Raw genomic sequence first — 45,002 nt, forward strand, 5'->3', positions numbered from 1 at the left:
ATCATCTACAATCTCAAAGGTGAAGAAGAAAATGAAATATTGCGATAAACAAAGAAAATAAAAGTTTGTGTCTAAAATAAGGGGTCTAAACCGAGTTCTCTCTATAATTAACCTCATATACTATGTTACTGTCCAGGTCAGACATTTTTCTTTTCGTATGAAAGGATTTTTTATCCAGATCTTGACTTTTTCTTGCTGGATAGAAAATTTACTGGCCGAAATAATATTTTATGAGCATGATCCTCTGGTTACTGGCCAGGTTGGAAATTATTCTGTCCTTATAGAGGGTTTACTAGCAGGTTCCGGTTTTTTCTGTCCCGGCAAAAGCTATACTTGCCGATAAAGGATTAAATGGGACAGGTCTCTTGCTTCTGCCGATCATGATACCTCTACAGGGTAAACTTTTTCTATTTCATCTTATAAAAAAAAGCCGACCCATCTGGATCTGCTCCTCTTGTCTTATATATGAGAAACAATCAATTCACATTCCCCATCCAATTTAAATCCGCCAAAGCCGGCTGGCAAAATAAAATGAGTTCCTTTTTCAAAATCAAAGGATTCTTCCGATGTTATTAGCTTACCGCTTCCCTTAATCACACTTACGAGCATGAAGGGATGATCTTGGTTAAAGGCTGCTTCACCATGTACACTCCATTTGTATACAGAGAAAAAGTCAGATTTTACAAATGTTGTGATTTCTGCATTTTCTACTTGCTCAATTTGCTGATTGCTCGTACCGTCCACATGAGGAATTGTCGTGACATCAATTGCTTTTTCCAGGTGAAGCTCGCGTTTATTCCCGTCTTGACCGATGCGATCATAATCGTATACGCGGTATGTGGTGTCAGAGCTTTGTTGTGTTTCTAGTACAAGTGTGCCTTCACAAAGTGCATGGATTGTTCCGCTTGGGACATAGAAGAAGTCGCCTGGTTTGATTTTTAGACGGCGTAACAAGTTATCCCACTGACCGTTTTCAATCATGCTAACGAGCTCTTCCTTTGATTTCGCATTGTGACCGTAGATTAATTCAGCTTCTTCTTTACAATCGATGATATACCAGCATTCTGTTTTACCGAGCTCTCCGTTTTCGTTCTTTTTGGCGTAGTCATCCCCTGGATGAACCTGAACGGAAAGGTCTGCGCCTGCATCTAATATTTTTGTTAATAATGGAAAAACGTTCCCTTCAGTGTGGGCAAATAATTCAGGATGTTCTTTCCAAAGCTGGTCCAGTGTTTTCCCCTTGAATTCACCGTTTTTGATAACGGATGGACCGTTTGGATGAGCAGAAATCGCCCAGCATTCACCTGTATGGTCATTAGGTATGTCATATCCAAATTGTTCTTTAAGTGTAGTTCCGCCCCAGATTCTTTCTTTAAATAGCGGTTTTAAAAATAAGGGTTGCATGTATGAATTACCCCCTAGCCGTTAAGCCGTTGGCAGCTTTCTCTTCTAATGCCAGTTTTCCAAGCAAGAGCGATCCTGTGATTCCTGCGTTGTCTCCAAGGCCTGGTGATACGATATACTCATCAATTTTTTCACTCAGCTCCGGATAAGGGACATAATCATTTAATAATGTTTTAACATAGTTATGGATGAGTGGGAACAGCTGCTTTTGCTTCATAACCCCTCCGCCGAGGATGATCTTTTTAGGAGAAAGGATGACAATGTACTGGACTAATGCTTGGGCAATATAATAGGCTTGCATTTCCCAAACCTCTGTCCGCTCTGCTAAAGCAAGTCCATTTTCTCCCCACCTTGCTTCAATAGCTGGACCTGCTGCAAGACCTTCCAAACAGTCTTTATGATAAGGACATTTCCCTTCATAAGTGTCGTCAGCATGGCGTCTAACGATAACATGTCCCATTTCAGGGTGAGACAGGCCTTGAAGAAGCTGGCCATTCACGACAGCACCAGCTCCGATGCCTGTACCAACAGTGATATAAAGACAGGAATCCAAGCCTTTTGCAGCCCCAAGAGCCGCCTCACCAAGAGCCGCTGCATTAACGTCTGTATTAAAGCCAACCGGAACTTGGAATCTTTCCTCTATCGCTTTGACAAATGGATAATTTTTCCAAGGGGTCTTCGGTGTTTCAGTTATATTCCCATAGGACGGGCTTTTTTTATTTATTTCGATTGGACCAAATGTGCCAATCCCAATCGCTTTTAGTTCAAACTGCTGAAAAAAATCAAACACTTGTCCCATTGTTTCCTCTGGAATGGTCGTTGGGATTTGGACCCGATCAATAATTTTTCCATTTTCATCACTAATTGCACAAACAAATTTCGTTCCACCTGCTTCTATTCCTCCGTAATACATTAAAATCCTCCTTTTGGGCCTTTGTATAAATTAATTTAATGGTGTCTTATTTAGTCAACTTGCTAGATTGTTCTTTAAGAGGGTGCCATCATTATTTTCAGACATTTTTCATTGTCTATAGTTTAATCTACCACTATTAACATTCAAATTTTCTAATCTCTTTTTGAACGAAAACTGTAAAGCAGTACTAGAACTTCAGCGACATACACCCGGTCAAGCTGGAATGATGTTTTTTTAAAACTTCTTGACCGATTCATGAGACCTAGGGGCGGATGGAGCCTGTCAGGCAAAGATGTCAAGTCCTGTCCGTCGGACTGTACAACGATAATCTCACTTTAATACTTTAATTAACTTAAACTTTCAGATCCTATTAGAAAGGGGTTACATAGTTTACATCATTATTTTATTGTACAGGAATATGAGAAGGATTGTAATTCCCTTTTTATTGTTTTTCTCTGGAAATTGCCTGCTTAAATACAGTTGTGCTTTTCTTTATTAAGGATATATGAGAAAAATGATACCGATTTTCTTAGTTTGGTTTCCTGTAATCAGAATTTCGTGCCAATTTCCAGAGATTTTTGTACAAATAATATTATTTTCAAGCCTTCCTATGAGAATGTCCTATTTATTAGCTGAACTTCCATCATCTGAGTCAAGCTGGTCTAACTTGTCGTCTTCTTGTGCCAGTTCGAGCTGATAAACTCCTGGACAGCCGCTTTGACTTCCTTTTTCTATTCCAAGAATTTCATACCAAACTAATTAATTTATAAGGTCTTGCTGACAAAAGAGTTATTGATGGTTATGTTTTAACTTAGAATTTTTTAAGGATTCGACGAATAAAAAGCTAAAAAACCACCAACTTTTGTTTGTTAGTGGTTTCATTTATTAACTATTCTTATTCTAATGTTAATACGATTTCTTTGCTGTTTTTCGTTATTGTTCTTTTAAACTCTTGAAAAGGATATCCAGGATCCTTACGAACTCCGAATGTATAGTTGCCTTCTTTTAAAATTATAGTGACCTTACCGTATTCATCTGTTAAATTCGCTTTACCGTTTATATAAGCAGAAGATGAGTTAAAATCTACCACAGTCTCTTCAATAGGTTGTCCTTTTTCATTTTCTACAATAAAGTCAACTCCAAATTTTTCGTTAGAACAACCATTAAGAAAGATATACAATAAGAAAAGTGAATACATTGTTCGCCTTTTTATCAGAAGGGATCACCTTCTATTTTTACAGCACAGAAAAACAACTATCTAAATTTGTCCTTCTATTTATTATCCGCCGGAAAAACAAGTCCCATTTGACTGCGTGCTTCATCCATGATTTTGGCCGTTATCATAGAATGTTCAAATGAGTTTATTTTGGATTCTGTTTGTCCATTTTTAATAAGTTCAATAAATTCTTTTGCTTCATAATACATGCTGCTAAATGTTTGGTTAGCTGTGATGTCTTCGGTACTGCCGTCTCTGTAGCGGATTTCTACTTTTCCTGGTGTGTTGATTTGATCAATGATAATATTGCCGTCTTCCCCTTGAATTTCAGTAGGCAGATGGGAATTTGTGATTTTGGAATACATCACGACCGCGTCATGGTCACCATAGTTTACGAGGAGGCTTCCTTCGCCATCTACACCAGATTCAAGCATAATGCCATTCGCTTTCACACTTTTCGGCTCCCCAAATAGTACGGTCATTGGGTATAAACAATAAATTCCGATGTCCATCAATGCACCGTTTGAAAATTTCGGGTTAAACGCGTTAAGGACGGTCCCTTCCTTGTAAGCGTCATATCGGGAAGAATATTGGCAGTAGCTTGCAAAATAACGGCGAACCTTGCCAATTTTATGCAGCTTTTCTTGAATGGCTTTGAAATTTGGGAGTAACGTTGTTTTTAAAGCTTCCATTAATAAAACCTTGTTTTCCTTAGCTGCATTGATCATATGACTAAGCTCTTCTGAGTTCGATGCAATTGGCTTTTCACATAAAACACGCTTGCCATGGTTCAAAAAAATTACAGCCTGCTCTGCATGGAAAGAGTTTGGGCTTGCGATATAGACTGCGTCTATTGCATCACTTTTTGCCATTTCTTGAAGATCTGTAAAAGTGGTAGAGAGCCCAAATTTTGAAGCAAATTCCTGTGCACGATCTAGTGTCCGTGAGTAAACTGCTGAAAGCTGGAAGTCTTCGTGTTCACTAGCTGCTTTAATAAAGGATTCTGTGATCCAGTTTGTTCCTACGATTCCGAAACGAATCATTTTTATCACCTCTAAGTTTCATTGTCCGCTTCTATTTTATCATGGTGCAAATGTTATTAGCTGTGGAAACATTATTCTTGCAATCGAAAAGTACAATTAATGTTATTATTTATTACATCATAAAGTTATCATATCTAACATTTCAAAAAAATATGTTAGATAATCTCCCCAAAATGCTTACAAGTCTTTTTTAATCCTGTATGGTTATAGTATCAAAGGCAAAGGGGTTGTCAAAATGAAAAAATCTGAAATGGGATTTCTTACATTTTTAGTGTTATCAGTTAAAATTGCATTCACTTTCTGATACTCAATAGACACCCACAATTCTTTCCTTCTTATTAAAGCGTTTAATCTGTTGATTGGTATTAAACCTTGAACTTGAAGCTATGTATATCGCTTACAAATTTAGTTAACATAAAGTGTCTTTTGAGTATGAAAAAAAGGATCTTCAAATCGAAGATCCTTTTTTACTTTAAGATCATAATCATTTTCTTATATGATTCTATTTTTACGAGTATCTCTACTTATATTCTGTTTTTATCACACTCTTACATTCATATATTCATGCTGAGTATTTAATTATTCTACATGAAATCCCTTTCAAAAGGCGGAATTTATAAAGAATCACAGCTTCAAATCTATTATATTAATTTATGACTTCTTTTGGTTCTTTCAAGAATACCCCATAGGAGATAGCCCCAATTAGAAGGAAGCCTGCTCCTAGCAAGAATACATTATTAAAGCTTCCTGTTTGATCTAATATTATTCCTGTCATAATCGGAGCAAGAGCTGCACCTAGAAAGCCTCCGAAATTTTGTATGGCTCCTAAGGAAGAAACTTGATTACTTGGAGCAATATCAGCAGCCAGCGTCCAAATAACACCTGATGGCAGCTGTGAAGCAAAATAACCAACAGACAATAAAACAATACATACCACCGTATTTTCAATAAACGGAATTGGGGCAACAGATGCAGCAGCTAATATCGCGCCACCTACAATAGGAACTTTACGGGAAGTTACTGGTTGGACACCTTTACGAATGAATGAATCAGAAATAATTCCACCAAGCAGGACTCCAATAATTCCGGCAATAAACGGAATAGACGCAATGAAACCGGTTTCTTTTAAGCTGAATCCTTGTTCAATTTCTAAATAGCTCGGTAACCAAGTTAAATATACCCAAATCGTAAACATAATACCAAAGTTACCGATTACCATAAACCAAGTTGTTTTTTGCTTGAATAATTCTCCCCAAGTTGCTTGTTTTTCTTTTTTTATTTCCTCTTGCTGCACTTCATTTTTAATCATATTTCTTTCTGTTTCTGTTGGATTGCGGTACAATTTCACCCAAACAATCATGACCAATATTCCGAATGCCCCTACGATGATGAACATGCCTCTCCAGCTCATGGTCAACATTAATACTGTAAGTAATGGAGGAGCAATGGCATTGGCTATTTGTGAACCCGTATTAATAATGGAGGTTGGTAATCCTCGTTCTTTTTTAGCGAACCATGTTTCTGTTACTTTTAATCCAGATGTAAAGAATGGAGATTCTGCTACTCCAAGTACAACCCGTAAGGCATAGAATAATGAATATGAATTAGCAAAAGCAAAAAGAACAGTTGCTAGTGACCATAGTCCTGAAGCCCACGCGAACATTTTTTTTGGACCAAATTTATCAACCAGCCAGCCTGCTGGAAGATTAGCTAATGCATATGGCCATAAAAATGCTGATAATAGAAAACCCATTTGAGTTTGTGATAATCCAAATTCCTCTGCAATCGTTGTATTAGCAATACTTAAGGTTGATCTGTCTAGATAATTTACTACAGCTCCAATTAAAAGAAGAATAATAAATCCCCAACGCAAACCTGCTTTTTTTTGTGAATTGTCTTTATTCATGATGCTCATCTCCCTAAACCCTTAATGATAGCGCTATCTAAAAATAGTATAAAAAATAACTAGTTTCAGATTATCCGAAACCTTTACAATCTCGGATAACCTATCATTTAAATGTTATTTGCATTTGAAACAGCCTGAAGAAATTCTCTTGCTGCAAGCGTTACTTTCTCGTAGTCTCCATCCTGCTGTGCTGCTTTTGTAATATAACTGCCGACACCTACTGCTACACAGCCAGCCTTAAGCCACTCACCTGCATTTTGCGGTGTGACTCCTCCTGTAGGGACTATGGCAGCCTGTGATAAAGGAGCCTTCACGGTTTTAACATATCCAGGACCGACGAATTCAGCAGGGAATAATTTCACTACATCTGCTCCAGCTTCCATCGTTTCAACGATTTCAGTTGGAGTAAAAGCTCCGCTTACTGTTACTGCTTGATATCTATTTGCCATCTTAAGCATTTCTGGGTTCAACTGCGGACTAACCAATAATTCAGCTCCAGCCAATAAGGCAGCATTCGCTGTTTCACTGTCGAGAATCGTTCCAGCACCAATTAGTACATCTTCATATTTGTTAGATAATTTTCTTATAATTCCCAAGGCATTTGGTACACTCATCGTGATTTCAAGAACTTTGATTCCGCCTTTAATTGCTGCTTCTGCTACATTCATTGCCTCTTCTTCGTCATCAAGTCGAACGATTAGTACGATACCTGTCTCAGAGATTTTCCTTAAGTTGCTATATTTCTTCCACATATCATTGCCTCCAATAAATTTGCTAAATGTATAATCGGTCACCTTTGTATCCTAGTTTCTTTGAAATTTCTAAAGCCGTTTTTTGAAGAAGCTCAACGATCATTTTTTTTCTTTCTTCATTCATGCCGTTAAATGAACTTGCCACACTGATAGATGCAACTGGTTGATTCCATTGATCAAAGATTGCAGAACCCAAACAATACATTTCAATATTGTCCTCTCTATCATCAATAGAGTAACCTCTAACTCGAATATCTCTCATATCTTCCAAAATATCTGGAATTGTTACTTTCGAATATTCTGTCTTTCTGGCAATCTCCCCGTTTTCAAGGATAAATTTAATTTTCTCATCAGAAAATGCAGCTAACAGTGCTTTCCCTAGTCCAGTTGTATGCATATACCTTCTAGATCCCAGCTTTGCAGTTGGCCGCATGATAGAATGGCTCTCTGCCTTATCTAAGTAAACAATTTTCCCCCTGTCTTCTGTTCCTAGAAAAACAGTACTTCCAATTAATCTATTTAATTCCTGGATCGGCTGTCTTGCCTGAGTTGTGACATCACTGTTCGAGAGATAAGCACTTCCTACCTCAAATGCTCTAAGCCCTAAACGGTACGTTTTCAATCTAGCATCATCAATCTCAATAAACCCTTTAACTAAAAGTGTTTGTACTAATTCAAACCCACTGCTCTTAGGAAAATTGAGTTCTTGACAAATTTCATTTAGGGTTAATGGTGCTTCGCTCTTGGCAAGCAACATAAGTAAATCAACAACACGTTCAGCAGATTTATTCATTTTAATCGCTTTCATTAAGTACCTCCTTTAGTTCACATATGCGAACATTGTTCACTTAATTGAACTTCCAGTTAACCTTAGCAAATTAAATATTCCCTGTCAATAAATTATAAATCAAAACTTTATCGTTGTTTTCTAAAAATGTAAACGCTATAATTAGGTCGTATTATTCTAAATACCAAATTAAGTTCGTATATACGAACCTAAAAGGGAGTCCACTATGAAACCACAGCTTATTTTTTTAATTGGATGTCCAGGATCTGGAAAATCTACTATAGGAAAAGCCATCTCCAAGGAGTTTAATTTTTCATATATTGATAAAGATATTACTTGCAATCTTTTTACAGGGACTTTATTGGAAATGAACGGATACTCACGCTATACAAGAGATCATTGCGATTTCTATAAGGATATTGTTATGGACCTTGAATACCAAACGATTATGAATGTTGCGAATGAAAATTTAAAACTTGGAAATTCCGTAATATTAGACGCCCCATTTTTAAGCTATTTCGCTGATGAAAATTATCTATCTGATCTTCAAACTAAATATAGATGGCATGACATCGATCCTCTTGTTTTAAATGTTACTGTTGATTTCGAGATACTAAAGGAACGTCTGCAGAAACGCGGTTTAGAAAGGGACCAGTGGAAATTTAATAATTGGGCAAGATTCATTAAGGATATTCAACTAAAAAAATGCCTCTGGAATAATGTGACCATTAAAGAATTTGATAATAGTAAGGAGGAATTAAATACTGAAGAACTCTACCAATTTTTCAGGCTAAGGTCTTGATAGAAGCTAAACCATTATTAGTAGCCTCATTTTTTGGCAGAAATATGAAAGCATGTTGTGGTGCAAACGTTGCAAATATCTCTTTCATGCAATATTAATCATTCTATTGATAAATCAATGATGGATAAATACCTGCATTATTAATTAAAAACGTCAAAAAGCCAATCAATATGTACCAAATGGATTGGCTTTTGATTTACTTCTTCATATCGAATTAATTGCATCCTTGCCAAATGATTTGCATCGTTATCGGATCGTTTGCTCCTTCACCAAATTATTTGCGCCGTTATCAATTTAATTGCACAAGCACAATCATCAAAGGACAGCAATACTTACTCCAGCAATTAGCAAGATTTTTCTCATGTCAAAGCCCCCTCCGTGTTTTTCTCAACTTGTTTTCGGTGCAGCTCGGGATAGATATGTCCGGAATGCAGCAATTCAAAATGTGTGCCTGTTTCAACAATTTCTCCTTCGTTCACCACTAAAATGATATCGGCGTTTTTGACCGTGCTTAGTCTATGAGCAATGACGATTCTCGTACAATTTAATTCTTCCAGATTTTTGTGTATGCGTTCTTCCGTTACCGTGTCCAGGGAACTGCTGGCTTCATCTAAAAGCAATATGGCTGGCCGATGGGCTAAAGCTCTGGCTAAAGCCATCCGTTGCCGTTGTCCGCCCGATAAATTACTCCCTTCTTCCGAAAGAATGGTTTGATATTTCATGGGCAGCAGCATAATGTCGTCATGGATTTCAGCAAGCTTGGCAGCACGGATTACTTCCTCCACACCGATTTCTGGATTATGAAATGCGATGTTTTGATAGATTGATGAGTTAAACAAATGAACCTGCTGGGTAACAACACCTATTTGCTGGCGGAACTTAGATTTATCCATATTCGTAATATCCTGACCATCAAATAAAACCTGTCCGTTAGTTGGTTGATATAGTCCCATTAATAGGGAAGCAAGTGTACTTTTTCCTGACCCTGTCGTACCTACGATCGCAACAAATTGTCCAGGTTCAATAACAGCTGATACTCCCTTAATCACTACAGGTCCATATCGATTGTACTGAAAATCAATATTTTTAAGTTCAATTCTCCCCTCTAACACATGTGGGTCAGTAACACGATCGTCATCCTGCTCAGGCTCTGTTTCAAGAATATCAAGGATTCTTCTAAAATAAGTACCCATTAACACCATCTGATTCGTCGTTGTGACCAAAGAGGTGAGAGGTATAAAGAAACTAATCGCTAATGTATAAAAGGCCATCATAGCTCCTAGTGTCATGGTCTCAGCCATTACTTCTCTAGTTCCTAATAGAAGGATGATTAACGGTGCCGCAATCCGCAATGTTTGCATCGTACTATCGACATAGGAAGTAAAAAAGCCTCGTTTTCGCGATGCTTTTATTTGCTCTAAAAACAAGCCTGACCACTGTTTATAAACACTAGGTTCGACCCCTTCAGACTTAACGACCAAAATCCCCCGCAAAACCTCAGCTAAATAGCTCGAAGCCTTGGTTTGCCGCAAAATTTCTTCTTGTGAAAACCTGCTAATATAGCGATTGCTAATGATCGTCAAAACGACTTGAAGAATGGCGAAGCCTATTACATATAGGGAAAGATAGGCAGAGCTATAAAGCATATAAACTAAAAAACTCAAAACCATGCCGCCATCAAGCAGCATTGTGACCGTTCTAGTTGATAAAATTTCGCGAATAATCATGTTGCTATTAGCCCTAAGAATGAGGTCTCCGCTTGTTCTCATTTGAAAAAAGTGAAAGGGCAGTTTAAGTAAACGATTAAAAAACCTTGTCATCAAGTTCAAATCCAGGCGATTTTGCAGCTTCACCACCGTTCGTGTCCGGAGCAGGGAGAACACAAATTGGATTGCCACTAACAAGATAATCGGCAGGGCCAAAAGGTCGATAAGATTCTTATTCTCAGCAACTATCACATGATCAACAATAAATTGGACAAGCATCGGTGTGGCTACAGCCAACAATTGCACAAATAAAGAAAAGACAATAATCGACATAACGAGCTGCGGTTCTTCCCATAAAAATCGAATGTATTCCCGCCAAACTTTTTTCACCTTACGACGTTTTAAATTTTCAGTCGGCTTCATAGATAAACAGATAAATTGTGTATGATCATCAAGCTCTTCCATGAAGATGACACGGCGTCCTGCTGCTGGGTCCAATATAAAAATTTTATTTTTGCGTACCTTTTCTACTACTACAAAATGATCACCCTGCCAATGTAAAACAGCAGGGAGCTCGATTTTATCCAAGTATTCTGCCGCGACTCGCTGAGCAGAGGTTTCGAGATTTAATGATTCGGCAATTTTTTTTATTATAAGAAGGTTAATCCCTTCACGGCCCCCTCCCCAGTTATTGCGTAATTCAGAAAGTGTATATTCACTCTGATAATAGGAGAGGATCATGGCTAGGCAGCACAATCCACATTCAGATTGCTCCATCTGCTCAATGAATGGAATACGACGCCTATTTCTAGTCATTTTCCCTCCTCCATTGGACCACCTAAAACGACTACTGAAGGTACCTTTGATGGAGCGGCAAGCCGAAGGAGTCCATAACCAACACCAGCTAAACCAAGCATGAGTCCAGGAGTTTCTTCATTTTGCGGGATACCGCAGAACCACCCTTTTTCATTTGCTTCTTCAAGAATCGATGCCCCAATCTGATAGGCCTTTTCCTTCAAAGCAGGATCCTGAAAATCTTCTGACGCTAATAGCAGGACTTCTAAGTTTCCAAAATCACCATGACATTGACAGTGGCTGCCACCAAAGCCTTCACGTAAAGTGGTATTGACGGCTGTATTTATTTCTTCATTCATTTTTTCATCTTCCAAGCAGCGCTTTGTCATTAACCGGCCTAATGCAATACCTGCCGCGCCGTGGCACCATTGGACTGGTGTAGTAATGCCAAGTCGTTTCCTTTCATCACGGTAACGAAGGTCTGCCCAATTGCCTTCTTCCGGAATAAACATGCTGCGCTCATATGTGAGTGCCTTTTGACTGCATTCGAGGTACCGTTTGTCATTCGTAGCGGAATAAAGCTCTGATAAAGCCCAGGCAATCCCAGCTGTTCCATGGGATAAGCCAACTAATGCTGTTTCATCATCTAATGATGAGACCCAGCCGTATCCCTCATCTCTGGATTTTGCATTGTTAATAAGATGGTCGCCGCATTTGACGGCCATAGAGAGTGCTCTTTCTGAATGAGTCAATTTATATAGCCGTAATGATACTAACAGCGTCCCGGATACACCGCCAATTAAATCATACATGTCATCTTTTGGGATCCATTTTTCACATTTATAAAGAGCTGCTAACGCTTCCTCCATATAGCTGTCGTTCTTCCATAGAACAGATAAATGAGTGAGGACGTAAGCAACAGACGCATATCCATGAAAAGCTGAAAGCGACCCTAATCCATCATATCGTTCAAGAAAATCAAAGGCAGATTTTACAGCAGCTTGTGAGACCTGTTTATACTGATCATTTCCAGAAATTTCAGACAGGTAACCATAGAATAACGCCACACCCAAAACACCGTCATATAAAGTTGCGTCTAAAGGTGTGAATAACCAGCGATCATTAAGGGAAGCTCCAACACCAATCCAGCTAACGTCTTCCCCGTCATCTCCCCAATATGCTGACTCAAGCAATTTGTCCCCTATCGCCACCGCCTGCTTAAGGAAGTCATCTTGTGCAGCTGATTTTTTGGGGATTTTTTTCGACACATCGTTACGGTATTCTTTATAATCCCAACGCTTTAACATAGTTGCCATTGAAATTTGTATATACTTTTTTTGTTTCTCGCAATCCCTTCTATTAAAATTCTCTATCCTTTGCAATGTATGATGAAGAGCCGATTTTTCAAAAAAGGCTTTTGTTTCTTCGTCAACGCTGTCCCAAACAGATAAAGAGTTAACTCGAGTATAGAAATACGGGATGTCCCCACTCAGCAAATCACGCGTTTCAGAAGGTGTCGTACCGGCTAACTTTTCATTTACTTCAATGACCCTCCATAAATAATCAAATAATCGGACCCGATCGAGGCCATTCTTGAGATTATCTGGATGTAAGGAGGCCCTTAACATAGTTGTATAGGATTGTGTATGCCGGAGGATTGTACGAACTTTATCATCCTGAAAAGCCATGATCGGCCCATCAATTTTTAAAAGCTCTTGTTTATTTTTAACCAGTAGCATATAAGCGTCCTCAAAGCCTTCTACAATGCAATCAATATGATTTTCTGGAGGAACTTCTTCCCCTTTATACCTCGGGCGATTATTTGCCCCCTTGTGAAAACCTATTGTCTTTGTCATTCTCATTTTATCTGTTTTCTTATCTGTAAATTTGTATATAGGTTTAGGAAGCTTTTGTCCAGCATGTCCTCCTATTCCACTTACTTCAATCGAACGGAAAGAACCTGATTTGAAAAGTGATGCTGGCAAGATAGCTGTCCTAAGGACAGATTGTGTCAATTCCTCAGATGTCTTCTGCAGAGCAGTCAGCTTTTGATCAGCGTTTGTATTAAAATTTGTAAATAGAGATTCTAAATCAATAAATTGTGGGTGTTCACCAGATGCTACCATATTTTCCATATGAATATCTGTTGCATGAAGCATATGAAAAATAGCAATATAAGCCCCTAAACGCCGGTAAAAATCTTCTACTTGATTTGAACTCTCACACTCTTTAGAGTCAGTAAATTGCTGCCAGCCATATTCCGCTTTTACAAGGACACGGACAGGCTCAAGCTTAGGTGTGATACCTTTTTCATTGATCCAATCAATTAAACAATTGAAATGATAATCAATTGACATTGGCCTCGGCTTATAAACTAGACGGGTGCCTGATAAGAATTCCATGATGATCACGCTGCGGCCATTGCGATGCAGGTCCCCTGTTCCAGTTTGAATACCGATAAGTTTAGTGAAATCTCCTTCAAAGGTTCGTCGGATTTCAGGTAAATCATTTATGAAAAACTCTATAGCTTCATACAGCGAACTCATCCATCTATCTGCCGTTTCCACCATAAGACGGGCAAGGACGGGATATTTAGATAAAAGTAAATAAATATCCTTCTCCATCGTAATATGATTATGGATAAAATCTTCAAAACGTGCTTCCGGAGTATCCCCGTTTAGACGCTTCTCAACCCGCGCAAGATTTAATTCGTAGATGAGAACTCTCATTGATAAAGCTAATAACCCTTCACAAGCAGCTTTAAGGACACTTTTTTGGATGACAGATTCATCAAAGGATAAAGTCGTATGTTTGAGCTTCCAGTTTTGATAGGTTTTGTTGATTGCTGAACGAATATATTTTAGAAAAGGCTGGACAAAAGCAAGGAATTCGAGATTATGTAATTGTTCATTTTCAAATTGGATTTCCTCCATGTGTAAATGGGGACCATCGAGGATTTTCTCTAAAGTTTCAATCCATTCCACTGCTTCCTTTTCATTCGGGTCATCTTTCGTCTTTAAAATAGTTTGAAACTCTTGTCGATTCAATCCATCCTTTAATAAACGGTATTCAGCACGGGACATAGGTAAGCCGGTCCGTTTATACCACTCCAATTCATACTCTGACTCTTGATCATTTTTGTGAGTAGTTTCGATTAAACGTTCATTCAAATATAAACCTCGTTTAAGGGCTCCCGGATTTATGGTTGATGTCAAATTTGCCATATTATCTCTCCCCGTGTAAAACAGATTTATTTGTTTATTCAGAAGCAGCTTATTTATTTTCTAAACTTCTTCCTCGAAAGAATAAATAAGGCAAGGGCGATCATATCCTCCCTTGCCTTAACCTCTTAAACATTACAATTCAGCATTAGCAGCAAACGAAAATACTGTTCGGGCAGTCATCGGTGATTGTACAGCGCCATCCGCAACCAGCAGCACCTGCAGCTTCTTGTAATTCTTCATCAGAAAGTACTTCAACTACATTTTTCAATTCTTCCATTTTAACTCCTCCTCAGTATTTTTTAGCAACCATGGCTCCTAACAATTGACATTATAAACGCAGAATTTGGAAATTAACAGAGGTTTATTGGAAAATCATTACATTTAATCACATAATGGAAAAAAATGGACAGGTAACAGGTATGTCGATTTGTGACATAGTCCTTATTTTTCTTTAATGGAATAAAATAGTAGATAAAATTTTAGAAAATTATGACTAATTATGCTATTTCAACACATAAAAAGTCATACGGTTTGATAAAGAAACAGTAAATTTACCATTATAGGAAGATTATAGTAGATTTCACTTTAGGTTTAAAAGGGCTTGGTCGAGAGGAAAGAGATAACATTTTTTTGACCGGGGAATAGGTCATTTGACTTGGGTAAAATTGTAACAAAAGTATGGAGGGAGACGAGATTGCCGCAAATTCTTCATACAATATTTAGATTCAACAGTAATTCACCTATTGCTTCAAGACCGGATAGATGTCCGCGAGAACGGAATTGATAGAGTTTCCGATTTAATTGCTAGAGTTTCTGAATTAATTGCAAGAGTTTTTGAATTAATTGCTAGAGTTTCTAAATTAATTGCCATGGTTTTGAAAATAATTGTTCATAGTCCAGTTCCCCTTTTAAAGAATATGAGAAAAACCTGATTTCTTTTTAGAAGGCTAAATTTTCTCACCTTTACAAAGATTTGCGAAAATTTCCTAAGAATGGGGCATCGAGAGATGGTTGTCGCCACCTAACAAAGCTAAGAGGTCAAGTATTTTTTGAAAAAATAGTTGACGATTATCACCTTGATAAATTTCATTATATAATTTCCCGTCTTTTATAAAGATGATTCGGTGACAATAACTTGCTGCTACTGGATCGTGGGTCACCATAAATGTGGTGGTTTGCTCTGTTCTATTAATCTCTGAAAGAGCTTCCATTACATCCTTTGAGGCTTTTGAATCTAAATTTCCTGTTGGTTCATCTGCTAAAATCATTGATGGTCTATTAATGATTGCTCGAGCTATCGCCGTTCTCTGTAATTGCCCTCCTGAAATTTCATAGGTGTATTTATTTAAAAGCTTTTCAATCCCAAGCTTTTTTGTCACTTTTACTAGTTTTTGTTCCATCGTATCTTGAGTTTCGCCATTCAGTGCAAGGGGAAGAATAATATTTTCCTCAACAGTCAGCATTTCAAGCAAATTAAAGTCTTGAAACACAAAACCGAGCTCATTTCGCCGAAACATCGCTTTCTCGTTACGGCTGAAGGAATGAGGGTTTTTCCCATTTATGAAAATCGTGCCATAGCTTGGTTCATCAATTGTAGCCAGTAAGTTTAGAAGGGTTGTTTTACCGCTCCCTGACGGCCCCATTATTCCCACAAATTCGCCTTTATTAATTGAAAAATTGATGTTATCGAGAGCGCGGTGCGGTACTTTGCCTCTATATACTTTACCTAACCGTTGAATTTCTAATACCTTCACCATATTCCCTCCCTGCTGTTATCTATCCTCATTTTACCTATCTCCTCTTACAGATAAAATTGATTTATCTTACACTTTGCTTACAGATCTGTAAGCTCTTTCAACAAAAAAGCGCCAGTGCCCGTATATCGTTAGTATGCAAAGCTTACCGTGAGAGGTCAGCTGGATGCGCTGGGCATCTGTCACTTCCTTTAATGCATAAACTTAAAACCTTTCTTCCTCTATCAAAAAAATATACGTATTGTAGTTCCTTCGTGCAAAACAGACTCGATTTCGATTCGATGGTTTAGATGATCAAGAACCTGTTTGACAAGATAAAGACCCATACCAGTAGACTCCTGAAAAATCCGGCCATTTTCACCTGTAAAATAAGGGTCAAATACACGGGGCAAATCACTTTGAGGAATTCCGACACCGCGATCACATATCTCCAATATGGTTTGTCCTTCAACAACCTGTCCCTGAAAGAGAATCCTTTCTCCTTCTTTATCCGTATAACGAACCGCATTTGTTATGAGCTGCATAAGAACAAAGGTAAGCCATTTCTCATCAGATACAATTGTCAGCGATTGATCGATTTCAATTTGCGGGTAAATTTTACTTCGAATAAACAAGCGCTTATTCGTCGAGGTTGTATTTCGGACAAACGTATTCAAATTAAGGGCTTCTACGGAAAAGTCACGTTCAAATGTGTCAAGACGCGTACTGTACAACACTAATTCTAATCCATTTTTCAATCGATCCAGTTCTTCATTAAGTGAAGCCGAGAATGAGTCGTTACGGTTTTGTACCATTAGCTGCATGACAGCAAGTGGCGTTTTCAATTGATGAACACTTTGATTAATAAGCTGGACATGGTTATCAAGCTTTTGTTTATAATTATCAATCTCCTGACTATAGTACTGAATTTGTTCTTTCTGCAGACGTTCAAAGCTTTTCGGCAAGGGAGCAGATTGATTCTCAAACCTCATGTCATCCAGTGTAGACAGCGATATTGACAAGCTGTTATAAAGCGACCGGTTTCGTATGTATCGAAAGGACAAATACCCGATAAGGAAAGTTAAGTTTAATAGACAAACATATAATAAAGTTGCTATTTGAGTGTAGCCATCCAGCCAAAAAACCAGGAGGGTGAAGAATAGCTGAACCATATAGAAGAAAAAAAGAGCAAGCTGGTCACGAATAAATAATTTCATTTCTTATTTCTCCGGTTTCCCCAGTTTGGAATAAGGCGGTATCCTTGTCCACGGACCGTAACCAAGGCTTCTTGGATATTTAGTTTTGATAGCTTTTTTCGGACTCTCGTCATATAAACATTTAATGTATTATCGTCAACAAAAGCTTCATCATCCCATATTTTCTCAAGGAGCTGCTCACGGCTTACAACGTTTTCAGATTGACTCATTAATTCATATAAAACCTTGACCTCTGTATGACTCAAGTCGACCTTGTCCGAATCGTGTTGTAATAAAAGTCGGCCAACATCGAGGGATAATCCATCGAGTGTAAGTGTTCCTCCTACCTGGTTAGAAGCATAGCTCCCATATGCTCTTCTTAATTGACTATTGATTTTTGCTAAGACAATATCATAATCGAAAGGCTTTGTAATGAAGTCATCCGCACCATTTTCCATTGCCATCACCTGCTCCATTTTTCCATCCCGGGCAGAAATAAACAAGATAGGACAGGTTGAATGCTTGCGAATCTGTCTGCACCAATAATAGCCGTCGAATTTTGGCAAATTAATATCTATGAGCACGATATGCGGTGAAAATCTTTTGAAATCTTCTAATACTGACTCAAAGTTTTTTACAGCAAATGTCTCGAAGTCGTATCTTTGAATATAATCCTCCAAAAGTTGTACAAGCTTTAGATTATCTTCTATTATCAAAATTCTAAACATCCAATATCCTCCTTGTCATCGGCATTTTGGGAAAAGCTCATTCTTATACTCCCACAGCGAATGCAGTGGGTTTTCTTCAACTCGCTCTGTAACATAACATTTTAGCATAATTTTCTATCTTAAATTAAGTGATTTTGAGGCTATTTAAACCTGTACCTCTTACCTTACAAAACTGTAAGAAAATGAAAGATTAATCGATAGCAGCAGAGCTTTCTCACTCTTATACTTAGATTTATAATCATGTGTTCAAAGAGGTAATTGTCTTTATAAGCTTATTTTCCCTCTTAAAAACAACATAAAGGGCAGGGATAGAAATGAACAATATGTCAAGCGAAGTATTAGTTTCTACAAATGGATTAACAAAAAGATTTGGGGATCAAATCTCTGTTGATCATGTAGACTTGCAAATTAAGCAGGGGCAGATTTTCGGCTTCCTCGGACCCAATGGTGCAGGAAAAACGACAACCATAAGAATGCTGCTTGGTCTTATGAAGCCGACAGAGGGTGATGTTCAGATTTTTGGAAAATCCTTTGATAACAACCGTATAGACATACTAAGAAGAGTCGGTGCATTAGTTGAAGCACCTTCCTATTACCGTAATTTAACAGGCTATGAAAACTTAAAGCTTTCTAGTGAAATTTTAGGCGTGTCAAAACAGAGGATTGATGAGGTGCTGGAGATTGTCCGCTTAACTGAAGCAGCTCATAGGCAGGTAAAGCAATATTCATTAGGGATGAAGCAAAGGCTGGGAATTGCTTTGGCCCTTCTCGGTTCCCCTGAGCTATTAATTTTAGATGAACCAACAAACGGGCTTGATCCGAGCGGAATCCATGAAATTCGCCAGTTGATTAAACGGCTTCCTCAAGACTTTGGAATTACCGTCTTAATTTCAAGCCATAATCTTGCTGAAATTGAAATGGTTGCAACCCACGTAGGGATCATCCAGTCTGGCAAGCTAAAGTTCCACGGAACATTGGAAGGCTTGAGAGGGGATAACAAACCGATAGTAGAGATCAAAGTAAATAACTTAGCTAAAGCAAAGGAATTTCTTGCTCAGCAAAAATTACATGCTGAGGTTAAAGATGATATGTTGTTTATAGAAGACGTAAAGGAACCGGTGTCATCCATTAACAAAAAGCTTGTCATCAATGGTTTTGAAGTTTCTCATGTGGTTTCAAAAGTACAAACCTTGGAGGAGATTTTCCTCGATTTAACTGGAAGAGAGGGGGCGTTATAAGTGTTTGGGCATCTATTAAAAACAGAATGGATGAAGCTTAAAAATAATTGGATCGTATTCCCAATCCTTTTAGCCCCTTTGCTCATCCTGCTTTTACAATATGCGAATTTCCTTATTCGTTATTCAAGTGTTGTAAAAGAAGGCGATGTTCCTTGGACAATTTTTATTGAACAGCATTCCGTCATATGGGCGGTTCTCATCCTTCCGATACTAGCTGCCGTACTTTCAAGCATGCTGATTATGACCGAGAATTCAGAAAACAATTGGAAATACTTATTAGTCCTCCCAATTAAACGCGGAGATGTTTATTTCGCAAAAATCATTCTAGTTATCTTTTTCTTAAGTATTAGTACGTTACTGCTTGCGGTAGGAATGGTCATTAGTTCAATGGCATTAAATCTTCCTGGTGACATTCCATTTGGGCAATTAATCCAAACTTTAGGGGCAGCGCTTATCGGCTCATTTGCTGTTCTGACAATCCAGTTCTGGCTCAGTATTCATTTCAATAATCCCGGGGTCCCGCTTGCTGTTGCCATATGCGGGACAGTAGCAGCGATTTTCCTGCTTCAATCGGCTCTTACTCGATGGCTGCCATGGGTCTATCCGTATCTAGTCCTGCCAATACGTTTAAATGAAGGCATTAACATTATCTGGTACATGGTACAGTCCCTTTTAATCGGACTTTTATGTTTAGGGGCAGGCTATCGGGAATTCGCCCGCCGGGATATATAGGCGTGCATTGAATTATCAATTATCGGTTATCTGGAGAAAAGGGAGAAATGAGGGCAATAAATCATGAATTTTTTTAATGTATTAAAGATGGAGTTTTTGAAATTAAAACGTTCGTATGTTTGGTTGTTCATGATTGCGGCGCCGCTGTTAATGGTAATCTTCGGTGCCTATAACTTCGTTCGTTATCAAGATGTATTTCTAAAGGGCAACGCAGTTCCTTGGGAGAAATTACTCGGTCAGATTGTCACATTTTACGGACTTTTACTATTGCCGCTTTCGATCGCAGTAATGGCAGTATGGTTATCTCGTATTGAACACTCTGAAAACAATTGGAAGTATTTATTCACTTTGCCAATGGATCTTAAGTTGATTTATGCTGCCAAATCAATTATTCATATTTTGCTGGTTGGTTTATCTATGTTAATTTTATATTTAGGTACGATCATTGCAGCAACTATCGTGAATGTGGGAGTCATCCCCTATCAAAGCTTAGCAGTAAGTACCCTTATTTGCTGGGTAACATGCTTGCCTATTTTAGCGCTTCAAATGATCCTTAGTATCCGGTTTCCTAATATAGGTATCCCTGTTGGAATCAGCCTTGCAGCATCCATTGCAAGTGTCGTGATCACCAATACCTCATATGGACAGTATTACTTTTGGTCCCTTCCTTCTATTACACTCTTACCTAGTTCAGAAGGAACGGGAAATGTCTCGGCTCTTTATTTGTTAAGTGTTTCCTTAGTTGCTTTTGTCTGTTTATTAGCTATCGGTTATCAATTATTTCGTCGTCAGGAAGCTTAGAACGTTACCTAATCAATGGCTTTTATATTCAGGATAATCCCGATGACGATGCACCGTGACCCTCTATGGTGACCGATTTGCTCTTTTTTTCCGCTTTCGGGGCACCATGAGAATCTTATATTGGGAGGGGCATTTCCCCAAAATGTCCATATTTTTGATTACTGTTTAATTTTCTCGGTGCACCTGCAAATTTTCTAATCTCACCGTACATTTACCTTAAAGAAACTAAACAAAAAGGCTTTTCTCTAATTGAAAGGAGTAAAAATGACTTTCCGCAAATTAGCTTTGATAAATGTCGTAAGGAATAAAAGAGTATATACCGCTTATTTTCTAAGCAGTGTCTTTTCGGTTTCTGTATTCTTTATCTATGCGCTATTTGCCTTTCATCCGGCTTTTACCATTGATATTATTGGCGGATATGTATCGTTTGGCATGCATTTTGCAGAATTGATCATTTATATCTTTTCGATCTTTTTTGTGTTGTATTCTATGAGTGCTTTCTTAAAATCTCGTAAAAAGGAATTCGGAATACTAGCTATTAATGGTATGTCTGATATGCAATTAAGAAGGCTTGTTTTCTTAGAAAATATGCTCATTGGTTTCTTCGCAACAAGCTCTGGCATTCTAATCGGATTACTTTTTGCCAAACTGCTGCTGCTAATAAGCGAACGTGCCTTAGGGATGACGAGCGAGCTGCCCTTTTACTTTCCTTGGCAGGCTTTATTACTAACGTTTCTTTCATTTTTCATACTCTTTTTGTTCATTTCAATTTTTACTACATCCTTTGTAAGAGGGAGTCAATTAATCGATCTTTTTACTGGAGGAGCAAAGCCGAAGCCTACCCCAAAAGCATCGCGGGCACTTTCCTATCTTGCTGTTATTCTTTTAGGTTTAGGATATACAATTGCCTTGCTTGTAAAAGAAGCAATGGTTTTCTTTGCGATGATTCCTGTTACAATTATCGTCATTATCGGAACTTATTTATTTTATACACAGCTGAGCGTGTATTTCCTCAACTGGGTCAGAAAAAAGAAACGGATTTATCAGCACAAAACAAATCTGGTTGTGTTTTCTTACCTAATTTATCGAATGAAGGATAATGCTCAAATGTTTTTTATTGTGACCATTGTCTTAACGATTACATTTTCCTCTATCGGTACACTGGTGGGAATTCGAACAATGTTGATTGAAACGACGGTGATCGCAAGGCAGGGAATCGATATCGTCTTATTTATCGGTCTATTTATTGGGGCTGTATTCTTTATCTCGTCTGGGAGCTTTCTTTATTTCCGTCTTTATACAGATTTAGAAGATGATAAACGCCAATTTGGGGCAATAGCAAAGCTGGGTCTTACAGATAAGGAATTGTCGACGATCATTACATTGCGTCTAGCCTTACTCTTTTTCTTCCCTATCCTTGTCGCAACTATACACGGGGCAGTTTCGCTTACAGCCATGCAGAATATGTTTAGCTATCCCCTTGCATTAGAATCCATTCTCGTTCTTGGAAGCTTCTTTATTATACAAGTTGTTTACTTTTTGATTATGCGAGCACATTATCTTATTCAAATCAAAAAGGACATAATAATCCACAATTGATATGAAAATAAATTTACACGAATAGGATCCCGGCTACAGTACCGGGACCATTTAGCAAAGGCTGTAATATTTTATTTATCCACCCACACTTCCCCGTCTTTGTATGTCATTTGCTCAGGATAACGGAGGTTTAAGACTTCTTCTTGTATTTGCTGAGAAGGTGCTTTTGTGGAAAGAGAGACAATGACATTTGTTATTATGGCAGCTGCTGCACCAAATACACCTGCACCCGTATCAATGATGCCTCCAATTGTATATCCGCCATATTTTGCGGCAAAGATGTAGGCTAAGGTCACACCAAGGCCGACGAGCATTCCGGAAATAACACCTTTTTCGTTTGACCTCTTCCACCAGACTCCAAGCAATAATGCTGGGAAGAATGTTCCCGATGCCAGCGCAAATGCCCAAGCAACAATTTGCGTAATGGCTCCTGGTGGATTTAAAGCGATAAGGCCAGCTAGCAGTGTGGCGATCACAATCGACCAGCGGGCAACTGACAACCGTTTTTGTTCAGTCGCACCTGGCTTTAATACGCGATAATAAATGTCATGAGCAAAGGAGGAGGAAATGGCGATCATTAACCCGCCGGCCGTTGAAAGGGCCGCAGCCATTGCACCTGCCGCCACAAGGCCAATGACAAACATTCCAAGGTTTGCGATTTCAGGTGTTGCCATAACGACGATATCATTTGAGATGATCATTTCTTCCCATTGAAGAATTCCGTCTCCATTCCCATCTGCTAATTGCAGTTTTCCTGTATTAACCCAAGTCTCAGTCCAGACAGGAAGTGCATTCAGTTGTTGGCCCACAACATTTTTCATGAGGATGAAGCGTGAAAATGCCGCGTAAGCAGGAGCGGATAAATAAAGCAAGCCGATAAAAAGAAGAGCCCATGCTCCTGACCAACGGGCTGCCTTCATCGTAGAAACGGTATAAAAACGAACGATCACATGAGGCAACCCCGCTGTACCAGCCATTAATGTAAACAAAAGAGCAAGGAACTGCCATTTTGTCCCGTTTGTAAAGGGAGCAAAATATTCCGAAATGCCAAGCTGCCTATCTAGCTCGCCCATTTCTTCAATAATCCTTCCATAAGAAAACCAAGGCATCGGATTTCCAGTTAATTGCAGCGACATAAAAATAACTGGAATGAGATAAGCAATAATCAGAATTATATATTGCGCCACCTGTGTCCAGGTGATTCCCTTCATCCCTCCAAAGGCTGAGTAGAACGCGATTAAAACAACCCCGATTAAAGTTCCAATTTTAGCATCAATTTCAAACAGCCGCCCGATCACAACGCCTGAACCAGATAATTGTCCAATTGAGTATGTGAAGCTGATTATAATTGTACACACTGCTGCCAGAACACGTGCTGTATGACTTTCGTAGCGGTCTCCAATAAATTCAGGTACAGTGTAGCGCCCATACTTTCTTAATTGAGGGGCCAGCAGGAAGGTCAGAAGCAAGTATCCCCCCGTCCATCCCATTATGTACGCTAGCCCATCGTAGCCAAGCAGCATAATCGTTCCCGCCATTCCGATAAAAGAAGCAGCACTCATCCAGTCTGCTCCAATCGCCATACCGTTAAAGATTGGCGGAACTCCTCTGCCTGCTACATAGAAATCAGATGTTTCTTTTGCTTTATTATAAATGGCAATCCCAATATACAGTGCAAACGTTGCCAGAATAATGGTCAATGACACTAAAAATTGTGTATCCATTCTCATCCTCCTATTTTCGGCTGTTAATCGACTTTTATCCTACTCTTAACGGGCAGGAAAACATTAGCCTCAAAATTCAAGTGAAACAAGAAGATAACTGGGGGATAACCCCCGCAGGTATAATGGAAAAGGAAAGCAGACTAAAAGCGCCAAGTTCGTGGAACGTCTGTGTAACCCGCATCCTGCGACAAACAAGAAGGGGATGAAGAACACCCCCACTGATGGAAGGTTCACTTAATTAGTTACCAGCTAATTTTAGTGATCAAGCACTTTACCAGAGCTAATCTGCTCATTTTTGCTTTCGTCAATTCCATATTTTCTGTCGATTTGGTCACTGACTTTTGCGTTAATAAACAGTAAGAGGATAAAGATTATGACTGCACCCTGTGCGCCCATATAATAATGAAAAGGAAAACCATTAATCGAAAAGGTACTAAAAACTTCGGCAAATGAAACGACTCCAAACGAAACGACGAACCAGATGACTAGATAAAAAATAATATTCCGGGTTTTTTCTTTAAAATAAGCATCTGCGACCTTTTTATCGATTTTCTTCAAATCATTCACCCCGCAAAAATTGAATAGGATACTCACTTACGACAATTTAAAAATAAATTTAAGTGTCTCCATAAACGGTGCAGGAACTAAAGCGATTTCTATTAGGAAGTAGATAAACAAAGAAGCAAATGGCACAAGGAGGATAAGAGGTTTTTTCCATCTAAGCCCAAAATACAAACTGAGTACTGTGATGATGAGCATGATCCATAGAATAAGCACAGAAACCACTCCTCTCAAATGTAAACGCCGCCAAAAAAGAAGTTTAGTTTTATCACCTCATCCTAATTTAATAGAATTTTCCAATAACTATATTATGAAGTGTATCAATACCTGCGTCAATGCTTGACCACTATCCATAATGCATGAGAATTCGACATAACATAAGTATATAATAGGTGCTCAGACCGATACTTTATCAAGCAATAAACAAATTTTTCGGGATAAAATACCTGCAGATCAGAAAATATCACGCTTCTTTCTTACCCTTTTTATTAATATGAAGAGTATTGCAGGAAATTAGTAGGATTCTTTGAAAACAACAAGAACGAAAAGCGCAAGGCGCCCGCCTAACGGCGACAAGCATAAGACGAGCCGGCATGAAGGTTCTTCTTTAACCTTCTTGACGGATTGGCTTATGACCTCGAGCCGATGGCGCCTGGAGCTAGACAACGACAACACTCTTTAACACGTTAATACTTTAATTAAATTAAACTTTCTGATCTTATAAGAAAAACGCTACGCGTCTTTCTGAAGGTGTGAGGTCGGAGGTGGGAATGGATGAAATTAGGGAAAGGGCTGATTTTTTTCTATACTCTTTAACTTGTTCTTTAGGGTGCTCGCTTCATTTTGACCATATTTCATACGATTTCTGTTTGTTCATTCCATAACAAATAGCTTTTTGCTCTTGATCACTCACAGATCGTTTACTTATCTTCGATTTTTCCCTTTATATCTTCGAAATCTGAAATTTATCTACGAAAGCAGAAGACTTATCTTCGAAAATTTCAAAATATCGATTATTCGACATAAATCATCAAAACTAAGTAGTGTACAGATTACATATATTGTTATTAAACTGCCAATAATGAGATACTATATAAATTCTGATATTAGCTAGTCCTTCGGCGACAAGCACAAAGCGTGCCGGCATGAAGGTTTTCTTTAACTGTAAGAAAAAATATCATTTCAGTACAAAGGACCTACCCAGTAAGAATGATTAAAAATATCTTCAATTTAACATAAATTATTATAGTAAATTAGTAGGATTACATGTACAATATTCTAGTATTTATTCTATTTTTTGGAGGGTTTCCTATGAGCTTAAATGTTTCTTTAAAACAAGGTCTTTCTCAGCATCAGCAAACATTGCTTGCCTCTGAGTTTGACAAACGCAAGAAGTCGAAGCTTCTCGTTTTTTTATTATGGTTCTTTTTAAGTGTCTTTGGCGCACACCGCTTCTACTTAGGAAATGTTGGACTTGGGATTGCTATGCTGTTGCTTGGCTGGGCAACACTTGGTATTTGGCCGTTTATCGATGGTATCTATTGCTTGGTTAAGCGGACAGATGTTGTAAACGAAGAAGTGGAAAGACAGATTATTTCTGAAATTTCTACTGCTGCAGAATAAGAAAAAGTTCAAGCTCCGTTTATCTGTGATAAGCACACAGGCGAGCCTATAGAAAAGGATTTTTTTTCCTTTTTGGGAGGCTTGGCTAGTGACCTCAGGGCTGGCTAGGCGCTGAAGCTGGACAACGATAACTTATTTAGCTTCACCATTCTTACCTAATAAAAAATAAACGTCTATCCAAAAGGGTAGACGTTTTTCATTTATTTTGATTTTATGCGTTTGATGAATCTGTTGATGCTTCTGGTTGGCTGTTAGTGTCTTCCGAACCAGCATCCTCATCGTTTGCATCTTTTTGTGTTTCTGTGTCTGTTTGTTTACTGTTTTCTTCAGCATTTTCGTCTGCAGGAGAGTCTTTTTCGCCTGCTGCATCTTCGTCAGCATTTTCACTTGCTTCAGAATCTTCCTTTGCAGCATCTTCGTCAGCGTTTTCACTTGCTTTAGTGTCTTCGTTTTCAGCAGCTTGATCTTTAATTGAAGACACTGGCTTGTCTAAATATTGAGACGGATTAAGTGCGACACCATCTTTACGGATTTCGAAGTGTACGTGTACGCCGCCTTCCTCATTAAAGAGGTTATTACCAGCTGTCCCAATTACTTCGTTTTGCTCAACCTTATCACCAGCTTGAACCTTTGCTTCTGCTAGTGATTGATAAACTGTTACAACACCGTTTGTATGTTCTAGTTCAATAACTTGTCCTAAAATCGGATCCTTTTCCGCTTTTACGACTGTACCGCTAAGGGAGGCAGTGACATCAAATTCTTTGCCATCCTCTTTCGCTAAATCGATCCCTTTGTTTGGATGGTACGTGTTATTATAGAAAACGAGTGCTGCTTCTTGGTCTTCTTTTGATCCATCTAAGTCATAGAATTTTTTGATGACTTTGACTGCATCAGGGTCTAAAGCAGGCGTTGCAAAGCTTTCTGCTTGTGCATTAACTTCTACTGCTTCTTCACCTTTGTAAGAAGTACCTTTACTTGGATTATCACCTGCCAAGTTGTCAGAAATGTTGTTGCTTACTGATTGATACCATAAAACCGCTGTGAGAATAACCGCTGCACTTACCAAATAGATTGCTGGGAATACCCAACGCTTTCTAAAAAATTGCTGAAGTTTAGAGTTTTGAGAAGTACGTTTCTTTTCTTCCTCTCTCATTGTTTATCACCTCAGCAACCATTTTGAACAGAATTCTGAAAATATATACATCTACTGAAAAAAATTTTTTTAATCGATTAGTATTTGTTTCTTTATTGAAATTATGCATACATTTTTTTGGTGCCAGGCACCAAATTTAAAATTCGGTGCCTGGCACCTATTTAAGTAAGGAGTTTAAGATGAGAGCCGTTTTGTTTAAATGGGGACTTACGATCGCCCCGCTTGCCTATATGGTGTTCATTTGGATTTTATCAAGCTTGCCTTCGGATGCAATTATCAATACTCCCTTTTCCTTTGATCATTTAATGAAGGAATCACTTCACCTTATTGAATTTGGCATTCTTTATTGGCTTTTCGCATTTGCTATGTGTGCAAATAGGAGGTTAACTGAAAAGACGAATTTACTTATTGCAGTTGTTTCGATTGCTTATGGGGGTATAGACGAAATACATCAATCCTTTGTTCCTTATCGAACTGCTGCCTGGATTGACCTTATTAAGGATGCAATTGGAGTCCTCTTATCCTGGATTATTGTTAAGAAGTACTACTTTCATGCAGAAACATCGAAAATAAAGTGGATATTCAATAAATTAAGAGATACTACAAGGTAGGAGTAATTTTGCCGATTATAAGAAAATAATTTTAGAATTTAACTGAATAGAAGGCGCGGCTTATTATTGGGCAGGAATTTCAGGAAGGTGTCCTGCCAATTTTAGGATCCGACTCGAAAAATTCAGTGGTGTCTGCTCTAATTCCCGGGTTCGTCACGAAAAATTCGGCGTCGGCTCTGCTAATTGACAAGATCCTCCCCAAAATTCCGGCGTTCACCCTGCCTATTTCTGCGAAATTGTAAGAAATACTTACTAATGCAACTTTTAGTATGCTAACCTAAACAAAAAGATTTACATAAAAAGGAGTCAACTATGATTAACTACAAAATAAGAAGTGCTGTTGAAGAAGATTTGCCTGTGATTGTTGCAATTTATAATTCTACTATTGCTTCTCGTTCTGTAACGGCTGATTTAGAGCCTGTGACAGTGGAAAGCCGCAAAACTTGGTTTTTTAACCATACGGAGAAACGGCCGATTTGGGTTGTGATGAATGATCATGATGATATGCTGGGATGGATCAGCTTTGAGCCTTTTTATGGAAGAGCTGCCTATCAATATACAGCTGAGGTTAGTATTTATCTTCATGAGAATACGAGAGGTCAAGGTCTTGGGAGACAGCTTTTGCAGGAAGCACTTGATGCCTGTCCTAATTTAGGCATTAAAACGATTTTGAGTTATATTTTTGGACACAATCAAGCTAGTTTACGATTATTTGAACGGTTCGGATTTGAGAGGTGGGCAAATTTCCCAAACGTAGCTGAGCTTGATGGAGTAGAACGAGATTTGGTGATCCTTGGGAAAAGAGTGAGTGATTAATAAAGCGCAAAGGACTACTAGAGCATCCAGTAGTCCTTTTATTATAGTTTCAGTAAGTTAATTTGGTTAAAGTTAGTTATCGTGTCCAGCTGCAGCGCCTAGCCCGCCTGAGGTCACATGCCAAACCGTCAAGAAGGTTAAAGAACTATCTTCATGCCGGCTCGCCTTGCGCATTTCTTAATGTTCAGCTAATTTTTTGCCATGTGCTTTGTTAAAAATGGTTCGGCTGAAGCAATTTTTACCCCTTTATAGTAATGGGCAACGATATCATCGTATTTTTTTCCTTCTTCCGCCATGAAGTTAGCGCCGTATTGGCTCATGCCTACCCCGTGACCGAAGCCCTTCGTTTCAATTACGATATTATTCCCCTTCAGCTTCCAGGTAAAGTCGGAGGATTTTAGTTCAAGCTTATCCCTTACCTCGCGTCCAGATAGCTTTTTTCCGTTAATATCAACCGTGCCTACACGATTTCCTGAAGTTCTCTCAATTATTTTACCAAGATTATTTCCCTCTATGTTCACTCCCAGCTTTTTCTCGAATTCTGAGACTGAGACCACTTTTTGATCGAGAAACTTTTCAGACTTTTTATCCCATGGACTTTCTACTGTTTTTAAGTATGGTAGAGGTGTACTCCAGTAGTCCTCAGAGTTTTCTGTATAGCCATTACTTGTTGAAAAGAAGGAAGCATCAATTGGTTTTTCATCAAATGTAAGGATTTCACCTTGAGTATCAGCCACCGCTGCGGTTATTTTCTTCATTTTCCATTCGTAATCGTCTTTCCAAGTTTTCTTAAGTTCTTCGGGATTTTTGTAGACTTGGTGCATTTGTGTATCTGTTACGACAGATCCTTCAGGTGAACTCATTGTCTCCTCACTCATAAGTTGTTTGACAATGTACGTCCGCGCAGCAAGTGCTTGAGCTTTGAGTGCTTCTTCCTCAAATTCAGCAGGCATTTCAGAAGAGACTACACCGATGACATACTCTTCTAGGGGAATGTTTTCAATTTGCTGGTTTGTGCTTCGATAGACTGGTACTGTAACAGCTGACTGGCTAAGAACCTTCTCCGTTTCCTTTTTAGCTTGAAGTTCTTCCGAAAGCTCGCCTGTCGTTGACTTTTGCATGTATGGTGTTACTAGCAGAGTGGGAATCATTAAAATAATGATAAATAATCCAGCAAGTACGACAAATAGTGGTTTAAATGAGTTCATTTCCTGTCCCCCAGTTAAAAATTTTAAATGCTCCCTATAATCATATGGGAGTGGACAACCCATTATGACACAAACAATAAAAATCAGTGGACAGGCTCATAGGATGTTGAATTGAAAGGCAAAATCGCGAACAAACCCAATCTATATCACACCTAAGGATTTGATGTATAAAATATCCCCATTAAGAAAGGATAAATAGGGTGTAGGGTGCCAGGCACCAAATGAACAATTTGGTGCCTGGCACCCTCTATCCAATAAAAAAGAAGCCAGAGCTTTGGCTAAGGTCTCTGACTTCTTTAATGGTTTTATGTTTTTAGGCGTTTAGGTCTGATACAGCGGCTTCTTGGTTTGGTTTGATTGCTGATTCTTCTCTGATACGTTCAATATCTGCACCAATAGAAGCAAGCTTTCCGTGGAAGTTTACGTATCCACGATCCAAATGTTTAAGTTCTGTGACTCGTGTATGACCATCAGCAACAAGGCCAGCAAGAATTAAAGCCGCTCCAGCACGAAGATCTGTAGCTGCTACTTCTGCTCCTTGCATACCTGCAGGTCCGTTCATAATAACAGAACGACCTTCAATTTTAATATCACCGTTCATGCGGCGGAATTCTTCCACATGCATAAAGCGATTTTCAAATACTGTCTCTGTAATCATACTTGTACCTTTTGCACAAAGCAGCAAAGCCATCATTTGTGATTGCATGTCAGTAGGGAAGCCAGGGTGAGGCATCGTTTTAATGTCCACAGCTTTTAATTCACTTGGTCCGATAACACGCAATCCTTCTGCTTCTTCAATAATTTCTACACCCATCTCTTCCATTTTTGCTACGAGAGATGTTAAATGTTCAGGTACGGCACCTTGTACAAGGACGTTACCGCCTGTAATTGCCGCAGCAACCATAAATGTCCCTGCTTCAATTCGATCTGGAATAATGTTATGTCTTGATCCAGTTAGAACTGGTACACCTTCAATCCGTATCGTACCAGTACCTGCACCGCGAATTTTTCCGCCTAGTGCATTAATGTAATTAGCAAGATCAACAATTTCAGGTTCTTTTGCGCAATTTTCAATAACTGTTGTTCCTTCGGCAAGGGCAGCAGCCATGATAATGTTTTCAGTAGCACCAACACTAGGGAAGTCTAAATAGATCTTTGCACCTTGAAGTCTTCCATTGACTTCAGCTTCAATAAATCCATTCCCTACTTTAATGGTAGCTCCCATTGCTTCAAAACCTTTTAAATGTTGATCGATTGGGCGTGAACCAATTGCACAGCCGCCTGGCAATGCTACACGTGCACGCCCATTACGAGCAAGAAGCGGCCCCATTACTAACACAGATGCGCGCATTTTACGCACATATTCAAATGGTGCTTCAGTGGTTAACTCTCTTGATGCATCTACAATTACTTGATTGTTTTCAAAATGAACATCTGCTCCTAAATAACGAAGAACCTCATTTATCGTATATACATCGGAGAGCGTAGGTACATCACATATAATACTTCTTCTCTCGCTAGCTAATAAGGATGCAGCGATAACCGGTAAAACGGCATTTTTAGCACCTTCTACTTTCACAGTGCCGTTCAACTTCCGACCGCCGCGGACGATGATTTTTTCCAAGGTATTCCCCTCCGCGTCCCAAATTCTCTATATTAATATTCAGTCGTTAAGATTGGTGTTCCAACCACTACTGTAGTCTTTTCGCCCAATCCAGCGCTTCTAAGCGCAACTTGTACATTCATGTTGCCATTTTCTGTTGGAATTGATAGATTCCAATCTGTCGTATAACCTGATACCGAAACAAACTTTTTCTCTTTTAATTGTTCAACTGGTACCGCGTTAAATTCCTTAAGCAATGAGTGACTCTTTTGATACAAAACACCTTCCATCTTATCACTAAAATGGCCTTTCACACAAGTAAAAATTGTGGACTTTTCGTGAATTATGTCGATTGCGGCAGCTTGAAAGGAGTCTTGTATTTCGTTCCAATTTTTTTGCCAGCCTCTTCCCTTGAGCTCATACAAGATATACGATTGTGAATGATTATTTTTGTGGGTAGTAGTTATTACTTGGAGTTTGTGTGTTTGTTTTGTCTTTTTATCTACAAATAATCCAGTCGCTTTTAACATGTCGGTTTCTTCTTGTATTGCCCAGTCATATTGACGATTTGAAGCAATAAAGGGTTTCACGAATTGGTAAAAATTTTTTCTTGAAATTTCGACAGGCGCTTTAGTATACAGTGACCATTCATCAACAACAGCCTCTTGGCTTTTTAATTTATTTGCAATTTCCTCCAGTTGATTACCTTCAGATATTGCTCCACTGTTTTTTGCCGAAAATATAATACCTATAATGAGAAAAACACCTATAAAAATGTAAAATTTTTGTTTCATTTCCGCTCACTTCCTCTCCTTACTAAACAGTGTTGCCAGCGAGAAAGTGTGCATACGTGGAAAAAGTCGTCAATATTCGCGAAGTTTTAACTATTTCTAAGCAAAAAGTCATGCACAGATTTTATTCCCTTTTAAGCAGGGCATAAACCTGTTTATGAAGGCAGGATAACGAAGCTGTGTTTGGGTGAAGTAAATAATTTTTTTTTGCAAAAAACATTACACAACTCCGCTATAGGTCCTTTAATAAAATAGTTGTGGCTTTTATCATTTTTTTGACTATTTTGTAAGCCTATCTTACAGTTCATAGGAACTCTTCTCATTAGAATAGTAATGGGAGCTGCTGAGACCAGAATAAATAATCCAGGAAAAAATTACTTACAGTTGAAGCAATAGCAATTGTTAATAATATTAACAATGTTCGTGTCTGAACGACTTTTCCCCGTTTTATTATTTTTTCAATATTAATGGCCTGCAATGCCCACCATGTCACCATGATGAAGATGAGATGTACAAAAATGCTTACTATCGCGTGTTGTCCGAACTCTGGCAACAATATCTCCTCCTATTACAATAATATGTAAAAAAGCTTATCTAGGTGAATGTCGGGAATGTCGGTACCAAGCACCGATACAAAATAAAAAGAAGAGGCGCCTGCACCCCTTCTATTATATAGGATTCGTTATAAAAGATGTTTGAAATTAAACTTTAACAAAAATTTAACGATTATTCAGTCTATTAAGATATTGTCTGATAATAGTACTCAAATGCAAGTGATGGGAAGAGCCCTAAAAGGACCGTTGCAACTAAACAAATGACAAGTACAATCATGGAAGGCACAGGCAATTTGATTCTTTGTTCAGATGCTTGAGGCCTGAAAAACATTTGGGTAATAATGCCAAAGTAATAGAAATAGGAAACAACGGTTGCAGCCAGCATAATTGAGACTAATACGAGCATTGGAGCTTGCGTTGTAAATGAGCTTAAAAAGATCACCAATTTCCCAATAAAACCAGCTGTACCGGGAAATCCAGCTAAAGAGATTAGGAAAATAGTGAACGTGATCGCAATAAATGGTGATCGCTTGAACAAGCCAGCGAACGATTCGATTTCCGCACTTCCAATTTGATTTGAAATGACTTGCAGCACAGCAAATGCCCCTATGTTCATGAATAGATACGCGCCTAAGTAAAACCAAATCGCATCGAAATAGAAGAACTGTGAAATAGATACGAACCCGACCAGTACGTACCCAGCATGGGAAATCGAGGAATAGGCAAGCATTCGCTTAACATTCTTTTGTCTTAACGCAACTACATTTCCTAGAATCATCGTCAAAGCAGCGAGTACAGCTAAAAACACTTTAAGTGAGAGAATCATAGGCTCCATATTTTGGTAAGGTGTATTTCCAAAGATAGATAAAAAGATCCGCAAAATAATGATAAAGCCTGCCGTTTTTGAGACAACACTCAGAAAAGCCGTAACAGGCAGCGGTGCCCCCTCGTATACATCTGGTGCCCACATATGGAAGGGCACTGTCGCAATTTTAAAAGACAGACCGACAAATATCATAAAAAATGAAAGTCCCATTAAATACTGATAATTTGAATCTGTCAGCTCATTCAAAATCGGAATCATCTCGTTTAAGCTTGTTGTCCCAGTTAATCCATATACATAGCTCATCCCAAACAAGGTGATCGCTGTTGAAATTCCTCCATTTACAACATATTTCATGGCCGCTTCATTTGATTTAACATTCTTTTTTCTCAAGCCTGCCAATATGTAGGAGGAGATGGACAGCAATTCAAGCCCGACAAACAAGGTGATTAAATCCCTGCTTGAGCTCATGATCATCGCACCTAGTAAAGCAGTTAGCAATAAATAATAAAATTCTCCCCGGTCTTTCCCTTCTTCCCTCGGTTCATAGTCGATCGACATCATCATAACGATCAAAGCACCATTAAGAAGAAGCGGCTTAAAGCTTTTCGCAAAATAATCTAAAACAAATGTATCGAAGAGAATTGAAATCTCCTGGGGTTCCTTTAATAAAAGAAGAAGGCTGATCAAGGCAGCGGCAATCCCCATGACACCAACCCATCCCAGCCATCGTCTTGACTGATCAGGCTTCATAAACAGATCTGTCAGAGATAGAAGGGTGGCTACACCTAAAATAATGAACTCAGGCATCATGCCCATCCAATTAAAACTAAGCAGAGTTTCTAGATCCATTGTTCATCATCCCCCTATTCCCTTTATTACAGTCTCGACTGTTAATTTCAATGAGTCTGATAAGCTGGCTGGATAGATACCTATCATAAGGATGAATGCCAGTAATACAACGATTGGAGCTGTTTCATACCAAGAGAGATCTGACATTTCAGGATGTAGACTTTGCTCTTTTCCAAATGTCATCTTTAATGTCGCTCTGAGCAGATAAGCTGCTGTTAAGATTAATCCAAGCGCCCCGATGGCAGCTAATTCCGGGTGATTTTCAAACAATCCTAAAAACGCGGTTACCTCGCTTATAAAACCTGACATACCGGGAAGTCCTAGAGAAGCCATCGTACCAGCCAGCAGAAAGCCTGCCGTATAAGGCATATTGGATGCTAAGCCGCCAAGCTTGGATAGGTTTGTTGTACCCGTTCTCGTTGTAATAATTCCAACAAGAAAAAACAGCAAGGCAGATATTAGTCCATGTGAAACGACTTGAAAAATGGCCCCTTGCACTCCAGCCTCGTTCATGGCACCAAGCCCCATTAATACAATCCCCATATGTGAAATACTTGAGAAAGCAAGGACCAGCTTAAATTCATGTTGAATGAGAGCTAGAAATGCTCCATAAAGCAGATTGATAAGCCCTAAAAGAATCAAAACAATCGACATCTTCTCAAACTCATTTGGGAAAAAACCAAAGCCAAATCGAATCAAACCAAATGCTCCGATTTTCAGCAGAATTCCTGCATGCAGCATAACAATCGAAGGCGGTGCATGAGCATGTACCTTCACCATCCAGCTATGCAAAGGAAATATTGGAAGCTTTATCCCAAAGGCCGCTAAAAGGGCAATAGATAATCCTAATTTCATGTCTGCTGAGATAGGTCCAACCAATGGTGCATTTTCTGTATTAAGAAGCTGAGTAATCAATGAAATATTTGTTGTTCCCGTCATCGCGAACAAATAACTAATCACCAATAGCAGGATCGCTGAACCTAGCCCGTTGTATATCAAAAACTGATAAGCAGCTTTTTCTCTTTCAAAAAATCCCCATCTCCCGATTAAAAAGAACATTGGAACTAATGTTGCTTCAAAAAAGAGGAAGAAAAGGAATAAGTTTTGTGCAGCGAACACCCCAAGCATTCCTAGTTCAAGAATAAGAAACAGCAAAAAGTAGCTTTTCCAATCATGCTTAATATGAATCGAAGCAGCGGCGGCTAACATTGCGATGACGGCAGTTAATACAATCATGACGAGGGCAAATCCATCCACACCCAGTTCGTAGTGAATAGAATATGGAGCATTTTCCCCTCCCTCAAATAAACCAAACGAAATCCAATGCCGCTTTTCATTAAACATCGATAAATCAAGGCCTGTTTGATGCTGCAAGAAGAGAATGATAGACAACAAGGCTGCAGGAACAGTTGCTAAGAAGCCAATCAGCTTTAAGAGCTTTTCCTGATCCCTAGGAACAAAGGACAGGACAAGTATTCCTAATAATGGGGAAAAGACCAGCACGGTTAATAGAAGTGATCCGCTCATCTTATATACCCCCCTGTTACTGCAAAAAGAACAATTAGGACGACTAATCCGAAAAAGGCAGTAGCTCCATATACTTGTACTTGTCCCGATTGCAGTGAGGATCCTAATCGTCCTAATGAATTCACAGATGATGCAACACCAGCTGCAACTGCCTGAACTATGAAACGATCAATATATTTACAAAAAACACTAATTGTTGTTGTCAATAAAACAACTGTATTCTGGTAGATTTCATCTACATAATATTTATTAAGTAAAATTTGGTGGATAAAGGAATCACCTGCCCAATCCCTGGCAATCATTTTTTTACTATAAATCAAATAGGCAAGCATCATCCCTGCTAACGAAATCCCTGTAGCTACAAGCATAATCCAAAGCGGTCCCTCCTTATGGCCATGGCCCAGCAGATCATTTCCTGCTGTCAGCCAATCTCCCATAAATGTTCCAAACCAAGGCGTATTTACATACCCGGCAAAGATGGCAAGGAAAGCCAGCACCAACATCGGGATTGTCATGTCAGCTCCTGATTCTTTCACGTCTGTTAGTGAGCCTCTTGCTTTCCCCCCAAAGACGAGGAAAAATAACCTGAACATATAAAAGGCTGTCAAAAAGGAAGTGATAACTGCTAACCAAAACAAGCCAACATTTCCGCTTTGCCAAACAGAAAGGAGAATTTCCTCTTTGCTGAAAAAACCTGAGAAGAAAGGAAATCCGCTAATAGCAAGAGTGCCTATCAAGAAAAGTGGCCCGGTTATTCTCATTTTCTTCCATAATCCACCCATTTCTTTGATGTTTTGATTATGAACAGCGTGAATGACACTACCTGCAGCTAGAAATAATAACGCTTTGAAGAATGCATGAGTAAATAAGTGGAAAACCCCTGCCACGTAACCAGCTGAACCGAGAGCCAGCATCATGTACCCCAGATGGCTAACAGTAGAATAAGCCAGCACCCTTTTAATATCAGTCTGAACAAGGCCAATGCTGGCTGCAAAGATCGCTGTAAAGCCTCCCACTACCGCTACAACCATAAGCGCCATTTCGCTTGCGGCAAATAAAGGATACATAAGAGCTACTAAATAGACACCTGCTGCTACCATTGTAGCAGCATGAATGAGGGCTGATACAGGAGTTGGACCTTCCATTGCATCAGGAAGCCATGTATGAAGCGGAAACTGTCCAGACTTTCCGATCGCTCCAATGAAAATTAAGATAGAGATAAGGGTGATCATTTCCGGGGAAATTAGACCAGCTTCGACAGAAGTAAATATCTCCTCGTATTGAAAGCTTTCAACTTGCCAAAATAATAAAAGCATCCCAACGAACAGTCCAACATCCCCAATCCTCGTCATGATAAACGCTTTTTTTGCAGCAGCCTTGGCTTCCTCTTTTTGAAAATAAAAACCAATCAATAAAAAGGACCCGACTCCAACAAGCTCCCAAAAGATATATAGCTGCAAAAGGTTTGTTGTCATCACGAGACCGAGCATTGCAAATGTAAACAATCCTAAATACGAATAGAAAACGGGAATCCGCTCATCCCCTTGCATGTACCCTCTTGAGTAAAGGTGGACAAGGAAGCTTACCAGTGTGACAACTAAAAGCATTAGAGCATTTAATGATGTTATCTCAAACCCGGCTTGAATTTCCAATGAACCAATTGACAGCCAAGAAAACTCAAGCATGTATGTACCTTTTTGGATTTGGTCAACCAGTACCCCTGCGGCCATTAGAAAGGAAGCAAGGATGAGGCCGCTTCCTATATAGGTGCTCCCGCCTCTTAATCTTTTACCAAAAATGAGGATGATAAGAAACGAAAGAAGCGGGAAAATCGGTATGAACCAAGCATATTGCATCATTGTAACCAATCCCCTTCTGTTTTTGGGGAAGACTTAAAGAGATCCTCTTTCAGCCTGTCCCGATTCTCCTGTTCATTGACTTAGTGTTTCATAGAATTAAAGTCATCAATATTCACTGTTTTACGGTTTCTATAGAGTGAGATTAAAATGGCTAACCCCACAGCAACCTCTGCTGCAGCTATGGCAATCGTAAATAAAGAAAAAATTTGTCCGGTTATCGATGGATTCAATCCAAATTTACTGAATGCGACTAGATTGATATTTACTGCGTTAAGCATTAATTCTATTGAAATCAACACAACTACTGTATTTCTTTTTGTTAGAGCCCCATACAACCCAATGCAAAAGAGAATCAATGCTAAGACAAGATAGGCAGATAATGGTGTAGAACTCATTTGTCGTTCGCCTCCTCTTGATCATCCCTTTTTGCTAAAACTATGGCCCCGATTAGGGCAACAAGCAAAATAACAGATGTTAACTCAAACGGAATAACATATTCAGTAAAAAGGGAAACCCCAATCTGCTCTGTATTATTTTCATGAAGAGCTTCTGCTTCTGTTCCAAAATCAAGCTGATAGATTCCTAGATAGAAAACAAAGGCAAATGCAGCTATACCCGCAAATATGAGAAGTCTTTTGGCAATTCCAGGTGAAGACTGCTCCTGGTCCTGATGCTTTGTCAGCATAATGCCAAATAGCATAATGATTGTAATGGCTCCAGAGTATATAAGGACTTGGACTCCTGCTATAAATTCTGCTGACAGCAGAACATAGAGCCCTGCAATACTAATAAAGGTAAATACAAGAGAAACAATCATATGAACAACCTTTGTTACATTCAGCATCAAGACTCCCCCGCCGATGGCGACCAATGCTAATGCAATAAAAGCAATAAATTCACCGTTCATATTAAACTTTGTTTTCCTTCCGAATGGCTTGGTCATTCTCATCAAGCCATTGCAAATCCTTAAACAATTCATCACGGCTATATTCGGCGAGTTCGAAATTATTAGTCATGACAATTGCTTCAGTCGGACATACCTCTGTGCATAGATCACATAAAATACAAATTTCAAAATTGATATCATACGTATCAATGATTTTCCCTTTTTTGGCTGGGTCAGGATGTTTTTTTCCGGTCAGGGTAATACAATCTGTGGGACAAATGTTTGCACATTGATTACAAACAATACATTTTTCAGGATAAAATTTTTGAATTCCTCGAAAACGGTCTGGCAGCTGCAAGGCATCATTTGGATAGTCATAGGTAACCTTATCCTTTGCTAGGTTTTTCAGGGTATACGATAATCCTTTCGCTAAGCCTTTCATGTGAGCACCCCATTTAATGTAAGATTCAGACCTTCTTATAGGCTTACTTAAAAAAGATCTCTTTAATAATCGCTGTAATAAAAATGTTTGCCAATGCAACCGGCAGAAGGACCTTCCAGCCAAATTCCATCAGCTGATCAGCCCGTATTCTCGGAAAGGTGACACGGAACCAAATAAGTATAAATACTACCAAGGAAAATTTCAGGGCAAACCAAACGGCTCCTGGAATAAATTCAAGGAACGGCAATGGATGCCAGCCACCTAAAAATAACACGGTTGTCAAACTGGCCATCGCAAAAAAGTACACATATTCAGCAAGCATGAAAAACGCCCATCTGAACCCTGAATATTCTACATGATACCCTGCCACAAGCTCTGATTCAGCTTCAGGCAAGTCAAAGGGAGTTCGGTTTAGCTCCGCAATAGATGCGATGAAGAAAATCACAAATCCAATTGGCTGAATAACAATAAACCAAATATTTTCCTGAGCTGCAACGATTTCATTTAGATTTAAGCTGCCCGAAAGCAAAATGACTCCGATAACAGACATGACAAGTGGAATTTCATAGGAAATCATTTGGGCTGCTGCACGCATGCCGCCAAGCAAGGAATACTTATTGTTGGAAGCCCATCCACCAGTCACAACTCCTACTGTTGTAATTCCGGAAATCGCAATATAATAAAGGAGCCCAATTCCAATATCAGCAAATTGAAAAGCATCTGTGAAAGGAATTGTGGCTAAAACTAAAAACGCAGGTGTAAAAGCAATAACTGGAGCTAAGATGAATAACGGCTTATCTGCCACCTTGGGAATGGTGTCTTCTTTCAATAAAAGTTTTGAAACATCCGCAACGGTTTGCAGAAGACCCCAGCGGCCCCCAACATGATTAGGGCCTATTCTCCCTTGCATAAATCCCATAACCTTTCGCTCGGCTAAAATACCATATGTGACAAAGCCTAAAACAACAAATAGAAACGCTGTCGCTAAACCGAAAAAAATGAGAAAGTTGGACATCCCTGGCGCAGATTGTAAGAGCCCTTCAATCATTACCCATCAACCTCCCCTAAAACAATATCAATAGCCCCTAATATCGTAATTAAGTTCGCCATATTTTCTCCCTTTAAAAGCTTCGGCAAAATTTGCAGGTTGTAAAAAGAAGGCCTGCGGAACTTTAGCCGATATGGCTCCTTCTTTCCCTCTGAGGCAATATAACAGCCAATTTCTCCCCGCGGAGATTCAATTCTTACATACGCTTCTCCTTTTGGAGGCTTAATTATTTTTGGAACCTTCGCCATAATATTCCCTTCTTCCGGGAATTGGTCAATCGCTTGTTCCAAAATTTTAAGTGATTCAACAATCTCTTCCATCCGGCATTCATATCTCGCGTAAGCGTCCCCTTTTTCTCTAACAGGCACATTAAAATCAAACCGATCATAAATAGAATAAGGTTCATCTTTCCGAAGGTCCCATTTTACTCCCGTACACCGAAGATTTGCGCCGCTTAATGAATAGCTGACAGCTTCCTCCTTTGAGTACACTCCGACACCTTTAACCCGATTAAGAAAAATTTCATTTCCAGACACAAGATCATGATATCCCTTTAGTTGTTCTCTCATATAAGGGATGAACTCTCTTATTTTTTCAATCCAGCCTTCTGGTGCATCCCATTTTACTCCGCCAACTCTCATATAATTAAACGTAAGCCGGGCACCTGATAATTCATTTAATAGATTGATAATCATTTCCCGCTCTCTGAACGCATATAAAAAGGGACTGACTGCTCCAATATCCAGTAAATAGGTTCCCCACCAGACAAGGTGGCTTGCAACGCGGCCGAGCTCCATTGCTATGACCCTTAGATACTCTGCTCTTTCAGGGATCTCAATGTTCATCATCGTTTCAACCGCATGACAGATCACATAATTATTTGTCATTGCTGATAAATAATCCATGCGATCAGTGTAAGGAATAATTTGTGTATATTGAAGATTTTCAGCAATCTTTTCCGTCCCTCTATGTAAATAACCAATAACAGGTGTAGCTTCTTTAATGATCTCTCCGTCTATTTTGATAACTAGGCGGAATACGCCATGAGTACTTGGATGCTGGGGGCCGACATTTAGCAGCATTTCTTCTGTTCGTATCATGTCTACACCTCCACATCATATGGTTCATAATCTTTACGCATCGGGTGGCCAATCCAATCATCCGGCAGCATTATCCTCGTCAGCTCTGGATGTCCTTCAAAATAAATACCCAATAAGTCGAATGCCTCACGCTCCGGCCAATTTGCCCCCCTCCAAATGGCTTCAACTGAAGGTATGACTGGGTTCTCTCGCTCCAGCTTCACTTTCAATGCAATCGACTGCTTATTTTTATATGAATATAGATGAAGATAAACCTCCATATGCGTCTCAAAATCTGTTCCATGAAGCTCTGATAAATAATCAAAGCTTAACTGCTCATTAAATCTGAGGAATTGAGCTATTTTCATATAGGATTCCTTAACTGCTACGAGTGTAGGGACGTCCTTTGATAGTCTATTAATATAGGAGTCTTCAAGAACTCCCTCCCCGAAATGCTTCTGAATAATATTTATATACTTATCAAGATATGGCTGCTGAAGAGAAGGTTTGTCCTCTTTCTCCTGTACATCTGCCTTTGCTGCTTTTGCCTTTGCAGCGGCGGCTGCTTTCGCTTTTGCGGCAGCAATTGCTTTGGCCTTTTCCTTGGCCAAATCGCTTTCACTTAGATCTTTGCTTTCTATCCTTGCTGCTTTTTGCTTCGCGAGGTCGATGTCGCTTGACTCTTCTGCCTGCTGTTTTGCTTTCTGCTTTGCAAGAGCTGCCGCCTTTGCTTTAGCTGCAGCAGCTGCTTTTTGCTTCGCGAGGTCGATGTCGCTTGACTCTTCTGCTTCTCCCTGCTGTTTTGCTTTCAGCTTTGCAAGAGCTGCCGCCTTTGCTTTTGCTGCAGCAGCTGCCTTTTGTTTCGCGAGATCAATGTCACTTGACTCTTCTGCTCCTGCCTGCTGTTTTGCTTTTTGTTTTGCGATTGCTGCTGCTTTTGCTTTCGCTGCTGCGGCTGCTTTTTGCTTCGGGAGGTCGATGTCGCTTGACTCTCCAGTCTCTCCCTGCTGTTTTGCTTTTTGTTTTGCTAGTGCTGCTGCTTTTGCTTTCGCTGCTGCAGCTGCTTTTTGCTTCGTGAGGTCGATGTCGCTTGACTCTCCAGTCTCTCCCTGCTGTTTTGCTTTTTGTTTTGCTAGTGCTGCTGCTTTTGCTTTCGCTGCTGCAGCTGCTTTTTGTTTAGCAAGATTGAGATCTTCTTCTACTTTGTTTTCCGAAGTATTCAATTCTCCATCAAGTAATTTTGCTTCCTTCTCTTTGTCAGCAAGCCTTTTCTTAGCGAGCTCTTTTGCCTTTTGGGCTGCTTCTCTCTTCAGTTGCTCAAGATCCTTTTCGTCGCTCATTGACTAGATCACCTTCTTTCCAGTCTTAGCTTCATATCTAATTTTTTCTTTCAATTTGTTAATTCCATATATGAGAGCTGCTGGATTCGGCGGACATCCCGGTATGTAGACGTCCACAGGTACTATTTGGTCAACACCTTTTACTACAGCATATGATTTAATGTAGGGTCCCCCCGCTGTTGCACAAGATCCCATCGCGATAACCCATTTTGGTTCTGGCATTTGATCATATAATCTTTTTAAAACTGGTCCCATTTTTTTTGTTACCGTACCAGAGACGATCATGACATCTGATTGGCGAGGAGAAGTCCGGAAAAAAGACCCGAATCGGTCTAAATCATAATGAGATGCCCCAACGCCCATCATTTCGATTGCACAGCAAGCAAGACCGAATGTTAAAGGCCACAGTGAATTACTTCTCGCCCATGCTTTTAATTCTTCCAAGGTAGTTAAAAACACACTTTGTTTTATTTCCTCAAGCTCTTCTTTAGGAATACTAGCTAAGTTTAATTCCATTTCAGCACCTTCTTTTTCCACGCATATAGTAATCCTATGACAAGCATCACCACAAATATGAGCATCTCAATTAAAGCGAAGATTCCTAGTTTTTCGTAGGCAACTGCCCATGGATATAAGAAAACCGTTTCCACGTCAAAGATGACAAACAATAAAGCAAAGATGTAATAACGGACATTAAATTGAATTCTTGAATCATGAAATGGGTCAATCCCACTTTCATAGGTCGTCTGTTTGGCAGGGTTAGGATCATGAGGTCTCAGAAATCTCCCGGCTGTTAACGCAACAATGGGTAAAAGAATTCCTAGAATAAGAAAAACTGTGACAATCAAATAGTTATTTTGATAATGAAATAGTGTCTCCATTGTCTCCCCCTCTTCACAATTTTCATCACCATCTAAATTTTCAAATAATTAATGTAAGCGTTTTAATTATACCATCATTCTCCAATACATGTCGATAAACTGAAAGTTACAATAAAAACGCCTGTTTTTTCCATAGTAAAACTATTCTTCCTTTTTTGTAGGAATCCTGTCAGTTCAGCTAAATATCTAAAATTCATGTTATACTATCAATGTTTACTTGAAAGAGGTGATAGGTTATGGAATTATCATCCTATAATTATTCTATGGAAGAAGAGTATGGAAAAGACTTACCTTCCTTTGAAAATGAATTTTTAGCACAAAACTATTATTTTGAATATAGAATGGAACAACTTTCCCTCTTTATAGATCTTGCGAATCATTTTGGGTATCATCCAGATTTCTCAGCTGAAAGCTTAGATGATATCGAAGAATTTTATTTTGAGCTATTTCAGAGCAATGGTTTTATAGATATTCAAATGACGATTAATGAGCTGGAAGAATGTTTGTCTATTTATTTTGGGGAAGTGTTAGTTAGAAATCACGATCGTATTGAGTGGGTTGTCAAAGAGTATCCATTCGCTAAAGAAAAATATGCTGCCGGCTTACAGTACGGAAAGAAAACCAGATATTTCAAAAATCTATTCGAGAACTATTATCTAACAGCCAAAAGTTCCACTGAACGAAGAATGCAGAAATTGTATAAACGATTTGTTTCTAAACTATAGAAAGTTTTAAACTAAGGAATATGTAAGAGCACTCGATTTCATTGTGTCATATATTGAAATGGTTGCACGTCCACTGATTTATTGCATTGTTATCGATAAATTGCACGTTCACCAGATCATTGTTTCTTTGCTTAGTTTAACTGTTTTTTAAACAAAATCTGCATGTTGATAAACTACGTTTACGCATTTAGTACTCGACAAAATATAAAAAACCTTAATCCACTTATTAAAATGTACCCTTTGTAAAGGACATTTAAAAAAAGCCTAGGCAGCTTTAAGAAGATGATCTCTGTATTGAACAGGGGTCATCTTTTTTAAATT

40 protein-coding genes are annotated in these 45,002 nt (G+C 39.0%); 9 read left to right on the forward strand and 31 right to left on the reverse strand.

Features of this window, described 5'->3' with window-relative positions:
- Positions 1–459 precede the first annotated feature (459 nt).
- The 7 genes from manA to IC621_RS23775 all read right to left on the reverse strand — a co-directional run bounded on the left by manA (position 460) and on the right by IC621_RS23775 (position 8,042).
- Positions 460–1,404 (reverse strand): mannose-6-phosphate isomerase, class I, encoded by a 945-nt coding sequence (gene manA / locus IC621_RS23745; protein ID WP_191162138.1) that lies wholly within the window; start codon positions 1,402–1,404, stop codon positions 460–462.
- 7 nt (positions 1,405–1,411) lie between these two features.
- Entirely contained in the window at positions 1,412–2,317 is a 906-nt protein-coding gene (locus IC621_RS23750; protein ID WP_191162140.1) for an ROK family protein, read from the reverse strand.
- 895 nt (positions 2,318–3,212) lie between these two features.
- Positions 3,213–3,515 carry a hypothetical protein gene (locus IC621_RS23755; protein ID WP_191162142.1) on the reverse strand — a complete coding sequence of 101 codons (303 nt, stop codon included), beginning with the start codon at positions 3,513–3,515 and terminating at the stop codon, positions 3,213–3,215.
- 74 nt (positions 3,516–3,589) lie between these two features.
- The gene (locus tag IC621_RS23760; RefSeq protein ID WP_191162144.1) at positions 3,590–4,576 is read right to left on the reverse strand and encodes a Gfo/Idh/MocA family protein; all 987 of its coding nucleotides are present in this window, start codon (positions 4,574–4,576) and stop codon (positions 3,590–3,592) included.
- Between the two features lie 646 nt (positions 4,577–5,222).
- Entirely contained in the window at positions 5,223–6,482 is a 1,260-nt protein-coding gene (locus IC621_RS23765; RefSeq protein ID WP_224752774.1) for an MFS transporter, read from the reverse strand.
- Positions 6,483–6,589: 107 nt separating this feature from the next.
- The gene (locus IC621_RS23770; protein ID WP_191162148.1) at positions 6,590–7,234 is read right to left on the reverse strand and encodes a bifunctional 4-hydroxy-2-oxoglutarate aldolase/2-dehydro-3-deoxy-phosphogluconate aldolase; all 645 of its coding nucleotides are present in this window, start codon (positions 7,232–7,234) and stop codon (positions 6,590–6,592) included.
- A 22-nt stretch (positions 7,235–7,256) separates the two neighbouring features.
- Positions 7,257–8,042, reverse strand: a complete 786-nt coding sequence (locus IC621_RS23775) for an IclR family transcriptional regulator (RefSeq protein WP_191162150.1) — start codon at positions 8,040–8,042, stop codon at positions 7,257–7,259.
- Between the two features lie 205 nt (positions 8,043–8,247).
- On the opposite strand from IC621_RS23775, the gene IC621_RS23780 reads away from it, so the two are divergent.
- Positions 8,248–8,823, forward strand: coding sequence for an AAA family ATPase (locus IC621_RS23780; protein ID WP_191162152.1), 576 nt, complete (start codon positions 8,248–8,250; stop codon positions 8,821–8,823).
- Between the two features lie 359 nt (positions 8,824–9,182).
- Here IC621_RS23780 and IC621_RS23785 read toward each other — a convergent pair whose 3' ends face one another.
- The 6 genes from IC621_RS23785 to IC621_RS23810 form a co-directional block, all read right to left on the reverse strand.
- On the reverse strand, positions 9,183–11,345 hold the full coding sequence (locus IC621_RS23785) for a peptidase domain-containing ABC transporter (protein WP_191162154.1): 2,163 nt from the start codon (positions 11,343–11,345) through the stop codon (positions 9,183–9,185).
- Positions 11,342–14,548: a type 2 lanthipeptide synthetase LanM family protein gene (locus IC621_RS23790; RefSeq protein WP_191162156.1), complete on the reverse strand. Its 3,207-nt coding sequence runs from the start codon at positions 14,546–14,548 to the stop codon at positions 11,342–11,344. The genes IC621_RS23785 and IC621_RS23790 overlap by 4 nt, the downstream gene beginning before the upstream one ends.
- A gap of 145 nt (positions 14,549–14,693) precedes the next feature.
- Positions 14,694–14,825 (reverse strand): type A2 lanthipeptide, encoded by a 132-nt coding sequence (locus IC621_RS23795; protein ID WP_191162159.1) that lies wholly within the window; start codon positions 14,823–14,825, stop codon positions 14,694–14,696.
- 709 nt (positions 14,826–15,534) lie between these two features.
- A complete protein-coding gene (locus IC621_RS23800) occupies positions 15,535–16,302 on the reverse strand; it encodes an ABC transporter ATP-binding protein (RefSeq protein ID WP_318153115.1) in 768 nt (255 codons plus the stop codon).
- A 224-nt stretch (positions 16,303–16,526) separates the two neighbouring features.
- Positions 16,527–17,498: a sensor histidine kinase gene (locus IC621_RS23805; protein WP_191162163.1), complete on the reverse strand. Its 972-nt coding sequence runs from the start codon at positions 17,496–17,498 to the stop codon at positions 16,527–16,529.
- Positions 17,495–18,205, reverse strand: coding sequence for a response regulator transcription factor (locus tag IC621_RS23810; protein WP_191162165.1), 711 nt, complete (start codon positions 18,203–18,205; stop codon positions 17,495–17,497). Before IC621_RS23810 ends, IC621_RS23805 begins: the two co-directional genes overlap by 4 nt.
- 314 nt (positions 18,206–18,519) lie before the next feature.
- Between IC621_RS23810 and IC621_RS23815 the strand changes: the two genes are divergently transcribed.
- From IC621_RS23815 to IC621_RS23830, 4 genes are all read left to right on the forward strand, one after another.
- Positions 18,520–19,443 (forward strand): ABC transporter ATP-binding protein, encoded by a 924-nt coding sequence (locus tag IC621_RS23815; protein WP_396653116.1) that lies wholly within the window; start codon positions 18,520–18,522, stop codon positions 19,441–19,443.
- Positions 19,444–20,175 carry an ABC transporter permease gene (locus IC621_RS23820; RefSeq protein WP_191162167.1) on the forward strand — a complete coding sequence of 244 codons (732 nt, stop codon included), beginning with the start codon at positions 19,444–19,446 and terminating at the stop codon, positions 20,173–20,175.
- Positions 20,176–20,238: 63 nt separating this feature from the next.
- A complete protein-coding gene (locus tag IC621_RS23825) occupies positions 20,239–20,976 on the forward strand; it encodes an ABC transporter permease (RefSeq protein ID WP_191162168.1) in 738 nt (245 codons plus the stop codon).
- Between the two features lie 264 nt (positions 20,977–21,240).
- The gene (locus IC621_RS23830) at positions 21,241–22,575 is read left to right on the forward strand and encodes an FtsX-like permease family protein (RefSeq protein ID WP_191162171.1); all 1,335 of its coding nucleotides are present in this window, start codon (positions 21,241–21,243) and stop codon (positions 22,573–22,575) included.
- A 71-nt stretch (positions 22,576–22,646) separates the two neighbouring features.
- On the opposite strand, the gene IC621_RS23835 is transcribed toward IC621_RS23830, so the two are convergent.
- Both IC621_RS23835 and IC621_RS23840 read right to left on the reverse strand, forming a co-directional pair.
- Complete coding sequence (locus IC621_RS23835; RefSeq protein ID WP_191162174.1) at positions 22,647–24,299, reverse strand: sodium:solute symporter family protein; 1,653 nt, start codon at positions 24,297–24,299, stop codon at positions 22,647–22,649.
- 255 nt (positions 24,300–24,554) lie between these two features.
- Positions 24,555–24,857 (reverse strand): DUF4212 domain-containing protein, encoded by a 303-nt coding sequence (locus IC621_RS23840; RefSeq protein WP_191162176.1) that lies wholly within the window; start codon positions 24,855–24,857, stop codon positions 24,555–24,557.
- Between the two features lie 1,314 nt (positions 24,858–26,171).
- On the opposite strand from IC621_RS23840, the gene IC621_RS23845 reads away from it, so the two are divergent.
- A complete protein-coding gene (locus IC621_RS23845) occupies positions 26,172–26,483 on the forward strand; it encodes a TM2 domain-containing protein (protein ID WP_191162178.1) in 312 nt (103 codons plus the stop codon).
- Between the two features lie 211 nt (positions 26,484–26,694).
- Here IC621_RS23845 and IC621_RS23850 read toward each other — a convergent pair whose 3' ends face one another.
- Entirely contained in the window at positions 26,695–27,636 is a 942-nt protein-coding gene (locus tag IC621_RS23850; protein ID WP_191162180.1) for a M23 family metallopeptidase, read from the reverse strand.
- A 179-nt stretch (positions 27,637–27,815) separates the two neighbouring features.
- Between IC621_RS23850 and IC621_RS23855 the strand changes: the two genes are divergently transcribed.
- Both IC621_RS23855 and IC621_RS23860 read left to right on the forward strand, forming a co-directional pair.
- The gene (locus tag IC621_RS23855) at positions 27,816–28,247 is read left to right on the forward strand and encodes a VanZ family protein (RefSeq protein WP_191162182.1); all 432 of its coding nucleotides are present in this window, start codon (positions 27,816–27,818) and stop codon (positions 28,245–28,247) included.
- 312 nt (positions 28,248–28,559) lie between these two features.
- Complete coding sequence (locus IC621_RS23860) at positions 28,560–29,063, forward strand: GNAT family N-acetyltransferase (protein ID WP_191162184.1); 504 nt, start codon at positions 28,560–28,562, stop codon at positions 29,061–29,063.
- A gap of 188 nt (positions 29,064–29,251) precedes the next feature.
- Here the strand turns inward: IC621_RS23860 and spoIID are convergent, their stop codons facing one another.
- From spoIID to IC621_RS23935, 15 genes are all read right to left on the reverse strand, one after another.
- Positions 29,252–30,271, reverse strand: coding sequence for a stage II sporulation protein D (gene spoIID / locus IC621_RS23865; RefSeq protein WP_191162186.1), 1,020 nt, complete (start codon positions 30,269–30,271; stop codon positions 29,252–29,254).
- Positions 30,272–30,584: 313 nt separating this feature from the next.
- Positions 30,585–31,895, reverse strand: coding sequence for a UDP-N-acetylglucosamine 1-carboxyvinyltransferase (gene murA, locus IC621_RS23870; RefSeq protein ID WP_191162189.1), 1,311 nt, complete (start codon positions 31,893–31,895; stop codon positions 30,585–30,587).
- A 32-nt stretch (positions 31,896–31,927) separates the two neighbouring features.
- Positions 31,928–32,668 (reverse strand): YwmB family TATA-box binding protein, encoded by a 741-nt coding sequence (locus tag IC621_RS23875; RefSeq protein ID WP_191162191.1) that lies wholly within the window; start codon positions 32,666–32,668, stop codon positions 31,928–31,930.
- Positions 32,669–32,987: 319 nt separating this feature from the next.
- Positions 32,988–33,218: a DUF1146 family protein gene (locus IC621_RS23880; RefSeq protein WP_191162193.1), complete on the reverse strand. Its 231-nt coding sequence runs from the start codon at positions 33,216–33,218 to the stop codon at positions 32,988–32,990.
- Positions 33,219–33,403: 185 nt separating this feature from the next.
- Positions 33,404–34,894 (reverse strand): NADH-quinone oxidoreductase subunit NuoN, encoded by a 1,491-nt coding sequence (gene nuoN, locus IC621_RS23885; protein ID WP_191162195.1) that lies wholly within the window; start codon positions 34,892–34,894, stop codon positions 33,404–33,406.
- Positions 34,895–34,900: 6 nt separating this feature from the next.
- Complete coding sequence (locus IC621_RS23890; RefSeq protein WP_191162197.1) at positions 34,901–36,421, reverse strand: NADH-quinone oxidoreductase subunit M; 1,521 nt, start codon at positions 36,419–36,421, stop codon at positions 34,901–34,903.
- On the reverse strand, positions 36,418–38,280 hold the full coding sequence (gene nuoL / locus IC621_RS23895) for an NADH-quinone oxidoreductase subunit L (protein ID WP_191162199.1): 1,863 nt from the start codon (positions 38,278–38,280) through the stop codon (positions 36,418–36,420). The genes IC621_RS23890 and nuoL overlap by 4 nt, the downstream gene beginning before the upstream one ends.
- A gap of 80 nt (positions 38,281–38,360) precedes the next feature.
- Positions 38,361–38,675: an NADH-quinone oxidoreductase subunit NuoK gene (nuoK, locus tag IC621_RS23900; RefSeq protein ID WP_191162201.1), complete on the reverse strand. Its 315-nt coding sequence runs from the start codon at positions 38,673–38,675 to the stop codon at positions 38,361–38,363.
- A complete protein-coding gene (locus tag IC621_RS23905; protein WP_191162203.1) occupies positions 38,672–39,187 on the reverse strand; it encodes an NADH-quinone oxidoreductase subunit J in 516 nt (171 codons plus the stop codon). Before IC621_RS23905 ends, nuoK begins: the two co-directional genes overlap by 4 nt.
- Position 39,188: 1 nt before the next feature.
- Entirely contained in the window at positions 39,189–39,608 is a 420-nt protein-coding gene (gene nuoI, locus IC621_RS23910; RefSeq protein ID WP_191162205.1) for an NADH-quinone oxidoreductase subunit NuoI, read from the reverse strand.
- Between the two features lie 43 nt (positions 39,609–39,651).
- Entirely contained in the window at positions 39,652–40,656 is a 1,005-nt protein-coding gene (gene nuoH / locus IC621_RS23915) for an NADH-quinone oxidoreductase subunit NuoH (protein ID WP_191162207.1), read from the reverse strand.
- Positions 40,656–41,756, reverse strand: a complete 1,101-nt coding sequence (locus IC621_RS23920; protein ID WP_191162210.1) for an NADH-quinone oxidoreductase subunit D — start codon at positions 41,754–41,756, stop codon at positions 40,656–40,658. Before IC621_RS23920 ends, nuoH begins: the two co-directional genes overlap by 1 nt.
- A 2-nt stretch (positions 41,757–41,758) precedes the next feature.
- Positions 41,759–43,075, reverse strand: coding sequence for an NADH-quinone oxidoreductase subunit C (locus tag IC621_RS23925; RefSeq protein WP_191162212.1), 1,317 nt, complete (start codon positions 43,073–43,075; stop codon positions 41,759–41,761).
- Positions 43,076–43,078: 3 nt separating this feature from the next.
- Positions 43,079–43,591 (reverse strand): NuoB/complex I 20 kDa subunit family protein, encoded by a 513-nt coding sequence (locus IC621_RS23930; protein ID WP_191162214.1) that lies wholly within the window; start codon positions 43,589–43,591, stop codon positions 43,079–43,081.
- The gene (locus tag IC621_RS23935) at positions 43,582–43,956 is read right to left on the reverse strand and encodes an NADH-quinone oxidoreductase subunit A (RefSeq protein ID WP_191162216.1); all 375 of its coding nucleotides are present in this window, start codon (positions 43,954–43,956) and stop codon (positions 43,582–43,584) included. The genes IC621_RS23930 and IC621_RS23935 overlap by 10 nt, the downstream gene beginning before the upstream one ends.
- A 236-nt stretch (positions 43,957–44,192) precedes the next feature.
- Between IC621_RS23935 and IC621_RS23940 the strand changes: the two genes are divergently transcribed.
- On the forward strand, positions 44,193–44,681 hold the full coding sequence (locus tag IC621_RS23940; protein WP_191162218.1) for a hypothetical protein: 489 nt from the start codon (positions 44,193–44,195) through the stop codon (positions 44,679–44,681).
- The last annotated feature ends 321 nt before the right edge of the window (positions 44,682–45,002 follow it).

The organism is Metabacillus arenae (assembly GCF_014773385.1).
GTDB lineage: Bacteria > Bacillota > Bacilli > Bacillales > Bacillaceae > Metabacillus_D > Metabacillus_D arenae.

Coding starts and splice junctions, on each gene's coding strand:
- manA (WP_191162138.1), bottom strand. CDS start 1,404: ATGCAACCCTTATTTTTAAAACCGCTATTTAAAGAAAGAATCTGGGGC.
- IC621_RS23750 (WP_191162140.1), bottom strand. CDS start 2,317: ATGTATTACGGAGGAATAGAAGCAGGTGGAACGAAATTTGTTTGTGCA.
- IC621_RS23755 (WP_191162142.1), bottom strand. CDS start 3,515: ATGTATTCACTTTTCTTATTGTATATCTTTCTTAATGGTTGTTCTAAC.
- IC621_RS23760 (WP_191162144.1), bottom strand. CDS start 4,576: ATGATTCGTTTCGGAATCGTAGGAACAAACTGGATCACAGAATCCTTT.
- IC621_RS23765 (WP_224752774.1), bottom strand. CDS start 6,482: ATGAATAAAGACAATTCACAAAAAAAAGCAGGTTTGCGTTGGGGATTT.
- IC621_RS23770 (WP_191162148.1), bottom strand. CDS start 7,234: ATGTGGAAGAAATATAGCAACTTAAGGAAAATCTCTGAGACAGGTATC.
- IC621_RS23775 (WP_191162150.1), bottom strand. CDS start 8,042: ATGAAAGCGATTAAAATGAATAAATCTGCTGAACGTGTTGTTGATTTA.
- IC621_RS23780 (WP_191162152.1), top strand. CDS start 8,248: ATGAAACCACAGCTTATTTTTTTAATTGGATGTCCAGGATCTGGAAAA.
- IC621_RS23785 (WP_191162154.1), bottom strand. CDS start 11,345: ATGACTAGAAATAGGCGTCGTATTCCATTCATTGAGCAGATGGAGCAA.
- IC621_RS23790 (WP_191162156.1), bottom strand. CDS start 14,548: ATGGCAAATTTGACATCAACCATAAATCCGGGAGCCCTTAAACGAGGT.
- IC621_RS23795 (WP_191162159.1), bottom strand. CDS start 14,825: ATGGAAGAATTGAAAAATGTAGTTGAAGTACTTTCTGATGAAGAATTA.
- IC621_RS23805 (WP_191162163.1), bottom strand. CDS start 17,498: ATGAAATTATTTATTCGTGACCAGCTTGCTCTTTTTTTCTTCTATATG.
- IC621_RS23810 (WP_191162165.1), bottom strand. CDS start 18,205: ATGTTTAGAATTTTGATAATAGAAGATAATCTAAAGCTTGTACAACTT.
- IC621_RS23815 (WP_396653116.1), top strand. CDS start 18,520: ATGAACAATATGTCAAGCGAAGTATTAGTTTCTACAAATGGATTAACA.
- IC621_RS23825 (WP_191162168.1), top strand. CDS start 20,239: ATGAATTTTTTTAATGTATTAAAGATGGAGTTTTTGAAATTAAAACGT.
- IC621_RS23830 (WP_191162171.1), top strand. CDS start 21,241: ATGACTTTCCGCAAATTAGCTTTGATAAATGTCGTAAGGAATAAAAGA.
- IC621_RS23835 (WP_191162174.1), bottom strand. CDS start 24,299: ATGGATACACAATTTTTAGTGTCATTGACCATTATTCTGGCAACGTTT.
- IC621_RS23845 (WP_191162178.1), top strand. CDS start 26,172: ATGAGCTTAAATGTTTCTTTAAAACAAGGTCTTTCTCAGCATCAGCAA.
- IC621_RS23850 (WP_191162180.1), bottom strand. CDS start 27,636: ATGAGAGAGGAAGAAAAGAAACGTACTTCTCAAAACTCTAAACTTCAG.
- IC621_RS23855 (WP_191162182.1), top strand. CDS start 27,816: ATGAGAGCCGTTTTGTTTAAATGGGGACTTACGATCGCCCCGCTTGCC.
- IC621_RS23860 (WP_191162184.1), top strand. CDS start 28,560: ATGATTAACTACAAAATAAGAAGTGCTGTTGAAGAAGATTTGCCTGTG.
- spoIID (WP_191162186.1), bottom strand. CDS start 30,271: ATGAACTCATTTAAACCACTATTTGTCGTACTTGCTGGATTATTTATC.
- IC621_RS23875 (WP_191162191.1), bottom strand. CDS start 32,668: ATGAAACAAAAATTTTACATTTTTATAGGTGTTTTTCTCATTATAGGT.
- nuoN (WP_191162195.1), bottom strand. CDS start 34,894: ATGGATCTAGAAACTCTGCTTAGTTTTAATTGGATGGGCATGATGCCT.
- IC621_RS23890 (WP_191162197.1), bottom strand. CDS start 36,421: ATGAGCGGATCACTTCTATTAACCGTGCTGGTCTTTTCCCCATTATTA.
- nuoL (WP_191162199.1), bottom strand. CDS start 38,280: ATGATGCAATATGCTTGGTTCATACCGATTTTCCCGCTTCTTTCGTTT.
- nuoK (WP_191162201.1), bottom strand. CDS start 38,675: ATGAGTTCTACACCATTATCTGCCTATCTTGTCTTAGCATTGATTCTC.
- IC621_RS23905 (WP_191162203.1), bottom strand. CDS start 39,187: ATGAACGGTGAATTTATTGCTTTTATTGCATTAGCATTGGTCGCCATC.
- nuoI (WP_191162205.1), bottom strand. CDS start 39,608: ATGAAAGGCTTAGCGAAAGGATTATCGTATACCCTGAAAAACCTAGCA.
- nuoH (WP_191162207.1), bottom strand. CDS start 40,656: ATGATTGAAGGGCTCTTACAATCTGCGCCAGGGATGTCCAACTTTCTC.
- IC621_RS23920 (WP_191162210.1), bottom strand. CDS start 41,756: ATGATACGAACAGAAGAAATGCTGCTAAATGTCGGCCCCCAGCATCCA.
- IC621_RS23925 (WP_191162212.1), bottom strand. CDS start 43,075: ATGAGCGACGAAAAGGATCTTGAGCAACTGAAGAGAGAAGCAGCCCAA.
- IC621_RS23930 (WP_191162214.1), bottom strand. CDS start 43,591: ATGGAATTAAACTTAGCTAGTATTCCTAAAGAAGAGCTTGAGGAAATA.
- IC621_RS23935 (WP_191162216.1), bottom strand. CDS start 43,956: ATGGAGACACTATTTCATTATCAAAATAACTATTTGATTGTCACAGTT.
- IC621_RS23940 (WP_191162218.1), top strand. CDS start 44,193: ATGGAATTATCATCCTATAATTATTCTATGGAAGAAGAGTATGGAAAA.